The organism is Leifsonia sp. EB34 (assembly GCF_041260585.1).
Taxonomy (GTDB): Bacteria; Actinomycetota; Actinomycetes; order Actinomycetales; family Microbacteriaceae; genus Leifsonia.
This window is the reverse complement of sequence record NZ_JBGCCV010000001.1, coordinates 729,169-786,839: the sequence shown is the minus strand read 5'-3', so window position 1 is coordinate 786,839 and position 57,671 is coordinate 729,169. Positions and strand designations below refer to the sequence as shown.

Sequence of the window (57,671 nt, the reverse complement as noted above, 5' to 3'; positions counted from 1 at the left end):
ACCGGGGACAAGCGCATGCGTGCGCGGACAGGGGAGGACGTCATGGGCATCGAGGACAAGGCCGACGCGAAGGCCGACAAGCTCAAGGGCAAGGTCGACGAGGTCATCGGCAAGGCCACGGATGACGAGTCGCGCGTCGTCAAAGGCAAGGCGGAGCAGGCGAAAGGCAGCGTCAAGGACGCGGTCGCCGACCTGAAAGCGCATCTGAAGGACAGCGTGGACGAGGCGCACGACGCCCGCACGGACGACACCGATGTCCCGTACGAAGGTTCCGACAGGGGCAACCTGGAGTAGCCGCGACGCCCGTCCGAGACGATGGCGAACGCAACCGGGGCTTCGTCCGGGATTCAGCCTCATGTGCAGGTGCGAGGCGCGCGAGAGCACAACCTGCGGAACGTGGACCTCACCGTCCCGCGCGACGCCATGGTCGTGTTCACCGGGGTGTCCGGGTCGGGGAAGTCGTCCCTCGCCTTCGGGACCCTGTTCGCGGAGTCGCAGCGCAGGTACCTGGAGTCCGTCGCCCCGTATGCCCGGCGGCTGATCGACCAGGCGGGTGTGCCCGACGTCGACTCGATCACCGGAATGCCGCCGGCGGTGGCGCTGCAGCAGCAGCGCGGTGGGCGCAGCGCGCGCTCGACGGTGGGCAGCATCACGACGCTGTCCAGTCTCGTGCGGATGCTGTACTCGCGAGCGGGGGATTACCCGGACGGTCAGCCCATGCTGTACGCGGAGGACTTCTCGGCCAACACGGTGCAGGGCGCCTGCCCGAGATGCCACGGCATCGGCCGGGTGTACGAGGTCACCGAGCGGCAGATGGTCCCTGACCCCTCGCTCACGATCCGGGAGCGGGCGATCGCCTCCTGGCCGACGGCGTGGCACGGGCAGAACCAGCGGGACATCCTGGTCTCCCTGGGTTACGACGTCGACACGCCCTGGCGCGATCTGCCGCGTCAGGACCGCGACTGGATCCTCTTCACCGAGGAACGGCCGACCGCCCCGGTGTACGCGGGGCTCACGCCGGCGCAGACGCGCAGAGCCGTCTCCGCGCGGATGGAGCCGAGCTATCAGGGAACGTTCGTCGGCGCGCGCCGCTACGTGCTCGACACGTTCGCGACGACCAAGAGCGCGTCGATGAAAAGGCGTGTGGCGGAGTACCTCACCTCCGCGGTGTGCCCGGTGTGCCACGGGAAGCGGCTCAAGCCGGAGGCGCTCTCCGTGACGTTCGAAGGGCTCGACATCGCCGAGTTCTCCCGGCTCCCGCTCCGCGAGGTCTCCGGCCGGCTCGCGGCGCTGGTGGCCGCGGCCCGGGAGGAGCTCGCCACCTCCGGGGCGGCGCTCGACGAGGGTTCGCGTCGGGAGGCGACGCAGCAGAGGATCGCCGCGGGCGGAGCGTCGCACGCCGCCGCCCCGGACGTGCGGCGGACCCCGAACCAGTCGGTGGAGAAGCGCGCAGCGGCCGAACGCCTGGCCGCCGAGCTGCTGGAGCGCCTGCGCCCCATCATCGACCTCGGGCTGGGGTATCTGTCGTTGCACCGCACGACACCGACGCTGTCCGGCGGCGAGCTGCAACGGCTGCGGCTCGCCACCCAGCTGAGCTCCGAGCTGTTCGGCGTCGTGTACGTGCTCGACGAACCGTCGGCCGGCCTCCACCCGCAGGACGTGGACGCCCTCCTGGGCATCCTCGAGGGGCTCAAGAGGAGAGGCAACAGCCTGTTCGTGGTCGAGCACTCGGTCGAAGTGATGCGTCACGCGGACTGGCTGGTGGACATCGGCCCCGGAGCCGGCGAACGGGGCGGTCGCGTCCTCTACAGCGGAGCGCCCGCCGGCCTCGCGGACGTGGACGAGTCGGTGACCAGAGGCTACCTGTTCGGCCGGCGCGGGCTCGCCCCGCGGACTCCGCGCGAGCCGACAGGGTGGCTGACGCTCGAACAGATCACCCGCAACAACCTGCGCGACGTGTCGGTCTCCTTCCCGCTCGGAACCTTCACCGCGGTGACCGGAGTGTCCGGGTCGGGAAAGTCCAGCCTGGTCAGCCAGGTGCTTCCCGCGCTCCTCGGCGAGCACCTCGGCCGGCCCGTCGACCTGGCCGACGACGCCCCGGAGACCGACGACCTGCTCCTCGCCGACGGCCCGGAGCTGCTCGAGGGCACCGTCGCGGGGGACCTCCGCGGCGTCCGCCGGGTGGTCACCATCGACCAGAAGCCCATCGGCCGCACCCCGCGCTCCAACGTCGCCACCTACACGGGCCTGTTCGATCACGTCCGGCGCCGTTTCGCGGAGACCCCGGAGGCCCGTGCGCGGGGCTACCGGCCCGGCCGGTTCTCCTTCAACGTGGCCGGGGGCCGCTGCCCCACCTGCGAGGGCGAGGGCGCGGTCATGGTCGAGTTGCTGTTCCTGCCGTCGGTCTACACCGTCTGCCCCGAATGCCATGGCGCCCGGTACAACCCCGACACGCTCGCGATCACCTGGCGTGACCGGAACATCGCCGACATCCTCGCGATGTCGGTGGAGGAGGCCCATGCCTTCTTCGACGGCGAGACCGAGGTCATGCGCTCGCTGACCGCGCTCGTGGACGTCGGACTCGGATACCTGAGGCTCGGCCAGCCGGCGACCGAGCTGTCCGGCGGCGAGGCCCAACGGGTGAAGCTCGCCTCCGAACTGCAGCGCGCCCAACGCGCCGACACCCTGTACGTGCTCGACGAACCCACCTCCGGGCTCCACTGCGCCGACGCCGACCGCCTGATAGAGCACCTGCAGAGCCTGGTGGACGCCGGAAACACCGTCGTCGTGGTCGAACTCGACATGCGGGTCGTCGCCACCGCCGACTACGTCGTCGACCTCGGGCCCGGCGCAGGCGAGAGGGGCGGGACGGTCGTCGCCGCGGGGACGCCCCGGGAGGTCGCCGGGGTGGCCGACAGTGCCTCGGCGCCATTCCTGGCGGCGGCGCTCGCGGGCTAGGGTTCGGGTCGGCCGCTCATGCGACGGAGGCGATCCGCCGGAGGGCGTGCAGTGCGGTGGCGACGCCGGGTGTGTGCTGCTCCGCTGGTGGGGCGACGGCATAGATCGAGCGGACCGGGGCCGGGTGCGCGAGCGGCACGATGGTCGCGCCGTCGGGGCATGAGGTCGCGCCCAGGGAGGGCAGAACGGTGACGCCGAGGTCGGCTGCGACGAAGGCGAGGGCGGCCCGGTAGTCGTGGGCCTCGATGTGGAACGTGGGAGTGAAACCCGCCGCGACGCAGGCGTCGACGAGGATCCGACGGCACCAGCCGTGCGAGAAGTCGTTGTCGATCAGTCGTTCCCCGGCGAGTTCCGGGAGCGCGACCTCCGTTCGGGCAGCGAAGCGATGGGAGTCGGGGACGACGAGGACATACGGGTCGTCTCTGAGGTGGTGCGTATCGAAACCGGCCCACGGCTCGACGCCTCCCTTTCGGACCAGGAGCTGGATGTCCGCACGGTGTTCCGGGTCGGCGGAGGGGTTGTCGGTCAGCCGCAGAGCGACGCGGACATCGGGCTGCTTCTCGTTCAGCTCACGGACGACGGAGGGGAGCCAAGCTTCGCCGACGGAGGCGAAGTAGTCGATCGAGACCGAGCTGGTGCGCCCCGTGCGGAGTTCGGCGATGCGCGCGTCGACGGCGTCCAAGTGCGCGAGGATCTCCGCGGCTTCGGCGGAGAGCGCGAGGCCGGCCGCGGTCGGCCGCAGCCCGCGTCCGACCCGCTCGAACAAGCCGAGCCCGGTCTCCCGCTGGAGGACGGCGAGATGCTGACTCACCGCAGATGGCGTGTATCCGAGACTCACCGCAGCGGCTTGGACGGACCCGCTGGCGACCACGGACCGGAACACGCGGAGTCGCTGCATATTCAGCATGGCCCCGATCGTACAGTTCTCCTGAATCGAACGGTAGATTTATTCGCTTGTTCTGAAGTGACGCGTCCGGCGACGATGAGAGAGTGAACGAATCGGCACTGCTCCCGTCGCTGCCCTCCACCGGCGTCCGCCCGACGGCTCTCCCGATATTCGCCGCGTCGGTGACCATCGTGCTGTGGGCGTCGGCGTTCGTGGGCGTGCGGATCGCGGGAGACGGCTACTCGCCCGGGGCCCTCGCGTTCGGGCGGCAGCTTGTCGGAGCGGCGATGCTGACGGTGTTCGTCGTGGTGAGAGCGGCGCGAACGCGGCAGGCCATCCGCCTCCCGCGCGGCCGGGTGGCGTTCGCGGTGCTCGCCTGGGGTGGCGCGTGGTTCGGGTTCTACAACCTCGCCCTGAACTTCGCCGAGCAGCACCTGGATGCGGGAACGACGTCGTTCCTCGTGAACCTGGCGCCGGTGCTCATCGGTGTGCTCGCGGCGACGTTCCTGGGCGAGGCCCTCACCCCACGGTTGGTGATCGGACTCGGCGTCTCCCTGACCGGCGTGGCCGTGATCGCGGTGAGCAACGGGAGCGGCCGCGGTGACCTTGTGGGAGTGATCGCAGGACTCGCGGCGGCGATCCTCTACGCGGGCAGCGCGACCGCGCAGAAGCGCCTCCTGGTCCAGGTCGACCCGCTCCTCCTGACCTGGCTCGGGTGCGTGGGAGGAGTCGTCGTGTGCGCACCGTTCGCGGGAGGCCTGTTCCACGAGGTGATGACGGCTTCCCCGCGGGCGACCTGGAGCGTGGTGTATCTCGGTGTGTTCCCGACGGCGGTGGCGTTCGTCACCTGGGGGTACGCGCTCGCGCGTTCCCGTGTCGGCGGCCTGGCCGCGGTCACGTACGTGATCCCCGCGCTCGTCGTCGCTCTCTCGTGGCTGCTGCTGGGGGAGGTTCCGGGAGTGGTCACCCTGGTCGGGGGCGCCCTGTGCCTCGCCGGTGTCGGATTCGCCATGCGCCGCCGCCTCCGGCAGCCCCCCGCGGTCGCCCAGCGAGATGGATGAACGCGTCGCAGTGCACGTACGCGTCGTCGCCGCTGAGCCGAACCGCCGCGGGTCGCGCGTGTGACATCGACGTGAGAAGTGCGAAGGCCCCGACTTCCGCGTAATCACGCGGATCTCGAGGCCTTCGTCATAGGAACCTGGCGGAGAATGGGGGATTCGAACCCCCGAGGGCTTGCACCCAACACGCTTTCCAAGCGTGCGCCATAGGCCACTAGGCGAATTCTCCTGGGTTGCCACCACCCTGCGGGCGACGGCTCACAATATCTTAGCGGACGCCGGCGGCCCCGATGTGCACGGCCTCCCAGTCGCACCCGCTACACTTGTTCCCGGCTCCCCACGTGGCGCCATCCAGGCCAACTCCCCCAGGGCGGAAACGCAGCAAGGGTAACCGGGCTCTGGCGGGTGCGTGGGGGGTCTTTTTCGTGTTCAGGCGTCGGTCGCACGCGCCGCGTAGAGTGTGGGCAGCACAGAAGCTGACCACCATCCTCCGATTGTTCTACGTTCTGTAGAATGATTCTCCGACGAGTCGAGGTGCGCGTAATGACCGAGCAGGAAGCCGTGGAGCACGGGATCGCCGAGCTCGCATCCGAAGCGTTCGTGGTCGGGTTCCCGCTCGTGTTCGACCTGGAGCAGGTCGGGCGGTTCACGCGTGAAGGGCTGGGCGCGGTGCCGCCGACGCCGTTCAACGTGTTCGGGCACGCCCGCACGCTGGCCGGCCCGGAGACGACCTTCGTCTCGGTCAACAACGACACCCTGTACTCGATCGCGCAGCTCGATCTGAGCGTCGGGCCCGTCCGGCTCACCGTCCCGGCTGTGGGCGAGCGGTACTACGTGCTCCAGTTCGTGGACGCCTGGACCAACAACTTCGCGTACGTCGGCACCCGGGCGACCGGTTCGGCGGCGGGTGAGTTCCTGCTCGTCCCGCCCGGGTGGGAGGGCGAAGGGCCGGATGACGCCACCGTGATCCGGTTCCCGACCCGGGTCGGCACGATCGTCGGACGCTGGGCGGTCGCAGGGGAGGACGACCTCCCCGCCGTCCACGCCCTCCAAGACGCCACCGCGCTCACCCCGGCGCCCGACGCGCCCGCGCCCGCCGGCATCCCGGAGGTAGCGGCCGGCCCGACCGAGGCGCTCACCTTCTTCGAGCGGATGCGGGTGTGGTCGCAGGAGTTCCCGCCGGCCGACCACGACCGCGACGCGCTGGCGACGTACGAGCCGATCGGGCTCACCGGCTCGACGCCGATCGCCGAACTGCCGGAGGAGATCCGGGACGCGCTCGAGGAGGGGTACGCCGTGGGCAAGCAGGCGCTGGAGTCGTCGCTGCACACGTCCATTCCGGCGACCGACGGCTGGCAGGTGAACCTCCACGTCTTCGACTACAACACCGACTTCTTCGAGGTCGGCACCCTCCCCGGCCCGGAGTGGCAGCTCCCCGACCCGACCACCCGCTACGCCCGCCGCGCGGGGGCGGCGCTCGGCGGCCTGTGGGGCAACCACGGCTACGAGGCCGCCTACTTCCCGACTTATGTGGACGCGGCCGGCGAGCAGCTCAGCGGCGCGCACGTCTACCGGCTGCGGCTGAGCCCGACCCCGCCGGTCGGCGCGTTCTGGTCGCTCACGATGTACGACCTCCCGCATTTCTACCTCGTCGAGAACGAGCTCGGGCGGTACTCGATCGGGGACCGCACGCCGGGGATCGTCTACGACGACGACGGCGGGCTGACCATCACGATCAGCGCGACCCGGCCGGTCGACGCGAAGGCCGCCGCCAACTGGCTTCCCGCGCCGGAGGGCGAGTTCCGCCCGCTGCTGCGGATGTACGCGCCGGGGGCCGCGGTCCTCGACGGCAGCTACCGCCTCGCGCCGATCGAGCGCATCGACACTGAGACCGACATCAGCACCGACCGCAGCACAACCGACCGCAGCAGCACAGACGAGGAGACCCGCTGAAAGTGGCCCGTTCGCTCTACATCACCTCCGCGGAAGGACACACCGGCAAGTCGACGGTGGCGCTCGGCGTCCTGGAGTCGCTGCGGCACTCCGTCGAACGCGTCGGCGTGTTCCGGCCGATCGCGCGCTCCGCCGTCGAACGGGACTACGTGCTCGAGCTGCTGCTCGACCGGGTGACCGTCGACCTCAGCTACGAGGAGGCGATCGGCGCCACCTACGACGACGTGCACACCGACGCGGACGAGGCGCTCGGCGAGATCGTCCGGCGCTTCCGGGAGGTGGAGGCGCGCTGCGACGCGGTCGTCATCCTCGGCTCCGACTACACCGACGTCGGCAGCCCGACCGAGCTCGGCTACAACGCCCGCATCGCCGCGAACCTCGGCGCTCCCGTGCTGCTGGTGCTGGGCGGCCGGGTCGGCCAGGGCTTCGGCGAGCGGCTCGGTCAGGCCGACCCGCGCTCGCCCGAGGAGCTCCGCCAGCTCGCGGAACTGGCGCTCGCCGAGCTGCGCCAGGAGCACGCCGGCGTCATGGCCGTCATCGCCAACCGCGCGGACGTCGACCGGCTCGACGAGATCGTGGCGGCCGTCGAAAGCGCTGTGAAGGCAGCCGGCCCCGCAGCAGCGGCCGGCCCCGGCCTGCCGCCGGTGTGGGCGATCCCCGAGGACCTCTTCCTGGTCGCCCCCAGCATCCGCTCGATCATGGAGGTCACCGGCGGCGAGCTGATCGCCGGCGACGAAGCGCTGCTGGCGCGCGAGGCGCTCGGCGTCGTCGTCGGGGGCATGTCGATGAACAACGTGCTGCCGCGTCTCGTGGAGGGCTCCGTGGTGGTCGTCCCCGGCGACCGTACCGAGGTGCTGCTCGCCGTGGTGATGGCGAACGCGTCCGGCACCTTCCCCTCCATCGCGGGCATCGTCCTGAACGGCGGTTTCGACCTCCCGGAACCGATCGAGCGGCTGCTCGCCGGCCTGCGGTCTCCGCTGCCGATCGTGCGAACGGAGCTGCAGACCTACGACACCATCGTGCGCATCACGCACGCGCGCGGCCGGCTCGCCGCCGACTCGCAGCGCAAGTACGACACTGCCCTCGCACTCTTCGAGCGGCACGTGGACGCGGAGCGGCTGCTCGCCTTGCTGGACGTCTCCCGGCACGCGGTCGTCACCCCGCTGATGTTCGAGTACGACCTCATCGAGCGCGCCCGCGCCGCCGACAAGCACATCGTGCTGCCGGAGGGGGAGGACGACCGCATCCTGCGCGCCGCGGCCACCCTCCTGTCGCGCGGCGTGGCCCGGCTGACGATCCTCGGCGAGCCGTTCGAGGTGCGGTCGCGCGCCATCGAGCTGGGCGTGGACATCGGCAAGGCGGAGGTGCTGAGCCCGTTCGACGACGTGCTGCGGCTGCGCTTCGCGCACGAGTACGCGAAGCTGCGGGCGCACAAGGGCATCACTGTCGACCAGGCCTCGGACACCGTCACCGATGCCTCCTACTTCGGCACGATGATGGTGCACCTGGGCCTCGCCGACGGGATGGTGTCGGGCGCAGCCCACACGACGGCGCACACCATCCGGCCGGCCTTCGAGATCATCAAGACCACCCCGGGCGTCTCTGTGGTGTCGAGCGTGTTCCTGATGGCGCTGGCCGACCGGGTGCTCGTCTACGGCGACTGTGCCGTCGTCCCCGACCCGACCGCCGAGCAGCTGGCCGACATCGCCATCTCGTCGGCGCGCACGGCGGAGCAGTTCGGCATCGAGCCGCGGGTGGCGATGCTGTCGTACTCCACCGGCGACTCCGGTGCGGGCGTCGACGTGGACAAGGTGCGCACCGCGACCGAGCTGGTGCGGGAGCGCGCGCCGCAGCTCGCGGTCGAGGGCCCCATCCAGTACGACGCAGCGGCGGATGCGGCGGTCGGGGCGGCGAAGATGCCCGGCTCGCAGGTCGCCGGCCGCGCGACGGTGTTCATCTTCCCTGACCTCAACACCGGCAACAACACCTACAAGGCAGTGCAGCGCAGCGCGGGGGCGGTGGCGATCGGGCCGGTCCTCCAGGGTCTGCGCAAGCCGATCAACGACCTGTCCCGCGGCGCGACCGTCGAGGACATCGTGGACACGGTGGCCATCACCGCGATCCAGGCGGCGCTGACATGAGCGCGGTGCTGGTGATCAATAGCGGCTCCTCGTCGCTGAAGTACCGGCTCATCGACGCCGGCAGCGAGGAGGCCCTGGCCTCCGGGCTCATCGAGCGCATCGGGGAGCCCTCCGGCCACATCCGGCACACGGGGCCGGGCGGAGACTGGGAGGCGACCCTCGCCATCCCGGACCACACCGCCGCCTTCCGGGTGATGCTCGACGCGTTCGCCGCCGAGGGGCCGAGCCTGGACGAGAACCCGCTCGCCGCGGTCGGCCACCGGGTCGTCCACGGCGGCAAGCGGTTCTTCGAGCCGACGATCGTCACCGACCTGGTGGAGATCAACATCGAGGACCTCTCCGACCTCGCGCCGCTGCACAACCCGGCGAACCTGCAGGGCATCCGTGCGGCGAAGAAGGCCTTCCCGGACGTGCAGCAGGTCGCGGTCTTCGACACGGCCTTCCACCAGACGCTCGCGCCGGAGGCCTACACCTACGCGATCGACGCGGCGCTCGCTGAGAGGCACCGCGTCCGCCGGTACGGCTTCCACGGCACCTCGCACAAGTACGTGTCGGGGGCCGCCGCGGAGTTCCTCGGCCGGCCGGTCGGCGAGCTGAAGCAGATCGTCCTCCACCTCGGCAACGGCGCGTCCGCGTGCGCGGTCGACGCCGGTCGCTCCGTCGACACCTCGATGGGGATGACGCCGCTGGAGGGGCTCGTCATGGGCACCCGCTCCGGCGACCTCGACCCCGCGGTGCTGCTGCACCTCGCCCGGCGTGCGGGCCTCGGCATCGACGACCTCGACGAGCTGCTCAACCGGCGTAGCGGACTGCTCGGGCTCTCCGGCCACGGCGACATGCGCGACGTCCGCCACGCCGCCGAGTCGGGGGACGCGGCAGCGCGCCTCGCGCTCGACACCGCCGTGCACCGGCTCAAGCACTACATCGGCGCCTACACGGCGGAGCTCGGCGGCCTCGACGCGCTGGTCTTCACCGCGGGCGTCGGCGAGAACGACGCCCGGCTGCGCGCCGAGGTGTGCGCGGGTCTCGACGTGCTCGGCATCCGGCTCGACCCCGACCGCAACGCGAGCGGTTCCCGCGACGCGCGGCTCGTCTCCGCCGACGACTCCCGCGTGGCCGTGCTGGTCGTGCCGACCGACGAGGAGCGGGAGATCGCCCGGCAGTCGCTGCAGGCGGTGGGCGCGGGCTGAGCGGACGGGTGCACGATGCGGGGGCGCGGCGAGGGAGCCGGGCGGGACGGCAGGACCACCCGGAGGGCCGCGCTGCGGCCGGTGCTCACCGCCTCCCTGGCGGTAGCGGTCGCCGCCGCAGCCGCGCTGACCGGCTGCGCCTCTGACGGCGACCAGGTGGGCCCGCGGTTCGTCACACCCCCGCTGATCCGCTACAGCTCCGTGCTCTGGCCGGTCCCCCTGCAGCTGGTCGACGCCGAGCCCGGCAGCCGCGTGCGCATCACGGCCTCCCTCACCTCCGCTCGCGGCACCTGGACATCGGCCGCCAGTTACGACGTCGGCGGCGACGGGACGATCGACCTCGCCCGCGACAAGCCGCTCTTCGCGCCGTTCACCGAGCCGGACTCCGCCGGCCTGTTCTGGTCGCTGCGCGGCCCGACGCTGGCCGGCGCCGACCTCGCCCAGCAGTGGATGCACGACACCGAACCGGTCACGCTCACCGCCAGCGAGGGCGACCGGGTCGTCGCCCGGCGCACCTTCCGGCTGGAGGGACTGGACGGCCTCCTGCACGTCCGCACCGTGTACACGCACGACCTCGCGCCGTCCGAAGGCGTCGCGCCACCGCACGAGACGCACGAGGATGTGCCGGTCGGCCGCTACTACGACGCGTCGTCGCTCGAACGGCCGACCGGGCCGGCGGTGCTGATGTTCGACGATCCATCGCCCGGGGCGTCGGCGGACTTCACGGCGGCCCTGCTCTCGCAGTTCGGCGCCTCCGTGTTCGTGGTCCCGATGACCTCGGCGGACGGCATCCACTTGTCCACGGAGACGGACGCCGGGACGATCTCGGCCATCCTGGATTGGCTGGACGTCCTCGCGGGCGTCGACGCGCGCCACGTCTTCGTCTACGGCACCGGGGCGTCCGAGCAGCTCGCGATCTGGGCCGCGAACCGGTACCCGACCCGGCTGCACGGGCTGTTCGCCGGCGGCGGCCCCGCCGAGCTGCTCTGCCTCGCGGGCTCCAGCGCGTCGCCGGTGTTCGAGGGGAGCGTCGGCGTGCCCTGCGAGCGCAGCCCGGGCGCGGGGTCGACGGACGCGCCGCCGCTCGCCCGCGTCGCCGGGCCGGTCGTGCTGGCCTGCGGCCGGGCCGACCGGACGTTCCCGCCGGCGTGCGCCGTGCAGCAGGAGCTCGCGGGCTCCCGCGCACCGCGCGCCGGCGACAAGCTGCTCGTGGGCTCCCGGGCGGCGCACGCGGTCACGGTGCCGCCCGGCCTCCCCATCGCGCTGCCGGCGCCGGGCGACGGGTCGGGCGCCGACGCACAGGCGACCGAGCAGGCGCGGGTCGCGTTCTGGAACGCCGTCGGCCAGTTGCTGCTGCAGGCGGTGCTCTCGTGAGCCGGGGCCTGCGCGCGCTCGCTGCCGCCCTCGCCGCCGTCCTCGCCTTTGGCGCGGTCGCCGCCCTCGGCGGCTGCGTCGGCCCGGCCGGAGGTGCCAGGATCGTCGTCGCCCGCTTCGGGAACGCCACCGCCGACCCGGTCGTGGTCTCGCTCACCGGGCTGACGCCGGGGGAGGACGTCGTGCTCCGCGCCACCGCCAGGACGACGGCGGGGACGTGGACCTCCCGCGCCCTCTACGCCGTGCCGCCCAGCGGCCGGGTGGAGCTCTCCTCCCAGCAGCCGATCACCGCCCCCTACGTCCGCCCCGACGCCGCCGCGCCGTTCTGGAGCATGTCGGGCCCCTCCCTCAGCGAGTCGCAGCTCGAACAGGCCTGGGCGGAGGGCCCGGTGCGGGTCGAGCTCACCGCCGAGCAGCGGGGCGTCCGGGTCGCTGCCGCCGAGGTGCCGCGCTCGCCGCTGGCCGCCCAGAGCGTCGAGCGCGACGTGACGGTCGACGCGCTCGCCCGCGCTGCCTCCGCCGCCTCCGGCGCCGCCCTCACCGCGGACGAACGCCAGGCGTTGCGCGCTGGCACGCTGTACACGCCGCTGCCGACGCTCGTGCACCCGCGGCCCGGCGTCGTGCTCATCGACGGCGACGACGGCGCCGCGTCCGGCGCCTTCGCCGCACGCCGGATCGCCGCGATCGGCTTCCCCGTGCTCGTGCTGCCCGCCTTCGGGCCCCAGGGGCAGATCCCCGGCTCCGCCGCCCTCTCGGTGGAGGCCTTCGACGCCGCCCGCGCATGGCTCGCGCGGGAGCCCGGGGTGGACCCGGACCACATCATCGTCTACGGCACCGGCGGCGCCGCGCCGCTCGCGCTCTGGTTCGCGGCCAGCGAGCCGCAGACGGTCTACGGCGCCATCGCCGCGAGCGGGCCGACCGCCGAGCTGTGCGCCTCCTCGTCCGGCGCGCCCACGCTGCTGAGCGAGGGCCGCCCGGTGCCGTGCGCGAGCCCGAACCGCCGCATCGCCGACACCCCGATCCTGCCGCTGAACCGCATCCCCGGTCCGCTCCTGCTCGCCTGCGGCACGGCCGACGAGCAGCTCCCCAGCGCGTGCGACTGGACCCGCGCCGGCGCCGACGAACGCGGTGCGCGGGCGGTGGGGGAGACGCTGATCGCGCCGGGCGCGGCGCACGAGCTGAGCGCGCCGCCGATGCTGCCGATCGGGCTCGACGAGCTCCCCCCGGCGACGGCGCAGGCGACGGAGGACGCCAGGGTGGCATTCTGGTCCCGGGTGACCGCGCTGCTGGAAGGAGCCATCGGACCGTGAACCCCGCCGGGAGGACCCGCCCCGCCGCGCGCCGCGTGCTCGCGGCGCTGGCCGGCGTCGTGCTCGCCGCTGCCGCCCTCGTGGGCTGCGGCGCGCAGCAGGGGGTGGCGGGACCGCGCTTCGCGCTGAGCGTGAACCCGAGCCCGGTCTGGCAGCCGGTCGGCATCCAGGTCCTCGCGCTGCCGCCCGGCCAGGAGGTGACCATCCGTGCGTCGCTGGTCCCCGGCGGCCTGTGGTCGTCGCAGGCGGTCTACGCGGTCCCCGCCGACGGCGTGGTCGACCTGTCGCGGGACGTCCCGCTGCAGGCGCCGTTCACCGGGGCGGACGGCATGGGGCTGTTCTGGACGATGCGCAGCAGCACCGGCGAGGCGGCGACCTCCGACGTGACCTGGGGCGGCTCGTCCTTCTCGGTCGACCTCCAGGCCTCCGTCGGCGGGCGCCGGGTCGCCGAGACACGCGTGCAGCGCACCGGGCTGACGGTGGCGGCGCCGTCGCGCGCCGTGTTCGACGGCGGCATCGCCGGCGACTACTTCCAGCCGACGAGCTCGGCGAGCGGCGTGCGGCCGGGCGTCATCGTGTTCGACGGCACCGACCCGGGGGAGCCGACCGGCGTGCTCGTGTCGGCCACCCTCGCCGCCTTCGGCTTCCCGACCCTCGACCTCTCCACCTACGGCCCGGGAGGGCAGCTCGACCCGACGCGCAGCCTTCCCGCCGAGCGCCTCCTGTCCGCCGTGAACTGGCTCCGCTCCCAGCCGGGCGTGGACGACCAGCGCATCTTCGCCTTCGGCGCCTCGCGCGGCGCGCAGCTCGCGCTCTGGGCGGCCTCCGCCTATCCGGGCACCGTCTACGGCGCGATCGCACCGGGCGGCACCACCGGGCTCATCTGCCCGTCGCCGGTGCCGAGCCCGGCCGTGACGGTCGGCGGCGAGTGGGTCCCGTGCACGACGGGCACCCACGACCCCGCGCCCGCGGCGGTGCTCGACATCCAGGCCATCCCGGGACCGGTCGTGCTCGGCTGCGCCGGGCGCGACGAGGAGATCGCGAACGGCTGCGCCTGGCTGGACGCCGCGGCGCGCAAACGGCCGCTGCGGGAGGGCGACGCCTACCTGAAGGCGCCCGGCGCGACGCACCTGTTCTACCTGCCGCCGTACACGCCGCTGCTGCTTCCGCCTGCCCCCGCCGCTCAGCCCACCGAGCGGGCGCGGGAGGCCCTGTGGGAGGACATCCTGGCCGCGCTGACCGCGCCGTCGTCCGTGCCGGGGCACTGAATCCGCGCGCTGTTCGGGCCGTGCCGCTGCCGGTCGCCCGGGAGTCCTCCCCGCACGGCCGGAATGTCGGCTGCGGCAAGTAGCATGTGTGAGTGGTAACCGCTCTGTATCGCCGCTATCGGCCCGACACCTTCGCCGACATGATCGGGCAGTCGCAGGTGACCGAGCCGCTGATGACGGCGCTGCGCACCAACCGGGTCAACCACGCGTATCTGTTCTCCGGTCCGCGCGGCTGCGGCAAGACCACATCCGCCCGCATCCTGGCGCGCTGCCTCAACTGTGCGGAGGGGCCCACCGACACCCCGTGCGGCAAATGCGAGAGTTGTGTCGAGCTGAGCCGCGACGGCTCCGGGTCGCTCGACGTGGTCGAGATCGACGCGGCCAGCCACAACGGCGTCGACGACGCCCGCGACATCCGCGAGCGCGCCATCTTCGCCCCGGCCCGCGACCGCTACAAGATCTTCATCCTCGACGAGGCGCACATGGTCACGCCGCAGGGCTTCAACGCCCTGCTGAAGATCGTGGAGGAGCCGCCGGAGCACGTGAAGTTCATCTTCGCGACGACCGAGCCGGAGAAGGTCATCGGCACCATCCGCTCGCGCACCCACCACTACCCGTTCCGGCTGGTCCCGCCCGCGCAGATGCTGGAGTATGTCCAGCAGCTCTGCGACACCGAGGGCATGACCGTCGCTCCCGGCGTGCTGCCGCTCGTGGTGCGCGCGGGAGGCGGCTCGCCGCGCGACACGCTCTCCCTGCTCGACCAGCTCATGGCCGGCTCCGAAGGCAGCAGCATCGAGTACGAGCGGGCGGTCGCGCTGCTCGGCTACACCCACGCCGCACTGCTGGACGAGGTCATCGACGCCATCGCCGCGCGCGACGCGGCCGGAGCCTTCGCCGCGGTCGACCGCGTCATCCAGACCGGCCAGGACCCGCGGCGCTTCGTGGACGACCTCCTTGAGCGGCTGCGCGACCTCATCGTGGTCGCCGCGACGAGCGTCGACGGAGCGGCCGCCGTGTTGCGCGGAGTCCCGCAGGACGAGCTCGACCGGATGGGCGTGCAGGCGATGAAGTTCGGCGCGGCCGAGCTCAGCCGTGCCGCCGACATCGTGAACGCCGCGCTCACCGAGATGACCGGCGCGACCTCGCCGCGACTGCACCTGGAACTGATGATCGCCCGCGTGCTGGTGCCGTCGAGCGACGACAGCGAGCGCGGTGCGCTGGCGCGCGTGGAGCGGCTGGAGCGCCGGGTCGGCGTGAGCGATGCGGGCGGGGCGCGGGAGGGTGCTGCTCCTGTGGCTGCTCCTGCTCCTGCTCCTGCGCCTGCTCGCGCGGCCGCACCTGCTGCTCCGGTGCGCGCACCTGAATCAGCTCCGGTCGCGACGCCGGCAGTGCCGGAGCCGGTCTTGCCCGCCGCGCCCGCTGCGAAGACGGCGAAGGCTGCGGAGGCGGCTCCCGAGCCTGTGGCCGCGCCCGCCGCGGCTCGCGAGACTGCCGCGGCACCCGAGCCCGTGGCTGCTCCCGCGGTGTCGGCTCCCGCAGCATCCGCCGCCGTGGGCGCCGTGAGCACGCAGCAGGTCAAGGACTCGTGGCCGCAGATCCTCGACGCCGTGCAGCGCGCCAAGCGCAGCGCGTGGATGGTCGTGTTCACCGCCCAGGTCCGCTCGCTGAACGACGACGTGCTCACGCTGTCGTTCCCGAGCGACAACGACGTCCAGAGCTTCCGCCAGCCGCAGGCGCAGGGCGGCCAGAGCGTGAGCGAGTACCTGCGCCAGGCGATCATCGACATCCTCGGCATCCGGGTCAAGTTCATCGCGCGCGCCGACGCCGCACCGTCCGGAGGCGGCGCGGCCCGTCCGTCCGGGGGCGCGCCCTCGGCTCCCGAGGCGCCGACCTGGCCGGGTGCCGACGGGGACGGGACGGCTTCCGCACGCACCGCTTCCTCCGCGGGCTCCGCTGCGTCGTCGTCCGCCGCGCCGTCGTCCACGTCGCGGCCTGCCGGTGCTGCGCCGTCCGCCGCCCCGGCGTCGTCGCAGTCGGCCTCGGTCACGGAGTGGGCGACCGTCGCCATCCCGGCGTCCGCGGCCGCCGCAGTGGCCACACTGGAACGTCCCGAGGCTCCCGCGGCCCGCCCGGCCGCTCCGGCTCCGACGCCCTCCAGGGCTGCGCTGCCCGACGACCTCCCGCCGGACGACCTCGAACCGCCCGAGGAGATCGAGCCCCCGTACGAGTCGGCCGTCCCCGAGGAGCCGGCGGGCGACTGGTCCGCGTCGCCGGCCGAGTCGGCCGCCGCGCCCGAGCGCTCCGCCCCCGAGCGCGCCGCGCCGCAGCGCCAGACCTCGCAGGGCCAGACCTCCCAGCGCCCCGCTGCGCAAGGCCAGACTCCGCCCCGCGCCGCCGCCGAATCATCCACCGACCGTCCCGCGGACGAGCGCAGCCCCCAGCGCCCCGCCGCCGAGCGCTCCGCCCCCGCCTCCGGCGCACGCACCCCCACCTTCCAGGCCCCGCAGCGCTACGGCGAGGCGGTCGTCCGCGAGATCCTCGGCGCCCGCTTCCTGGAGGAGCAGCCCGCCCCTCCCACGAACGGGATGAGGTAGCGCGTGTACGAGGGCATCGTCCAGGAGCTGATCGACGAGCTCGGCCGGCTCCCCGGCATCGGGCCGAAGTCGGCGCAGCGCATCGCGTTCCACATTCTGCAGACCGAGAGCTTCGACGTCACCCGGCTCGCCGAAGTGCTGCTCGAGGTGCGCGACAAGGTGCGGTTCTGCGAGATCTGCGGCAACGTGTCCGAGCAGGCGACCTGCTCGATCTGCCGCGACCCGCGGCGCTCGCCCGACGTCATCTGCGTGGTCGAGGAGGCCAAGGACGTCGTCGCCATCGAGCGCACCCGCGAGTTCCGCGGCCTCTACCATGTGCTCGGCGGCGCGATCAGCCCGATCGACGGCGTCGGCCCCGACGACCTCCGCATCCGGCAGCTCATGCAGCGCCTCGCCGACGGCACCGTGCAGGAGGTCATCATCGCGACCGACCCGAACCTGGAGGGGGAGGCCACGGCCACCTACCTCAGCCGGCTGCTGACCACGCTCGAGATCCGGGTCACCCGGCTCGCCTCCGGCCTCCCGGTCGGCGGCGACCTCGAGTACGCCGACGAGGTCACCCTCGGCCGCGCCTTCGAGGGGCGCCGCCAGGTCTCCTGACCGCGACCCGCGGAACCCCTCGGCGTTACGTCACATGGCCGGGAGGGCATATCCAGGGCCGGTAGAATGGGTGCTTCCGTGAGTTCTGGAGTGCCTGTGGCCCTGATCGTTCAGAAATACGGCGGCTCGTCCGTCGCCGACGCCGAGAGCATCAAGCGCGTCGCCAAGCGCATCGTCGAGACGCGCAAAGCGGGCAACGAGGTCGTCGTGGCCGTCTCCGCGATGGGCGACACCACCGACGAGCTGGTCGACCTGGCCCACGAGGTCACGCCGATCCCGGCGCCGCGCGAGCTGGACATGCTGCTCACCGCCGGCGAGCGCATCTCGATGGCGCTCCTTGCCATGGCGATCAAGAGCATGGGCTACGACGCGCGCTCCTTCACGGGCAGCCAGGCCGGCATGATCACCGACGCCCAGCACGGCGCCGCGCGCATCGTGGACGTGACCCCCGGCCGCATCAAGGAGGCGCTGGACGAGGGCGCGATCGCCATCGTCGCCGGCTTCCAGGGCTTCAACCGCGACACCCGCGACATCACCACCCTCGGCCGCGGCGGCTCCGACACGACCGCCGTCGCCCTCGCCGCCGCGCTCGGCGCCGAGGTCTGCGAGATCTACACCGACGTCGACGGCGTGTTCACCTCCGACCCCCGGCAGGTCCCGCTCGCGCGCAAGATCGACCGCATCACCAGCGAGGAGATGCTGGAGCTCGCGGCCGCCGGCGCCAAGGTCCTGCACATCCGCGCGGTCGAGTACGCCCGCCGCCACAATGTGACCCTGCACGTGCGCTCCTCGTTCTCGAACCGGGTGGGAACGTACGTCCTCAACGAAGCAGCAGCGGCCGAGGCCGCGAAGAAGGATGGAACCGTGGAAGAGCCGATCATCTCCGGAGTCGCCACCGATCTGAGCGAGGCCAAGATCACCGTCGTCGGAGTCCCCGACGTCCCGGGCAAGGCGGCGCAGATCTTCAAGATCGTGGCGAAGGCCAACGCCAACGTCGACATGATCGTCCAGAACGTGTCCGCCGCTGCCACCAGCCTCACCGACATCTCGTTCACCCTGCCCAAGTCGGAGGGCCAGCGCGTGCTGACCGCGCTGAGCAGCGAGCGCGACGAGGTCGGCTACCAGGCCCTCCAGTACGACGACCAGATCGGCAAGCTCGCGCTCGTCGGCGCCGGGATGCGCACCAACTCGGGCGTCTCGGCCAAGCTGTTCGAGGCGCTGTACGTCGCCGGCATCAACATCGAGATGATCTCCACCAGCGAGATCCGCATCTCGGTCGTCACCCGCGCCGACACCGTGGCGGAGGCCGCCCGCGTCGTCCACACCGCCTTCGGGCTGGACGGCGACGAGAAGGCGGTCGTCTACGCCGGAACCGGCCGCTGAGCCGCCTGCCCGTCCCGCGGGAATGGCCGCAGGCGCCATCCCGTTCCCCTTCTTCAGACCACGACCCCGAAGGACACACCATGAGCGAGACCACTCCCGGCCTTGACATCGCCGTCGTCGGCGCCACCGGCCAGGTCGGCGGCGTGATGCGCCAGCTGCTGGAGGAGCGCGACTTCCCGGTCAAGAGCATCCGCTTCTTCGCCTCGTCGCGCTCGGCGGGCACCAAGCTGCCGTTCCGCGGCGAGGAGATCACCGTCGAGGACGTGGAGACCGCCGACGTCTCCGGCATCGACATCGCCCTGTTCTCGGCCGGCGCCACCGGCTCCAAGGCGCACGCGCCCCGCTTCGCCGAGGCCGGCGCCATCGTCATCGACAACTCCAGCGGCTGGCGGATGGACCCCGACGTGCCGCTCGTGGTCTCCGAGGTGAACCCCGAGGCCATCGACGACGCGCGCAAGGGCATCATTGCGAACCCCAACTGCACTACGATGGCCGCCATGCCGGTGCTGAAGGTCCTGCACGAGGAGGCCGGCCTCCAGCGCCTCATCGTCAGCACCTACCAGGCGGTCTCCGGTTCCGGCCTCGCCGGCGCCGAGGAGCTGGCCGGCCAGATCCGCACCGCGGTGGCCGACGAGAACCTGCTGCAGCTCGTGCACGACGGCTCGGCCGTCGCCATGCCGGACCCGGTCAAGTACGTGCGCCCGATCGCGTTCGACGTCATCCCGCTCGCCGGCTCGATCGTCGACGACGGCTTCAACGAGACCGACGAGGAGAAGAAGCTCCGCAACGAGAGCCGCAAGATCCTCCGCCTCCCGGACCTGCTGGTCAGCGGAACCTGCGTGCGCGTGCCGGTTTTCACCGGCCACTCGCTGTCGATCAACGCCGAGTTCGCCTCGCCGCTCAGCCCCGAGCGCGCCACCGAGCTGCTGTCGGACGCCCCCGGCGTGAAGCTCACCGATGTCCCGACCCCGCTGGAGGCCGCCGGTCAGGACCCGAGCTTCGTCGGCCGCATCCGCGCCGACGAGGGCGCTCCGGAGGGCCGCGGCCTGGCGCTGTTCATCAGCAACGACAACCTCCGCAAGGGCGCCGCGCTGAACGCGGTCCAGATCGCAGAGCTCGTCGCCGCCCGCCTGGCGAACCGCGTCGCCGGCTGACCGTCTCGCCGAAGGGCACGTGAACGCCCCTAAAACCGCGTTTTAGGGGCGCTTACGTGCCCTTCGACGGCGGTGGATGTCTCGATATCGAGACAGATGCTCGCGCGACGACAGGGCACGACGTCGCTCGCCGTAGGATTGTCTGGTGAGCACTGACCCCATCGACGTCGTCCTGATCGGCGGCGGCATCATGAGCGCGACGCTGGGCTCCATGATCCAGCGCGTCCAGCCGGACTGGACCATCCGCATCTACGAGTCCCTCGGCGAGGTCGCCCAGGAGAGCTCGAACCCGTGGAACAACGCAGGAACGGGCCACGCCGCCCTCTGCGAGCTGAACTACATGCCGGAGGCCGCCGACGGCAGCGTCGACCCGGCCAAGGCGATCAGCATCAACGAGCAGTTCCAGCTCAGCCGCCAGTACTGGGCCTCCCTCGTCGCCGCGGGCCACCTGCCCGCCCCGCACACCTTCATCAACGCGACGCCGCACATGACCTTCGTGCGCGGCCGCGACAACGTCCGCTACCTCCGCAAGCGCTACGAGGCGCTCAAGGATCAGCCGCTCTTCGAGGGCATGGAGTACTCGGAGGACCCGGCGCAGATCGGTGAGTGGACTCCGCTGCTCACCAAGAAGCGCAACGCCAAGCAGCGCATCGCCGCCACACGGCAGACCGCGGGCACCGACGTCGACTTCGGCGCGCTCACCCGCGCGCTCGTGGATGACCTGGTCGCGAACGGCGCCGACCTCGCGCTCAACCACAAGGTCCTCAGCATCAAGCGCACCCCGGACAAGCTGTGGAAGCTCCGGGTCCGGCACGAGGTCGGCCACACCCCGCACGAGGCCCTCGCGCGTTTCGTGTTCGTCGGCGCCGGCGGCGGCGCGCTGCACCTGCTGCAGAAGTCCGGCATCCCCGAGATCAAGGGCTTCGGCGGCTTCCCGATCTCCGGCCAGTTCCTGCGCACGTCCAACCCGAAGATCGTCGCGCAGCACCAGGCGAAGGTCTACGGCAAGGCCGCGGTCGGCGCTCCGCCGATGTCGGTCCCGCACCTGGACACGCGCGTGGTCGACGGCGAGACGTCCCTGCTGTTCGGCCCGTACGCCGGCTTCAGCCCCAAGTTCCTGAAGAGCGGGAGCTGGTGGGACCTGCCCGGCTCGGTCCGCGCGGGCAACCTCGGCCCCATGCTCGCCGTCGCGCGCGACAACTTCGACCTCATCAAGTACCTGGTCGGCGAAGTCCTCGCCAACCGCGAGAAGAAGATGAAGGCGCTCCAGGAGTTCATGCCCACCGCGAAGTCGGAGGACTGGGAGCTCATCACCGCCGGCCAGCGCGTCCAGGTGATGAAGAAGGACCCGAAGAAGGGCGGCGTGCTGCAGTTCGGCACCGAGGTGATCGCCTCCGCCGACGGCTCGATCGCCGGCCTGCTCGGCGCCTCCCCTGGCGCGTCGACGGCCGTGCCGATCATGGTCGACCTGCTCAAGCAGTGCTTCCCCGACCGGTACGCGGGGTGGCTGCCGACCCTGAAGCAGCTCATCCCGACGGTCGGCACGACGCTCAACGACCGGCCCAAGGAGGCCGCGCGGGTGCTCGCCGAGACCGCCGCGGTGCTCGACCTGGCGGAGAGCCCCGCCGGTCAGGTCGTCCGGGCCTGATCCCCGGCTGTCCGCAGCCGATCCGTACCCGACGGTACGGTTCGGCTGGACAGCCGTGCCCGCGACCTGTTATGGTCGTCCACGCTATGAAGTAGAACCTCTTCTCGTCCCGCGCCCGAGGCGCCGTCGAACGAGCGAGCGACCCCATAGGTCCTGCGCCGCCTGGTCATCCAGCACCGGGCGCTCCGGCGCACTCGTGACGGAACTCCGCCCGGCGGGAGCCTGCTCCGTGATGGAGCGCCCGGAAGGTGGTTCGCATTGCCAACACTCACTCTCACCCCACTTCGCGCCGACGGTGTGTCCGTCCGCTACGGCGACCGGCGCGTGCTCTCGGATGTCTCCCTCACCGTTCCTCCCGGCACCCGTCTCGGGCTGATCGGCGAGAACGGCGCGGGCAAGTCCACGCTGCTGCGGGTGGTCGCCGGCGCCGAGACCCCGGACTCCGGGGTCGTCTCGCGACCGAAGCGCGTCGGTTTCCTCTGGCAGGAGGTCCGCTTCCGGCCCGACGACACGCTCGCCACGCTGATCGAGGACGCCCTCGCGGAAGTCCGCGCCATCGAGCGCGAGCTGGAGGCCGCGGCGGCCGCGCTCGCGGGGGACGACCCCGCTGCGCACGCGCGGTACGACGCCGCCCTGGCGGCGGCCGAAGTCGCCGAAATCTGGTCGATCGACGCGCGTCGCGACGCCCTCCTCGACGGCCTCGGCGTCGGCGCCATCCCGCTGGCCCGGCGGCTGGACGAGGTCTCCGGAGGCCAGCGCAGCCGGTTCGCGTTGGCCGCGCTGCTGCTCGGCCGGCCCGAGGCGCTGCTGCTCGACGAGCCGACCAACCACCTGGACGACGCGGCCGCGGCGTTCCTGGAGTCGCAGCTCCTCGGCTGGCACGGTCCGGTGCTCTTCGCGAGCCACGACCGCGCCTTCCTCGACTCGGCGGCCACCGGCCTCCTCGACCTGGACCCGACGCGCACCGGCGCGACGGTGTTCGGCGGCGGGTACTCCGCGTACCTCGCCGAGAAGGAGGCCGAGCGGCACCGCTGGGAGAAGCAGTACGCCGACGAGCAGGCCGAGCTGAAGGAGCTGAAGCACGCGGTCGACGTGACCGCGCGCTCCATCGCGTGGTCGGGCAAGGTGCGCGACAACGACAAGTACGTGAAGTCATACAAGGGCAACACCCTGGACCGGCAGATCAGCCGGCGCGTGCGCAACGCGGACGGCCGGCTCGACGAGCTGACCCGCACGCAGGTGCGAAAGCCGCCGAAACCGCTCGGCTTCTCCGGGATCCCCGCGGGTTTCCAGGCCGTGAGCGGCGAGGGCGGCTCGCTGCTGCAGGCGGACGACCTCCACGTGCCGGGCCGGTTGAGGCTCGACCGGTTCGCGGTGGAGGCGCAGTCGCGCGTGCTCGTCACCGGCGCGAACGGCGCGGGCAAGTCGACGCTGCTCTCGGTGCTCGCCGGCAGGATCGTGCCGCTCGTCGGCACGGTGCAGCGCCGGCGCGGGCTTCGCGTGGAGCTCCTGGAGCAGGACGTCCGCTTCGCGGACCCGACGCAGACGCCGCGGCGCATCTACGAGCTGGCGCTGGGCGAGCGGCGGGCGGAGGCCGTCCCGCTCGCCGGGCTCGGCCTCATCGCGCCGCGCGACCTCGACCGCGAGGTCGGCGCACTCTCCGTCGGGCAGCAGCGCCGGCTCGCGCTGGCGCTGATCATGGCCCGGCCGCCGCACGTGTTCCTGCTCGACGAGCCGACCAACCACCTCTCACTCACCCTCGCGACCGAGCTGGAGGCCGCCCTCGGCGGGTATCCGGGGGCGGTCGTGGTGGCGAGCCACGACCGCTGGCTGCGCGAGCGCTGGTCCGGGGAGGTGGTGTCGCTGCGGGGCGCCGCGCTGCGCGACGCTTGACGCGCATTCGAACATATGTTCGAATAGTCCTATGAGGTGGAGCGGGCAGGAGCTGACGGTGGAGACGCCGTCGGCCCTGCCCGGTCTCGCCCGGCTGAACAACCTGGTGCGGTCGGTGCGCACGCCGGAGTTCGCGAACATCACCTTCCACGAGATCCTCGCCAAGTCGGCGCTCAACAAGATCCCGGGCGGGGGAGGGCCGATGCCCTTCGGCTGGACGATCAACCCGTACCGGGGCTGCTCGCACGCGTGCGTGTACTGCTTCGCGCGGCCGACGCACAGCTATCTGGAGCTCGACCAGGGCAAGGACTTCGACCAGGAGATCATCGTCAAGGTCAACGTGGCCGACGTGCTGCGCAAAGAGCTGGCGAAGCCGAGTTGGGGGCATCACCCGGTCGCGCTCGGCACCAACACCGACCCGTATCAGCGGGCGGAAGGGCGCTACGCGCTGATGCCCGGCATCATCGACGCGCTGACCGACTCGGGCACGCCGTTCAGCATCCTCACCAAAGGGTCGCTGCTCCGGCGCGACCTGGACCGCCTGGCCGACGCGGCGAAGCGGGTCCCCGTCGACCTCGCGATGTCGATCGCCGTCTACGACGACGAACTGCAGCAGTCGGTCGAGCCGGGCACGCCCACGACCAAGGCGCGGCTCGCGACCGTGACGGCCGTGCGCGAGCACGGTCTCGACTGCGGGGTGTTCCTGATGCCGATCCTGCCCTACCTCACCGACACGCGGGCGCACCTGGACGAGGCGCTGCGGCAGGCGAAGGAGGCCGGGGCCACCAGCGTGCTCTACACGGCGCTGCACCTGAAGCCCGGGGTCAAGGAGTGGTACTACCTGTGGCTCGGCCGCGAGCATCCGGAGCTGCTGCCGAAGTACCGCAGCATGTACGGTCGCGGCACGTACGCGCCCAAGGAGTACCGCGCGTGGCTGGCGGCGCGGATCAAGCCGCTCATCCGCGCGCACCGACTCGAGCGCGGCCAGGAGGACCCGCTGACCGGGGGAGTGCGGTCGTCGGCGCTCGGGATGCTGCGCGACGGCGAAGGGGAGCGCCGCGTAGTGGAGCGCAGCACAGTGGCGCGCAGCACAGTGGACCGGGGCGTGCCCGGAGGTGGCGCCGCGGACCGGGTCGCGCCGGAGGAGCTCGCGCCGGAGTCGGCGCTGGTGTCGCTGGGGGTTCAGCCGACCCTCTTCTGAGGGACGTGCGCGCGGTCGGCCACCGCGCGTCGCGGCGGGGGAGCGGCCACCGCGTCCCAGGGGGTACAACACGCCGTCCCGCCTGGGGTACACAGGGGGCGGGAACGCTGCCATAATCCCCACTGGGAGGCCGCCGACGCGCGGTATCCCACCGGCGCCTTCCCCGTCGGTCCCCCTTGCGCCGAAGGAGTGCGGTGTCGCTCGGCCTTCCCAGCCACCTCTCCAGGGCGGCGAACTCCCGCGCGCTGGCCACGGCGGCCCGCTGGACAGCGGTGGTCTGTCTGGAGATGGCGGCGGTCAACGTCGCGGTGTCGACGGTCGGGGGCACCACCGGCGCGGCCTCCTGGATCAGCGCGCTCGTCCTGCTGCCCATGATCGGGCTGCTGGTCCTGCTGTCGCGCGGGCGGACCGTCCTTCTCACCCTCGTCTACCTGCTGGTGGGCGCGGTCTGCACTTACTTCTACATCTACCTGCTCTTCGTCAGCACCCCGGAGTATCAGACCACCGACCTGTTCGTCGTCGCCCTCCCCGTCGTCGCGATGACCCTGGTCGGCGGGACCGGCACCGGCTCCCTGCTCGGCGTGCTGTGGGCCACGCTCGGGTTCGCGCTCGCGGAGACCGCCGTCCTCCTCGGGGCGACCGCGGCCGGGCGCGACTTCCACCCCGACGCCATCTCGCTGAGCGCCTACCTGCTGCTGGTCGGCGTCCTCGCGTTCGACGGGCTCACCCGCGGCTCGCGTTCGCGGACGCAGGGCGCCATCCACCGCGCGGTCCGGGACGCCCGGCTCGTCGACCTGCGGCGCGAGCTCCTGGCGGAGTCCACGGCCGACCTCCACGACACCGTGCTCAGCGAGCTGCTCTCCGTCGCCGCCACGGAGCCGGGGGAGCTGCCCGCGCGGCTCCGGCAGCGCATCGAGTCCGACCTCCACCAGCTCGGCGGCGCCGGTCTGCCCGCCGTCGACCACTCGCGGGCCGACGAGGACCCCTGGTACGACAGCGAACTGCGCCGGGCCATCGAGGACGCGCGCGACGAAGGTCTCGCCATCGACGTCTCCGGGGAGCGGGAGGCGGTCGCCCTGCTCGCTCCCGACGCCCGCCGCGCGGTCGGCCTCGCCGTCCGCCAATGCCTGGTCAACGTGCTGCGCCACTCCGGCAGCGCGACCGCCGAGGTCGCGTTCTCCTGCGGGGGCGCCTCCGTGTCGATCATGGTCGTCGACGGCGGTCGTGGCTTCGCGGCGGCCGGCGCTTCCGGCAGCGACCGCTTGGGGCTGCGCCAGTCGGTGCACGAGCGCATCAGCAAGGTCGGCGGGACGGTCACCGTCTACTCCGCCGAGGACGTCGGGACGACCGTCATCATGACGGTCCCGGTCGCGGAGCGCGCATGAGCCAGGTGCTGTCCGAGACGATCGTCCACTACCGGTCGCTGCCCGTCGAGCGCACGCCGCAACGGCTGGACCCGCTCGGCGTCCAGTCGGCGTGGCTCCTGATGCCGCTGCTCAGCGCCGTCGCCGTGGCCTACGCGGTCTACTCCACCGTCCAGCACCACGCCCAGTACCGCAGCCCCGCCCTCGCGGTCTGGGCCATCGTCGTGCTGCTCGTCGCCGCCGTCGTCGCGACCATCCGCACGCACCCGGGCCTCGCGCCGGTCGGGCTGTGGTCGCATCTGGCGATCGTCGGCGTCGCCCTCGTCGGCGCCTGCCTGTTCGACGCGGCGGTCTGGGGCCACAACCAGCGCGTCCAGGACGACTGGGGGCAGATCGCCGTCGCGCTGCTGCTGATGGCGATGCCGCTGTACCGGCCGGTCGCCGAAGTGCTCACGGTCGCCGCGCTCGCCGCCCTCGTGCTCGGCGCGCTGGCTGCGGCGCAGGGGTCGTCGCTGGTCATCTCCAACCACCCGCTCGTGTACGCGACCGTGGCGGCGACGCCGGTGCTCGCGCTCGCGTCCGGCGGCGCGGGCTACGCCTGGACCATGACCGGCGAGACGCTCCGCTGGCGGGAGGTCGCCCGGGCGGGTCAGCTCCGGCTCGACGCCGAGCTGCGGCAGGTCGCCGCGCGGATGGTCGCGCAGGAGCGCGCCACGGCCCTGAACGCCGAGGCGGTCCCGTTCCTGACCGCGCTGGCCGCGCGCGGCGTCATCACCGAGGAGGACAGGCGGCACGCGCGCCGCATCGCCGAGCGCCTGCGCGCCTCCGCCGTGGAGGCCCTGGAACGGAGCTGGCTGGCCGAGACGGTCGCCCTCGCCCTCACTCGCCGAGGGAAAGGGGCCGGCGCCGGCGCCGAGGCCGACCGGGGCCCCCGGGTGCATGACCCCGACCGCCTCGAGCAGGTGCTGAGCGAGGAGCAGCGCGCGGTCATCGGCGCGCTCATCGGGACCATCGCCGCCCTCCCCGGGCTCGACGCGGACAGTCTCGCGGTCACCGTCGCCCAGCCGGGCGCCCCGGTCTTCCTGCTCACGGCCCGGGTCGCCGAGTCGAGGCGTCTGCTGCGCTCCGAGCTCGTCCCGTTCCTCAGCGCGCTGCGGTCGGTCTCCCTGGTGGCGTCGATGCGCGTTCGCGCGGGCGGGCTCACCGTCCGCTTCGCCTATCCTGAGAGGCGAGCACCATGAGCACCACGAGCACCAGCACAGCGCCCCCCGGATCCGGCGAACCTCCGATCCGACTCGCCATCCTCGACGACCACGAGATCCTCCTCGACAGCCTCGCCGCCTGGATCGAGCGGAACGCCCCCGACTTCGACCTCGTCGTGCGCGCGGGGAGCTGGCTGGAGCTCGTCCACAGCGAGGCGTTCCCGACCGACCTGGTCATCATGGACCTCCAGCTCCGCGAGTCCGTGTCGATCGGCGCACGGGTGCGCACCTGCCGCGCGGCCGGGGCGAAGGTGGTCGTGCTGAGCGCCGTGGACACGCAGGAGGACCGCGACGCCGCGCTGGCCGCCGGCGCGGTCGCGTACGTGACGAAGACGCAGCCGATGGCCGAGCTCATCGCAGCGGCGCTCGCGGCGATGGGCCGCAGCGCAGTAGGCGAGGAGGCGCCGGCCCCGGCCTGGCGCCCGCGCCCGACCCTCCACGAGGCCTCGCGCCCCAAGCTCAGCGACGGCGAGCGGCAGGCGCTCGTGCTCTACGCCGACGGCCGCACGACCTCCGAAGTGGCCCGCGCGATGAACGTGCAGTACGAGACCGCGAAGACCTATCTGCGCCGCGTGCGCGAGAAGTACGGCAAGGTCGGGAGGCCGACGAGCTCGCGCGCCGACCTCATCCGCCGCGCCGCGGAGGACGGCTACCTCACCTGAGGCTCCGGCGCCCGCATAGGATTGCTCCGTGGCAAAACTGTATTTCCGCTACGGCGCGATGAACAGCGGCAAGAGCACCGCAATGCTGCAGGCGGCGTACAACTACGAGGAGCGCGGGCACCGGGTGCTGCTCGCCAAGCCGGCGATCGACACCAAGGGCGACATGGGCATCCTGTCGCGGCTCGGTGTGACCCGCCAGGTGGATTTCCTGATCGCGCCGGAGACCGACGCGTACGGCCGGTTCCAGCAGCACCGCGAACGCACCGTGAAGCGCTTCGGCCGCGACATCAGCGCGCTGCTGGTGGACGAGGCGCAGTTCCTCACCGAGGCGCAGATCGACGACCTCCTGCGGATCGCGCTGCTGGATGACGTGCCCGTGCTCGCCTACGGCATCCGCACCGACTTCCAGACGGTCGCGTTCCCCGGCAGCCGGCGCCTGCTGGAGGTCGCCCACAGCCTCGAGGAGCTGAAGACCATCTGCCGCTGCGGCCGCAAGGCGATCTTCAACGCGCGCAAGATCGACGGCGTCTTCGTCTTCGACGGCGACCAGGTCGCCATCGACGGCGCCTCGGTCAGCTACGAGGCGCTCTGCGGCAACTGCTACCTGGACGAGAGCCAGGGTGTCCTGAACAACGGCCGCCGGCACTGGCCTGCGGCGTCGCCCACTGTCTACGACAGCGAACCGGACCCGGACTTCACCTGATGCGCATCTCCGTCATCGGCGTCGGCTACCTCGGAGCCGTCCACGCCGCAGCCATGGCCGACCTCGGCCACACCGTCGTCGGCGTGGACGTGGACGAGGCGAAGATCGCCGCTCTCTCGGAAGCGCGCGCACCGTTCTTCGAGCCCGGCCTGCCCGACGTGCTCGCCTCCGCCACCGCCAGCGGGCGTCTGCGGTTCACGACCGATTTCGCGGCCATCGCCGACGCCGACGTGCACTTCGTCGCGGTCGGCACCCCGCAGGCGGCGGAGGGGGACGCCGCCGACCTCCGTTTCGTGGACGCGGCGTTCGAGTCGCTGCTCGGGCACATCAAGCCGGGCGACGTGATCGTCGGCAAAAGCACCGTCCCGGTCGGCACGGCCTCCCGGCTGGCGGAGCTCGTCGCGGAGCGCGTGCCAGGAGCGACGCTCGCCTGGAACCCGGAGTTCCTGCGCGAGGGCTTCGCCGTCAAGGACACGGTGAGCCCCGACCGGCTCGTCTACGGCGTGCCGGAGGGCGAGGAAGGCGCACGCGCCGCCCGCATCCTGGACGAGGTGTACGCCGCCGCCGTGGCGAACGGCACTCCGGTCATCGTCACCGACTACGCGACGGCGGAGCTGGTGAAGGTCGCGGCGAACGCGTTCCTGGCCACCAAGATCTCGTTCATCAACGCGATGGCCGAGATCGCGGAGGCCACCGGCGCCGATGTGACCCAGCTCGCCGACGCGATCGGTCACGACGCGCGGATCGGGCGGCGCTTCCTGAACGCCGGCGTCGGCTTCGGCGGCGGCTGCCTGCCGAAGGACATCCGCGCGTTCAGCGCCCGCGCCCGGGAGCTCGGCCGCGGCGACTCGGTGCGGTTCCTGGACGAGGTGGACAAGATCAACCTGCGCCGCCGCGGGCGCGTCGTCGACCTGGTGCGCGAGGAGGCCGGCGGCCTCGACGGCGTGCGGGTCGCGGTGCTGGGCCTGGCGTTCAAGCCGCACTCCGACGACATCCGCGACTCGCCTGCCCTGGACATCGCGGTGCGGCTCGCCGAGGGCGGGGCGATCGTCTCGGCGACCGACCCCGAGGCGAACGCGAACGCGCGCCGTCGCGCGCCGCAGCTCACGTATGCGGAGTCGGCGGCCGAGGCCGCCGCCGGCGCGGACATCGTCGTGCTGATCACCGAGTGGCCCGAGTTCACCGGGCTCGACCCGGAGGAGCTGGGCGCGCTGGTCTCGCACCGCCGGGTCATCGACGGCCGCAACGCGCTGGACGCCGAGCGGTGGCGGGCGGCCGGCTGGCGGTTCCGCGGGCTCGGACGCTGACGGCGCTCGCTGACGGCGCTCGCTGACGGCGCTCGCTGACGGCGCTCGCTGAGAAGGCACAAGCGGGGGCTCCTCAAAAAACTGAGGATTTGTTACCTTTGTCTCATGGCGACTGGTCTCTCGCACCACGAAGCGCCGCCGCGACCCGCGGCTCCGCCGTCCGAGCCGCGCCTGCAGCGCCGTGACGTGGTCATTCTCGTCCTGATCATCGTGGCCGTCCTGGCGTTCCTCGCCATCGCCTGGATCGCCGTGCGGGGATTCCTCGCCCAGCAGGAGCTCAACGCCGCCGTGCCGGACGTGAAAGCCGTCCGCGCAGCCGTCGCGGCGAGCGACCCAGCTCAGGCCAAGTCGGCAGCCGCGGATCTCCAGAAGCACGCGCACACCGCGGCGTCGCTCACGAGCGACCCGGTGTGGCAGGTCGCGGAGGGCATCCCGTGGGTGGGTGCGAACCTCTCCGCGGTGAGCACCATCTCCCGGGCCACCGACACCGTGGCCTCCCACGTCATCACGCCTCTCGTCTCGATCGCGGGCTCGGTGGACCCGAGCACCCTGCGGCTGACGGGCGGCAGACTGGACCTCGCGCCCATCGTGGCCGCCCAGCCCGCCATGGCCAAGGCCCAGACGGCGTTCGACTCGGCGCAGTCCGATATCGGCTCCATCGACCAGGGCAGTGTGATCAGTCCGATCGGCTCCGCCGTCGCCAAGATGCGCTCCCTGATGTCGGAGGTCGCTCCCGACCTGCAGGCCATCGGCAACACCGTGCGGCTCCTGCCCGGGATGCTCGGCGCGGACGGTCCCCGTTCGTACCTGGTCGCCGCGCAGAACCCGGCCGAGCTCCGCGCCACCGGCGGCCTCATCGGCTCGATCGCGCTCGTGAACGCGGACAAGGGGGCGGCGACACTGTCCACCGAGGTGGCCGGGACCTCTATCGGTCCGTGGCCCACGCCCGTCTTCGACGTGCCGGCCGCGACCTCCGGCCTGTACGGGCCGCTGGTCGGGCGGTACCTCCAGGACGTCAACTACACCCCCGACTTCCCGCTCGCGGCCCGCACGGCCGCGGCGATGTGGGTGCGCACGCACGGTGGGACGGTGGACGGCGTCATCACCGTCGACCCGGTCGTCCTGAGCGCGCTGCTGAAGGCGACGGGGCCGGTCGCACTGCCCTCCGGGGACGTGCTGACCTCCGCGAACGCCGTGCCGCTCCTCCTCAGCGGAATCTATGCGCGCTACCCCGACGCTCCTCAGAAGCAGGATGCCTTCTTCACCAAGGCGGCCTCGGCGGTGTTCAACCGTGTGGCGGGCGGGGTCGACGGCAAGGCGCTGGTGAAGGCGCTCGCCGCCTCCGGGACCTCCGACCGCATTCAGATCTGGAGCTCGCACCCGTCGGAGCAGTCGACCCTGCAGACCACGACGCTCGCCGGCGCCCTGCCGGTGTCGACGCCGGAGACGGCCGCCCTCGGCGTCTACTTCAACGACGCGACCGGCTCGAAGATGGACTACTACCTGCGGACGTCGGTGTCCGCGGGCGCCGCGGTGTGCCGTGCCGACGGGAAGGTGACCTCGATGGTGCAGGTCACCCTGACCAACAGCGCGCCCGCGAACGCCGCGACCGCGCTTCCGGCGTACGTCACGGGTGCCGGCACGTACGGCGTCCCGCCCGGCGACATCAAGACGCGGATCGCCTTCTACGGACCCGATCAGGGGCTGCTCGCGTCGGTGAAGAGCAAGGGCGCGGACATCCCGTCGATCGCGGGCACGGACAGCGGGCGCCCGGTCGCGGTCGTGGAAGTCCAGCTGGCGCCGGGTCAGTCGGAGACGGTCGACGTGCAGTTCCTCGGCACCGTGCAGTGGGCTCCCGGCTTGACGGTCGACGTCACCCCGACCCTCAAGGGGGACGGGTCCACCCCCGATGTGGGGGCACGCCCCGCGGTCGCGAGGATTGCTGTCCCGTGCACCTCCGCCATAAAATGAGCATTATTCATTAAACCCGACGACTGGCCGGGCGAGGGGAAGGCGTACCCGAAATGTTGAAGAAGATCCTGGCGGCGGCTGCCGTCACCGCGGCGCTGCTGCTGGCAGCGCCCGCGGCCGCGAATGCCGTGCCGTACCCGAGCGGCGCGCCCTGCACGTTCGACGTGAGCGTGACCCAGGCCGGACATACCGCGACCCTCACGTGCATCCCTGGCACCTGGGCGGACGGTGAGACCATCACCTGGATCGGCAGCGGCTCGAACGGCTCCGGCATCGTCATGGCGAGCTCGGTGTCGTTCAGCAAGCACTCCAACGCCGACGGCAGCGACGTCCTCAGCGTGACCCTCCCGTCCGACGCGACGGGCGTGTACACGATCACCGGCACCGGCGCCACGAGCGGCCACGTCTGCTCGGCGTCGCTCACGGTGACACCGGCGGACGCGACCTCGTCGACCATCAACGACCCCGGCAGCTCCGGCCTCGCCGACACCGGCTCCGTGATCGCCGAGTGGGTGATCTGGGCCGGCGGCGGCCTCCTGGTCATCGGCCTGGTGAGCGTCGCCCTGGCGGCGTGGATGCGGAAGGTGCGGTCGTCCTGACCTGACCAGGGCCCGTCCCGGACGGGCCCGCGTCGGAATGGCGGGAGGGCGGCAGCGGTTGCCCTCCCTGTGACCTCCACCAGCATCCCCCTCAACGTCCTCGACCTCGCCAGCAGGCCCGCCGGCGGCAGCAACGCCGACGCGGTAGCCGGGACGGTCCGCCTCGCACAGCAGGCGGAGCGTCTCGGCTACCGGCGTTTCTGGGTGGCGGAGCACCACGGGATGCCGGCGATCGCCTCCAGCGCGCCGGCCGTCCTGATCGCGGGGATCGCCGCGGCGACCGAGCGCATCCGGGTCGGCTCGGGCGGCGTGATGCTCCCCAACCACGCCCCGCTCGTCGTCGCGGAGCAGTTCGGCACCCTCCGCGCCCTCTACGGCGACCGCATCGACCTCGGCATCGGCCGTGCGCCCGGAACCGACGGCGCCACCGCCATGGCCTTGCGCCGCAGCGCGGAGGGCCTCGGCGTGGACGACTTCCCGCAGCAGCTCCTCGACCTCTTCGGCTTCTTCCACGGCGGCATGAGCGACGCGAACCCGCTGCACGGCATCACGGCCGTGCCCGGGCTGGGCGACGCCCCGCAGGTCTGGCTGCTCGGCTCCAGCGGCTACAGCGCCCAGGTCGCCGCGGCGCTCGGCCTCCCGTTCGCGTTCGCCCACCACTTCGCCGGCGAGAACACCGAGGCGGCCCTGGACCTGTACCGGTCGCGTTTCGAGCCGGGGGAGCAGCTCGCCGAGCCGCACGCCATGATCGCCGTGAATGTCGTCTCCGACGACGACCCGGAGCAGGTACGGGCGCTGTCCCTGCCCGGCCAGCTCTCGTTCCTGCGGATGCGCCGCGGCCTCAAGCCGCAGCCGGTGAGCATCGAGGAGGCACTGGCCTACGAGTTCAGCCCGGCGGAGGAGGAGTTCATCGCCGCCCGCAACGCCCGTCAGGCCATCGGGACACCGGACCGCGTCAAGGCGCGCCTGGACGCGCTGATCGCGTCCACGGGTGTGGACGAGCTGATGATCTCCTCCGGAGCGGCGACCGTGGAGGGTCGCATCCGCTCGCTGGAGATCGTGGCGGGGCTGTACCTCGCGGCGTGACGCCGGTGGCGGCGGTGGCGGCCGGTAGCCCGGACCGCGTGACCGCCTCCATGACGGACCATGACGGCGGGAGGGGCGCTGCGGGAGGGCCCGGGGGTAGCGTTGGCCGCACTCCCGACCCCCACCCAGCGAAGGCGGTACCCCGCATGGCACACGCACCCCACGTCGTCGGCGTGAGCGGCAGCCCGACGGCGCCCTCCCGCACGACGGTCCTCGTCGACGAGGTGGCCCGCTCGTTCGCCGAGGCGACCGGCGGGACCTCCACGACCATCGAGCTGGCGCCGCTGCTCGGCGAGCTCGGCGCCGCCCCGTTCCGCACCGGGCTGAGCCCGCGGGTGCAGGAAGCCCTGCAGACGGTGGAGACCGCCGACGTCATCGTGGTCGGCTCACCGGCCTACCGCGCCACGTACACGGGCCTCTTCAAGCTGTTCTTCGACCACATCGGCCAGTATTCGCTGGTCGACAAGCCGATCGTCCTCACCGCGACCGGCGGCAGCGACCGGCACGCGCTGCTGGTGGAGCACCAGATGCGCCCGCTGTTCGGCTTCTTCCAGTCGCTGACGCTCCCGCTCGGCATCTACGCGAGCGAGCCCGATTTCACGGACTACGCGATCTCGTCCGCCGACCTCCGCGAGCGCATCAACACCGCGGTGTCCCGCACGCTGCCGCTCATCCGCTCGCACATCGACCCGGAGTCGCTGTACGCGACGGTGGACTTCGCGCGGCCGGACGCGTTCTGAGACAGACGAAAAGAGCCGGTTCGAATCATCGAACCGGCTCTTTTCTATGGGTCGGGGTGACAGGATTTGAACCTGCGGCCTCTTCGTCCCGAACGAAGCGCGCTACCAAGCTGCGCCACACCCCGGTGGCCCGAAGGCCTCATCTAGGATACACGAGCGCGCGGGTGCGAATGACCACCCGGCTCACTCCGACGCGGTCAGCGTGACCAGCGTCGCCTCCGGCCGGCACGCGAAGCGCACGGGCGCGTAGATCGACGTCCCGAGCCCCGCCGAGACGTTCAGGTACGCCGCCCGGAACGCGTGTCGCCAGATGCTGAGGCCCTTCACCTGCGAACGCGGGATGTCGCAGTTCGTGACCAGAGCGCCGAAGCCCGGCACGCACACCTGACCGCCGTGCGTGTGGCCCGCGAAGATCATCGAGGCGCCGTAGGTGACGAACGCGTCGAGCACCCGCCGGTACGGGGCGTGCACGACGCCGAGCGTCACCGTGGGGCGCTCGGTGCGCGGCTTGTCCGCCGGCCACGTCGCGTCGTCGGAGTACGGGTCGTCCTCGCGCAGCTCGTCCAGGGCGCCGGGGATGGCCTCCACGCGGTCCGCCTGGATGTGCGGGTCGTTCACGCCGAAGAACTCGAGGTGCGTCCCGCGGATGTCGAGGGCGCCGGCGGCGTTGTTGAGGTTCAGCCAGCCGAGGCTCCGGAAGTACGCGGTCAGGGCCTTGTCGTCGAGGCGGGGAGCCGTCGACGAGTGCCGCTTCGACGGACCGAGGAAGTACTTGAACGGGTTCTTGAGCTGCGGGCCGTAGTAGTCGTTCGAGCCGTGCACAAAGACGCCGGGGATGCCGCGGAACGCGTCGAACGCGGCGCGGATGCCCTCCAGCCCGTTCTCGTGGCTGAGGTTGTCGCCCGTGTCCACGATGAGATCCGGCTGGAACCGCGCGAGTTGCCGCACCCACTCCTGCTTGTCCGCCTGCCACGGCGCCATGTGCAGATCTGAGAGGTGAAGCACCCGGATCGGCGCCGCGCCGGCCGGCAGCACCGGCACGCTCACTTCGCGCAGCGTGAACGCGCGCCGCTCCACGAGCGAGCCGTAGGCGAACGCGGCCGCGCCCACCCCGGCGAGCATCGCCAGTGCGGCGCCGACCGGCTTGAAACCCGAAGTGCCGGGCACTAGCCGCCCGCTCCCGGTCCGGGAGTCGGGGTGCTCTTCTGCAGGGTGAGGGTCACCGGGGTGCCGGCCTTCGCAGCCGTGCCAGCACCCGGATCCATCGCCTGGACGATGTCGTCGGGGGAGGCGCCGGCGCCCACCTTCGCGACGAACCCGGCTGCCGCCAGCGCCGCCTGCGCGGCCGAGAGCTTCTGACCGACGACGTTCGGGATGGCGACGAGGGAGCCGTTGCTGGTGTAGATCGTGATGACCGTACCCTTGCCGACCGAGGAGCCCGCGGGCGGGTTCGTCGACGAAACGGTGCCGGCCGGCGCGGCCGAGTCTTGCGGACCGCCGTCGGCGCTGTCGAGGCCGAGGCTGGTCAGAATGGCCTTCGCCTCGTCCGGGGTCTTGCCGGTGAGGTCGGGAACGGCGACCTGGACGCCCTGCACGAGCTTGCTCGGAGGCGTCGGGAACGGGTCGCCGCCGTACTTGCCGACTGCGGCGGACATCATGTTCCGCATCACAGCGCTTCGCGCGAGCGCCGGAGTCGTGCCGTGCGTCGGATAGATCCGGCGCATGTCCTGGTGGCCGGTCACGTTGCCGACCCAGTACGCGCCGGCGACCTTGGTGGTCGACGCGACGAGCCAGAGCTGCTCGTTGTTCTCGGTGGTGCCCGTCTTGCCGAGCATGTCCTTGCCCGTGGTGTTCATCGAGCTCGCCGTCCCGCCAGGCCCGAGCGGTCCTTGGAGGCCCTTGGCCATCGCGTTGGCGATGGCGGGGTCGATCGACTGCGTGCACTTGCTCGCGGGCGGCGCCACCTCCTTGCCGTCGCCGGCGATGATCTTGTCGATGGCGATCGGCGAGCAGGTCATGCCGTTGTTGGCAATGCCGGCGAAGGCGGTCGCCATCGTCAGCGGCGCGATGTTGTTGGTGCCCAGTACGGAAGCAGGCGTCGTGCCGAGCGGTGCGCCGGTCGCGCTGTGGACGCCGAAGGCCTGCGCCTCGTTGCGGATCTGGCAGAGGTCGAGCTGTGACGCCATCGCGATGAACGCCGTGTTGATCGAGGCCGTCGTCGCGTTCTGGGCGGAGCGGATGCCCTCTTCGCCGGGGGAGTCGTTCGTTGGGCGGTACGAGCCCGTCCAGTCGCCGTCGCAGGTGTCCTTGAACCGCGTGTAGGTGCGGATGTTCGCGTTCACCGTCTCGTTGAGCGAGTGGCCCTGCTTGAGCCACTCGGCGAGCGTGAACACCTTGTACGTCGACCCGACCTGGAACCCGCTCGAGCCGCCGTAGTCGTTGTCGGTGGCGTAGTTGATGCTCGTGTACTGGGCTCCGGAGTTGAGCACTTCCGGGTCCTGGCTGTACTGCTTGTTCTGCGCCATGTAGAGCACGCGGCCGGTGCCGGGCTGGACGCCGACCAGTACGCCGCCGATGTCGACCTTGTAGACCTGCGGCACATACGACGCGAGCGTGTCCTCGGCCACCTTCTGCAGGTCGAGATCGAGTGTCGTGTAGATCTTGTAGCCGCCGCGGTCGAAGTTCGCCGCGCGGGTGTCCTCGTCCGCGCCGAACGACGGGTCGTTGAGGATGATCTTCTGCACGTAGTCGCAGAAGTACGCCGCCCCGAGAGCGGTCTGGCAGCCGCGCGCAGACGGTGTGATCACCGGCTGGATCGGCGTCTTGATCGCGTCCTCGTACTGCGCCTTGGTGAGCTTCTTGTACTCGTACATCTTGCCGAGGATGTAGTCGCGGCGGTCCTTGTTCTTGGCGTATCCGTCGGCCGCGCCGTTCGTCTTCGAGTCGGGGCTGTCGAGCTTGAGGCCCGTCGGCTCGTTGACGATCGCGACCAGGCTCGCAGCCTGCGCGGGGGTGAGCGCTGCGGCCGTGGTGTTGTAGTAGTAGTGGGCCGCGGCCTCGATGCCGTAGACCGAGCCGCCGAAGCCGGCGATGTTGAGGTAGCCCTCGAGGATCTGGTCCTTGGTGTACTTCTTCTCCAGGCCGATGGCGTACTTCATCTCCTTGACCTTGCGGTCCGGGGTGACGCCCGTCGAGTCGTCGACGCAGTTCTGGTAGGTCTTCTTCTCCGCGGCGGTCTTGACCGGCATGGCCTCGCACTTCTGCAGCAGGACGTTCTTGACGTACTGCTGGGTGATCGAGGAGCCGCCCTGCACGCCGCCGCCGGAGACCGTCGACAGCACACCGCGCATGGTGCCCTGGATGTCGACGCCGCCGTGGCTGTAGAAGCGCGGGTCCTCACCGGCGATCGCGGCGTCCTTGACCGCCTGCGACATCTGGTCGAAGGTGACCGGGAGGCGGTTCTGGGAGTAGAAGGTCGCGAGGGCGACATCCTGGTCGCCGTTCTTCGCGTAGATGGTGGTCGGCTGGGCGAGCTGACCGATCTGGAGGTACTCGGGAAGACCCTCGAACACGCCGATACCGTTGTTGGCGGCCATGCCCGTCACGGCGATGGCGGGGGTGACGGCAGCGGTGACCAGAAGACCGGCCACGGCACTCATGCCGACGAACGCGCCGACAGCTCCGAGCACACCTCTAGCCTGTGGTTTTTGCGCAGACATAGGATCAATCTAGGCGATGAACCTGATAAACCCCCCGAATGAAAAGAGCACCATGCTGCGCTGGGAATACCTTACGACTCCTCTCATGATCCATAACACGGCCGCCATCCTCAACAACTGGGGTTCGGAAGGGTGGGAGCTGGTGCAGGTCGTGACCGGCCCCGAGGGCGGCCTGGTGGCCTACCTCAAGCGTCCGGTGCCGGCTGAGGACGCCGCCTGATGGGCGCCGTCGAAGCGCGCCTGGCCGAGCTCGGGATCGACCTCCCGGACGTCGTGCCGCCCGTCGCCGCCTACACGCCGGCCGTCGTCGACGCAGGCCACGTCTACACCTCCGGCCAGATTCCGATGGTCTCCGGCGCCCTCCCGGCGACCGGCAAGGTCGGTGACGGCCACGGCCTCGTGCCGGCCGACGACGCCAAGGAGTACGCCCGCATCTGCGCGCTCAACGCGCTCGCCGCGGTCAAGAGCGTGATCGGCTCGCTCGACCGCGTGACCCGGGTCGTGAAGGTCGTGGGCTTCGTCGCCTCCGACCCGTCGTTCACCGGCCAGCCCGGCGTGATCAACGGCGCGTCCCAGGTGCTCGGCGAGATCTTCGGCGACGCGGGCGTCCACGCCCGCTCGGCGGTCGGCGTCGCGGTCCTGCCGCTGGACGCGCCCGTCGAGGTCGAGATCGTCGTCGCGTTCGAGTAGACGCCGCACGAACGCCGAACCGCCGCGGATCGCACTGATCCGCGGCGGTTCTTCGTCGGTGCCGATACGTCCTGGCGTCTACGTGAGCTTCGCCTGGATGGAGCTCATCACGGCCGTGTCGGCGAGCGTGGTCGTGTCGCCGACCTCCCGGCCCTCCGCGACGTCCTTCAGCAGACGGCGCATGATCTTGCCCGAGCGCGTCTTGGGCAGCTCCGTCACGATGAAGATGTCGCGCGGGCGGGCGATCGCGCCGATCTGCTCGGAGACGTGCTTGCGCAGCTCCGCCGCGACGTCGATCGACTCGGCGGTCTCGAGCTGGTTCTGCTTGATGATGACGAACGCGACCACGGCCTGGCCGGTCGTCTCGTCCGCCGCACCCACCACCGCGGCCTCCGCCGTGAGCGGGTGCGCGACGAGCGCGGACTCGATCTCGGCCGTCGAGAGCCGGTGGCCCGAGACGTTCATCACGTCGTCCACGCGGCCCATCAGCCAGATCTCGCCGTCCGTGTCGTAGCGCGCGCCGTCGCCGGCGAAGTACTTGTCGCCGAACTTCGACCAGTAGGTCTCGATGAAGCGGTCCGGGTCGCCCCAGATGCCGCGCAGCATGCTCGGCCACGGCTCGGTGACGACGAGGAGGCCGCCCTGGTCCTTGCCGACCGGCACGCCCGCCTCGTCCAGGATGTCGATCGAGATGCCGGGCAGCGGCACCTGCGCGCTGCCGGGCTTGAGCGTGGTCACGCCGGGGAGCGCGGAGACCATGATTGCGCCGGTCTCGGTCTGCCACCAGGTGTCGACGATCGGGGTGGAGCCGCCGCCGATGACGTCGCGGTACCACATCCACGCCTCGGGGTTGATCGGCTCGCCCACCGAGCCGAGCACGCGCAGGCTCGACAGGTCGAACTTCTGCGGGTGCTGGCGCCCGATCTTCATGAACGAGCGGATGGCGGTCGGCGCCGTGTAGAAGATCGAGACCTTGTACTTCTCGATGATCTCCCACCAGCGGCCGGGGTGCGGTGTCTCGGGCGTGCCCTCGTACAGCACCTGGGTGGCGCCGTTCGCGAGCGGGCCGTAGACGACATAGGTGTGGCCGGTGATCCAGCCGACGTCGGCGCTGCACCAGTACACGTCGGACTCCGGGTGGAGGTCGAAGACGTTCTTGTGCGTGAACGCCGCCTGCGTCAGGTAGCCGCCGGAGGTGTGCAGGATGCCCTTCGGCTTCCCGGTCGTGCCCGAGGTGTAAAGGATGAACAGCGGGTTCTCGGCGGGGAAGGCCTTGGCCACGTGGTCGGCGTCCACGAGCGCGATCTCGTCCTGCCACCACAGGTCGCGGCCCTCGGTCCAGGCGACCTCGTTCTCGCCGCGCTTGACCACGAGCACGTGCTCGACCGTGGACTCGCCGTTCGCCAGTGCGGCGTCGACGGCATCCTTGAGCGGGAAGACCCGGCCCTTACGCCAGCCGCCGTCGGCGGTAATGACGAGCTTGGCCGCCGCGTCGTCGATCCGCGACCGCAGGCTCTCGGCGCTGAAGCCGCCGAAGACGACGGAGTGCACCGCGCCGATGCGGGCGACGGCCAGCATGGCGATGACGGCCTCCGGGATCATCGGCAGGTAGATCGCAACGCGGTCGCCGGCGCGGATGCCCAGGCTCGTGAGCAGGTTCGCCGCCTTCTTCACCTCCGCGGTCAGCTCCGCGTAGGTGAGCGAGCGGCTGTCGCCCGGCTCGCCCTCCCAGTGGATGGCGACGCGGTCGCCGTTGCCGGCGAGGACGTGGCGGTCGAGGCAGTTGTAGGCGACGTTCAGCTCGCCGTCGTCGAACCACTTCGCGAACGGCGGGTTCGTCCAGTCGAGCGTGCGCGTGAACGGGGTGTGCCAGTGCAGGAGGTCGCGGGACTGGTCGGCCCAGAATCCGAGCCGGTCTTCCGCCGCGCGTTCGTAGAGTTCGGCCGTCGCGACCGCGTTGGCGGCGAACTCCTCGCTGGGCGCGAACCGGCGCGCTTCGTGCAGCAGGTTGTCGATTGTGTTGCTCATGGGGAGTCTTTTCGCTCCTTTGCGATGCTGGTGTTCGAGTCGTGGCGCGACAATCCCTGACTCTACAGCCCGCAGGTCGCGGCCTCCGAGCAGACTTGCGTTTGCATTGATTGTGCGTAAACTAGGCAGCGGCCGAATGACAAATTCTGGCGTGCGGCGCAATCGATTCCCCCCAATCTATGCGCCGCAGTGGCCGCACCTGTTCCCCCCAATAGGTGCGGCCCCCCTTTTTTAACCCGGCGGATCACACCTGGTGCCCGCGCTCTCGTCGCGGGTTTGTCCGCGCTGGGCTGTGGATGAATCGGGTTCTCCACTGATTCCCGGTGGTAACCCCGAGCGGGCCGTCGGGCTTCGTAGCGTCGAGGGCATGACGAATTCAAGCCAGTGGATGACGCCGTCGATCGCCCGGGGTGGGCCGTTCGGATCGGGGGTGCGGGCGGTCCCGATCGCGGGACGGTACCGGGGAGCTTCGGAGAGGGTGCGCGCGCTGGATGGGCGTGTGTCGCCGCCCGCGCCACCGCCGTCCGCGCCACCGCCGTCCGCGCTGCCGTCGTCCGCGTTGCCGTCGTCCGCGTTGCCGTCGTCCGCGTTGCCGTCGTCCGTGTTGCCGTCGTCCGCGTGGCCGCCTTCTGCACCGCCGCCATCCGCACGGCCGCCGTCCCCTCCGGGGCACGGGGCTCCCGCCCCGGACGTCTGGGACACCTTCGGCCCCCTCGCTCCGTACCTGATGCGCGAGGGCGTCACGGACCTCTTCGTCACCGGCGACGGTGTCCTCTGGTCCGACGGCGGCCCGCGCGGCCTCCATCGGGTCGACGGCTGGGTGCCCGACGCGCATGCGGCACGCCGGTTGGCCACCCGGCTGATCGCCACGGGAGGGCGGCACATCGACGAGGCCACGCCGTTCGTCGACGTGCGGCTCCCCGGCGGGGTCAGGGTCCACGCGGTGCTCCCGCCGATCTCGACGGGAGGGACCCTGCTGTCGATCCGCGTTCCCTCGCCCTCCGCCCTCACCCTGGACGACCTCGTGCGGGCGCGTTCCTTGACCTCCGCTGGAGCCGAGCAGCTCCGCGCGGCGGTGGCCGCCCGGACGAACATCCTGGTGACCGGGGCCGCCGGCGCGGGAAAGACGACGCTGCTGGCGGCCGTCCTGGCCCACGCGCCACCCGCCGAGCGCATCGTCCTGATCGAGGACGTCGCCGAGCTCCGCATCCCGCACCCGCACGTGGTCGGCCTGCAGACCCGCCAGCCGAACCTCGAGGGCGCCGGCGGCGTCGGACTGCGCAGGCTGGTGCGCGAGGCGCTGAGGATGCGGCCGGATCGTCTCGTGCTCGGCGAGTGCCGCGGCGAGGAGGTCGCCGATCTGCTCTCGGCCCTCAACACGGGACACGACGGCGGTGCCGGCACCCTGCACGCCAATTCGCTGGCGGACGTCCCGGCCCGGATGGAGGCCCTCGGCGCCCTCGCCGGCATGGACGACATCGCGACCGCACGGCAGACGATCAGCGCGATCGGTTTGATCGTCCAGGTGGAGCGCTCAGGCGACCGCCGGCGGGTGGCCGGTTTCGGCCGGTTCACGACGACGGCGGACGGCCGGCTCGCGGTGGCGCAGCATGAGTGAGCGGCGTCGGGCGCCCCGGGATCGCGGCCGCCTCGCGGATGACCTCCTGTCGAGTTCGGTGGAGGCGCTCGCCGTGCTGCTCGACGCGGGCATCTCGCCACGGTCGGCGTGGCAGTACGTGGCCGAGGAAGCGACGCATCCCGCTGTGGTCCGGGCGGCGGCACTCGTCGCGGCGGGGGTGCCGCCGTCCGGGGCGCTGGCTGAGGCGGCGCGGCGCGGTGGCGTGGACGTCGGAGGCGGGCTTCCCGCGCCGGGCGGCCGACGTCGGGCGGGTGTGCGTGCCGACGAGACGGCGACCTCCACCACCGCGCGGAACCGTCCGGGCGACGCCGGTGCCGGGGCGCCAGCGGTCCGCTCGAGGCGCCGGGCGGCGGCCGCAGGCGACGCCGGTGTGGTCGCCCTCGCCGCGGCGTGGGGCGTGGCGGAGCACGCGGGCGCCTCGCTCGCCCCCGCGCTGCGCGGCGCGGCCGGGGCTCTGAGAGACCGCGCCGGAGCGGAGCGCGACATCGCGACCGCGCTCGCCGGCCCGCGCGCGACCGCACGGCTGATGTCGTGGCTGCCGGTCGTCGGCGTCGTCATGGCCTACGCCATCGGTGTCGACGTCGTCGGAACCCTCGTCACCGGCCCGCTCGGCTGGATGGCGGCCGTGTCCGGCTGCGGCCTGCTCGCCGCGGGCCGGCTCTGGACACGGGGACTGGTCCGGTCGGCGTCGCGGGCCGGCCCGGTCGCGGGGATCCGGCACGACCTGACGGCGATCGCGCTCGCCGGAGGCATGTCGGTGCCGTCCGCTCGGGAGACGATTGCAGAGGTCGCGCGCGCCGTCGGGCTCGACGCGGTCGCGGACGGCGACCCGTCCGTCGACAGGGTGCTCCGAATCGCCGAGCGAGCCGGGGCGCCGGCGATCGAGCTCCTGTCCGCCGAAGCACGACAGGAGCGGCGGACCGCCCGTGCGGAAGGGCGCAGCCGGGCGGAACTGCTCGCCGTGCGACTGCTGATCCCGCTCGGCGTGTGCGTGCTGCCCGCGTTCGTCCTCTTGGCCGTGGTGCCCGTCATCCTCGGGATGATGTCCTCCACCGTCGCGGGGCTCACGTGAGTTGCCCACAGATTCGCCGGCGGCCCCCGCCACGCAGCCCCCGGACGAGACGATCGATCCGTGCCGCCGAACATCGAGCGGATGACACGACCACAACCACGAGAACGAAGGAAAGGACGGACACATGCGGGAGATCATCCACCGGCTGCGCTGGGAGGAACGGGGAGCGAGCACGGCCGAATACGCCGTGACGACGATGGCCGCGGTCGCCTTCGCCGGCGTGCTCCTGATGCTGCTGCGCGGCGACGAGGTGAAGTCCATCCTCACCGACCTCGTCCGACGCGCACTCACCGTCGATGGCTGACGGGTGGGACCCGCACGGCGAGCGGGGGAGTGTGACGGCGGAGTTCGCGGCGGCCCTTCCAGCGGTGCTCGTGTGCCTGGCGCTCTGCGTCGGAGCCATCCAAGCGGGCGCTCAACAGGCGCGGCTGCTCGGCAATGCGGCCGCGTCGGCCCGGCTCATCGCCCGGGGCGACGCGGCGCCCGCGCCGCCGGACGGCGCTACCCGTCGCGTCGCCTCCGCCGACGGGCTGCTGTGCGTGACCGTCACGGCACCCAGCCGGGCGGGCGCGCTCGGCGCACTCGGCCTGATCGTGACGGCTCGCTCGTGCGTGCTCGACGACACGGAGGGATGAACAGTGCGGGAGTGCTTTCCCGGCATCGCCAGCACCCATCCGGCGCTACCGCGGAGATGCGAGCGCGGAGCCGGCTCCGTCCTCGCGCTCGTCGTCGTCGCGGTCACCGTCGCCCTCACGGCCGCGGCGATCGGCGTGACGGGAGCCTGGGGCGCTCGTCAGAAGGCCGCGGTCGCCGCCGACGCCACTGCGCTCGCCGCAGCGGACGCGGCCGTAGGCAGGATGGGCGGCGAGCCCTGCGGCCGGGCCGAGGCGGTAGCGCACGCGAACGGCGCGGCTGTGGCCGGATGCGTCGTCTCGGGTGTGGTCGTCACGGTCGAGGTCGTCGTCCCGTACCTGGGGTGGAAGGCCGCGGCCGGCGCCCGCGCGGGTCCACCAGGGTCGCGCTGACACGCGTGGTGGCGCCACGCGGCGCGACGCCGTGGCGGACGGATCGCGGACCGCGGCTCGCGGACCGCGGCTCGCGGACCGCGGCTCGCGGACCGCGGCTCGCGGACCGCGGCTCGCGGACCGCGGCTCGCGGATCGCGGCTCGCGTCAGTCGAACACCGTCTCCACGTACCGGTACGCCACAGCGCTCGGAAGCGAGCCGCTCGGGTCGTCGGAGGCGTACTCCGTCTCCGAGGCGGAGCCGCGGACGTAGAGGTAGTGTTTCCCGCCCGAGGCCGCGCGGAGTTCGAGGCGGGGTCGTGGGTCGCCCGAGTCGAGGAAGGCGGTCGAGACCGTCTTGCCTTCGAGGGGGCCGTCGATGAGCTTGGAGGTGTACGTCGTCATTGATGTCGTTGCCATGCTGTCATTGTCCTCCCGGGCGTCGGCGAGCAACAGACCGGGCCGCGCGAGCCGTCCGCCCGCGGCGAACGGGGCGGCAGGCGATTAGGCACACAAGCGGACTAGGTGTGTATGGTTTGCCTGTTGGGCCGTGCGGCCCACGCTCGCCGCCCTCTGCGCGGCGCTCGGGGGAGCGCGCTTCGCACCAGTGAGATCCCTGCGAACACAGTTGCTATATAAGAGGAGTCAAGTGCCTGGCACGAAGAAGCTCGTCATCGTCGAGTCTCCGAACAAGGTGAAATCCATCGCCCAGTACCTCGGCGAGGGATACCAGGTGATGGCATCCGTCGGACACATCCGCGACCTGATCGAGCCGAAGAACCTTCCGCCGGAGCTGAAGAAGGGGTCGCTCGGCAAATTCTCCGTCGACGTCGAGAACGCGTTCGCGCCCTACTACGTGGTGTCCGACCAGAAGAAGAAGACCGTCGCCGACCTCAAGCGCGCCCTCAAGGACGCCGACGAGCTCCTGCTCGCAACTGATGAGGACCGCGAAGGGGAGGCCATCGCCTGGCACCTGGTCGAGGTCCTCAAGCCGAAGGTCCCCGTCAAGCGCATGGTGTTCCACGAGATCACCCGGGAGGCCATCGAGAAGGCGCGGGACAACACCCGCGAGATCGACACCGCCCTCGTCGACGCGCAGGAGACGCGCCGCATCCTCGACCGGCTCTACGGCTACGAGGTGTCGCCGGTGCTGTGGCGCAAGGTCGGGCCGGGCCTCTCGGCCGGCCGCGTCCAGTCCGCGGCGACCCGCCTCGTCGTGGACCGCGAGCGCGAGCGGCTCGCGTTCGTCGCAGCCTCCTACTGGGGGCTCACCGCCCAGCTCCTGCCGGAGGACGCCACGGCGTTCGAGGCACGGCTTGCGCGCCTGAACGGCGAGCGCGTCGCGACCGGACGCGACTTCGACGACCACGGGCGGCTCACCTCCGGTGCCACGATCCTCGACGAGACCTCCGCCCAGACGCTCGCGGACGCCGTGCGGCAGCAGAGCACGGCCGTCACGGTCGCCAAGGTCGACTCGAAGCCCTACTCGCGTCGCCCGGCCGCGCCGTTCACGACCTCCACGATGCAGCAGGAGGCCGCCCGCAAGCTGCGCTTCTCCGCCCGTCAGACGATGAGCGTCGCCCAGACGCTCTACGAGAACGGCTACATCACCTATATGCGCACCGACTCGGCCTCGCTGTCCCAGCAGGCGACGAACGCGGCGCGCGCCCAGGCGGCGAAGCTCTACGGCCCGGAGACGGTCCCGGACAAGCCCCGCACCTACGCCTCCAAGAGCAAGAACGCGCAGGAGGCGCACGAGGCGATCCGTCCCTCGGGCGAGGTGTTCCGCACGCCCGCCGAGCTCGAGAAGTCCCTGCGCGGCCCCGAGCTGCGCCTCTACGACCTGATCTGGAAGCGGACCGTCGCCTCCCAGATGGCCGACGCCAAGGGCCAGACCGCTTCGGTCACGGTCGAGGCGCGGATCACCGAAGGACCGCTGGACGGCACGGTCGCCGAGTTCACGGCGAGCGGAACGGTGATCACCTTCCGCGGCTTCCTCAACGCGTACGAGGAGGGCCGCGACGAGGAGCGCAACGCCGACGCGAGCGGCGACGCGAAGCTGCCGGCGCTCACCCAGGGCCAGGCCCTCGGCGTCCAGGACGTCGCCGCGGACGGCCACGAGACCACCCCGCCGCCGCGCTACACCGAGGCGAGCCTGGTGAAGTCGCTGGAAGAGCTCGGGATCGGGCGTCCGTCGACGTTCGCGAGCATCATCTCCACGATCATCGACCGCGGCTACGTGACGCAGCGCGGTCAGGCGCTCGTTCCGAGCTGGGTCGCGTTCTCCGTGGTGCGCCTGCTGGAGGAGTACTTCGGCGACCTCGTGCAGTACGACTTCACGGCCGAGATGGAGGACGACCTCGACCGCATCGCCGACGGCGAGGCCGAACGGGTCGACTGGCTGAACAGCTTCTATTTCGGCAGCGACAAGCACAAGGGCCTGCGCCGTGTGATCGACAACCTCGGCGAGATCGACGCGCGCAGCATCAACTCGATCACCATCGACGAGGGCGTGACGCTGCGCATCGGCAAGTACGGCCCGTACCTGGAGGTGCAGGAGACCGGCGCGGCCGAGGACGCGACGCCCCGCCGGGTCAACCTCCCGCCGGAGCTCGCCCCCGACGAGCTGACGCCTGCGAAGGCCAAAGAGCTGATCGAGGCGCCGGTCCAGACCGACCGCGAGCTCGGCACGAACCCGGAGAGCGGCAAGCTCGTCCTGGCCAAGGACGGCCGCTTCGGCCCGTACGTGACCGAGGCCGACCCCGAGCCCGCGGTGGATCCGCAGACCGGCGAGGTCGTCGAGCCGAAGAAGACCGCGAAGAAGGCTGCGGCCAAGCCGCGCACGGCCTCCCTGTTCAAGTCGATGGACCTCTCGACCATCGACCTCGACACGGCGCTGAAGCTGCTCGACCTGCCCCGCACCGTCGGGGCCGACCCGGAGACGGGCGCGGAGATCCAGGCGGCGAACGGCCGCTACGGCCCGTACCTGAAGAAAGGCACCGACACCCGTTCGCTCCCGAGCGAGGACGACATCTTCGGGATCGACCTCGCCGGCGCGCTCGAGCTGTTCGCGCAGCCGAAGTACGGCAACCGCCGGGCCTCCAGCGCGCTCAAAGAGTTCGAGGCGGACCCGGTCAGCGGCAAGCCGATCAAGATCAAGGACGGCCGGTTCGGCGCCTACGTGACCGACGGCGAGACGAACGCGACCATCCCACGGGGTGAGACGGTGGATGAGGTCGACTTCGCCCGCGCCGTCCAGCTCCTGGCCGACAAGCGCGCGAAGGGACCGGCCAAGAAGCCGGCCGCGAAGCGCGCGACCTCGCGGACGAGCACCGCCAAGAAGACGACGGCGGCGAAGACGACCGCGGCGAAGACCACGGCGGCGAAGACCACCGCGGCGAAGACCACGGCGGCCAAGACCACGGCGGCGAAGACCACCGCGGCCAAGACCACCGCCGCGAAGGCGAAGGCCGCACCCAAGACCGGCACGTCGACCCGCGCGGCGGCGAAGAAGACCGCCGAGTGAGCGAGTCGCGCACCGGCCTGTTCATCACTCTGGAGGGCGGCGACGGCGTCGGGAAGTCGACGCAGGCCGCCCTCCTGGAGGAGTGGCTGCGCGAGCGCGGACGCACCGTGCTGCGCACCAGGGAGCCCGGGGGCACCGCGGCCGGGGTGGAGATCCGCGAGATCGTCCTCCACCACCGCGGCGACATCGCGCCGCGCGCGGAGGCACTCCTCTACGCGGCAGACCGCGCCCACCACATCGCGACCGTCGTCCGTCCGGCCCTGGAGCGCGGCGAGGTCGTCGTGCAGGACCGCTACATCGACTCGTCCGTCGCCTACCAGGGCGCCGGCCGCGTGCTCGACGCCGGCCACGTGCGCGACCTCTCGCTCTGGGCGGCCGAAGGGCTGCTCCCGGACCTGACGATCCTCCTCGACCTCGACGAGACGGCGGCCCGCGCCCGGCTGGACACGTCCCGCACGCGGTACGACCGGCTGGAGGCCGAGCGCTCCGAGTTCCATGCGCGCGTCCGCGCAGCGTACCTCGGGCTTGCGGAGTCGGAGCCGCAGCGGTTCCTCGTGGTGGATGCCGCGCTCCCGGTCGAGGAGATCGCCGCCGACATCCGCCGCCGGCTCGAGGACCGCGTCTGACCGCCGCAGCGGACACTGCACCCCCAGCCGTGCCCGCGCTGTCCTCCGTGCCCGCTAGCCTGGAACGCATGGCGGTGTGGGACGACCTGACGGGTCAGGACGAGGCGATCGCCGTCGTCCGCTCCGCCGCCGAGGCGGCCACCGCCTCCGGTGCCGCCGACGCGGCGCGCGGCATGACGCACTCGTGGCTCATCACCGGCCCTCCGGGGTCGGGGCGCTCCAACCTCGCCTACGCCTTCGCGACGGCCCTGCTCAGCCCGGGCGATCCGGAGGGTGACCTGGCGGCGCAGCGCCAGGTGCAGGCCCGCACCCATCCCGACCTCGCCGTCCTCAGCACCGAGCGCGTCATCATCGCCATCGAGGAGGTCCGGTCGCTGGTCGCCAGCTCCCAGTTCTCGCCGTCCGTCGGCCGGTACCGGGTCATGGTGATCGAGGACGCCGACCGGATGACCGAGCGCACCTCCAACGTGCTGCTCAAGGCGCTGGAGGAGCCGCCGGAGCGCACCGTCTGGATCCTCTGCGCGCCGAGCGACGCCGACCTGCTGCCGACGATCCGCTCGCGCGTGCGTACCGTGCGGCTGAAGGTCCCGGACGTCGCGGACGTCGCCCGCCTGATCGAGCGCCGCGACGGCGTGGACCGCGCCACCGCCGAGCGTGCGGCGCGCCACGCGCAGAGCCACATCGGCATGGCGCACCGCCTCGCCACCAACGAGGAGGCCCGTCGCCGCCGCGCGCAGACGCTCGACCTCGCGCTCGGAATCCGCTCGGTCTCCGGCGCCGTGCTGGCCGCCGCGACCCTGCTGGAGGTGGCCGGAGCCGACGCGAAGGCGATCACCGAGGAGCGCGACGCCGAGGAGCGCGAGCACGCCCTCCGCTCGCTCGGCATCGAGCCGGGTGGGGCCATCCCGCCCGCCCTGCGCGGTCAGCTCCGTCAGCTCGAGGAGGACCAGAAGCGGCGCGCGACCCGTAGCCTCCGCGACGGGATCGACCGCATCCTCACCGACCTCCTCTCGCTGTACCGCGACGTGATGATGCTGCAGCTCGGCAGCAGCAGCGAACTGGTGAACGTCGAGCTGCGCGACCGCCTGACCGCTCTCAGCGCGCACACGAGTCCTGCCGCTACGCTCGCCGCGATGGATGCCGTCACCACCGCCCGCGAACGGATCGACGGCAACGTCGCTCCCGCCCTGGCCCTGGAGGCCATGCTCACGACGATCCTGCGCGGCGGCACCGCGCGAAAGGGGACAGACCTGTGACCATCCGTGAGGGCCGTCCGGCCCGCCGGCGGGCCGCTCGCACCGTCTTCGTCGCGATCGCGGCCGTCGTCGCGCTGACGCTGACCGGCTGCGTCACCTGGTTCATTCCTGCGAAGACGTCCACGACCTCCACGCCGGCGCCCGAGAAGGTGTCCGCGGCGCTCCAGCCGTTCTATCAGCAGAAGCTGGTCTGGTCCGACTGCTCCAACGGCAAGCAGTGCGCGACCGCGAAGGCGCCGATGACCTGGAGCGACCCCTCCGCCGGCGAGGTCTCCCTGGCGCTCATCCGGCAGCAGGCGAAGGGCACCAAGCAGGGCTCCCTCCTGGTGAACCCCGGCGGCCCCGGCGGCTCCGGCTACGACTTCGTGAAGGACTCGGTCGACTACGCGACCGACAAGACGCTGCAGAGCCACTTCGACGTCGTGGGCTTCGACCCGCGCGGAGTCGGCCACTCGACGGCCGTGAAGTGCTTCGACCCGCGGCAGATGGACGACTACCTCTACGGGATCACCCCCGGCCAGCGCGGCTCGGACCAGTGGATCGCCGCCAACGCGAAACTCTCCACGGACTTCGGCGCCGCGTGCGCCAAGAACACCGGCGCGCTGCTCGACCACGTCGACACCGTGAGCGCGGCGCGGGACCTCGACCTCCTGCGCGCGGTGCTCGGCGACACGAAGCTCAATTACCTCGGCTACTCGTACGGCACCTACCTGGGCGCCGTGTACGCGGGCCTCTATCCCGGCAAGACCGGTCGCCTCGTCCTCGACGGCGCGCTCGACCCGGCGGCGAGCAACGACGAGGTCACCAAGGTGCAGGCGATGGGCTTCGAGAGCGCCCTCCGCGCGTACCTGAAGAAGTGCCTCACGCAGAAGGACTGCCCGTTCAGCGGCACGGTGGACGACGGGATGAAGACCATCTCGGAGCTGCTGGCCGCCGTCGAACGCAGCCCGATCCGCAACTCGGACGGTCGCGAACTCGGGGCCAACACGCTCGCCACGGCGATCATCTACCCGCTCTACGACGCCACCGCGTGGTCGTACCTGAGCAGCATGTTCGCGAGCGTGATGAAGGGCAACGCCTCGGTCGCGTTCACCCTCGCCGACGGGTACAACAGCCGCAACAGCGACGGCACCTACTCCGACAACTCCACCGAAGCGTTCACGGCGATCAACTGCCTCGACTACGGCTACGACGCCGCCCCGGCCGCGATGCGGTCGCAGGCGGCCGAGCTCGCCGCGGCGGCGCCGGTGATCGGCCCGTACATGGCCTACGGCGACATCGGCTGCGCCACCTGGCCGTACAAGTCCACTGTGCAGCGCGGCCCGATCGCGGCGAAGGGCTCCGCGCCCATCCTCGTCGTCGGCACCACCAACGACCCGGCCACCCCGTACGTGTGGGCGAAGAACCTGGCGTCCGAGCTGGAGAACGGGCACCTGCTCACCTACAAGGGCGAGGGCCACACGGCGTACAACAAGTCCAACTCGTGCGTGAACAACACGGTGGACGACTTCCTCGTGGGGGGCACCGTCCCGCCCACGGGCAAGACCTGCTGACGCTCGAGCCCGGGATGCCGAAGGGCATGGATACGGACGCCACCGCCGCGGTGAGTGGTGCAATTTTGCAGACGGTGAAATAATCGAACCCGTGACTGCAGAGATCATCGGGACGTCGGAGGGCGAGCTGGGCCTCCGTGAGCGCAAGCGCATCGCCACCAGGCGCGCCATCCAGCTCGCCGCGCTCGAACTGGCGAGCGAACGTGGCTTCGACCATGTCACGGTCGACGAGATCAGCCACGCGGCGAACGTCTCGCCGCGCACGTTCTTCAACTACTTCCCGTCGAAGGAGTCCGCGATCATCGGTGAGCTCCCCGAGCTCCCGGATGAGGCCAGCATCGAGCGGTTCATCGAGGCCGGGCCGGCCGAGCCGATCCTGGACGGGCTGGGCAGGCTCCTCATCGCCGCGATCGAGACCGGCGACCTGGACGGCGGTCTCGACGGCAGCGACGCTGGCGACGCCGCCAGCGCGAAGGAGCTGCACGCCCTCCGCCGGACGCTCCTGAAAGGAAACCCGGAGCTGTTCGCCCAGCGGATGGCGAGCATGCACAAGTTCGAGGACGCCCTGAGCGCCGTCGTGCAGCGCCGGCTGGCGCACGACGATCCGGACCTGGCGGCCGACGAGGAGGCCGTGCACCAGCGCGCACGCCTGGTCACCTACGTGGCGTTCGCCGGGATGCGGCACGCCTGGTCCTGCTGGGCGGACCACGGCGGGGTCGAGCCGCTCGCCGACCGCCTCCGCAGCTCGTTCGCGCAGCTCCAGGCCCTCGGTGGCCAGCTCGACTGACCGGCGCCCGCCCCTCCCGGTGTGGTCGAAAGCATCCCGCCGGATCGGGTAAGCTATCTGACTGTGCCCGGGCGCGACGCCCGGCCACGCCGCCCTAGCTCAGTCGGCAGAGCATCTCACTCGTAATGAGAAGGTCAAGGGTTCGATTCCCTTGGGCGGCTCCGTTTCCGGTCTTTCTCCTCCTTTCTGCGATCCCGCGGAGACTGCCAATTCTCCTATCTATGCGACGCTCACCGGCGTAGACTCGGCAACAAATTGAGCATTAATCAGTTTGTTTGGGTGGGGACGTCATGGAAGCGACACGGGGGCGGCGTCGGGCGCGTGTGCTCGGCATGTTCACGGCGGTGGCGAGCGCGCTGCTGCTCATCGGGGGAGGAGTGAGCGTCGTGGCGCCGGCGGCGGCCGACACGATGCCGCCGAATCCCGCCAATCCGGCCACACCGCCGACGGTCGGCGCCACAGCGCTGCCGACCACCCAGATCGACGGGGTCGCGTGGTCGCAGGCGGTCGTCGGCGACACGGTCTACGTCGGCGGCAAGTTCACGACGGCCCGGCCGGCCGGCTCGCCTGCCGGCTCCAATACGGTGCCGCGCAACAACTTCCTCGCCTACAACATCACCAACGGCGCCCTCCTCACGAGCGTCAACGTGCAGGCGAACGCGCAGGTGCGGGCCGTCGCCGCCTCGCCCGACGGCAGCCGCGTGTACATCGGCGGCGATTTCACGACCCTGAACGGCGCCAGCTACTACCGGCTGGCCGCCATCAGCACGGCGACCGGGCAGGTGATCTCCTCGTTCCGGCCGGTCTTCGACAGTCAGGTGCGCTCGCTCGCCGTGACGAACACGGCGGTGTACGCGGGCGGGACGTTCTCCAGCGTGAACGGCGTCGGGCGGTCGTACCTGGCCGAGCTCAACGCGTCCAACGGCGCGCTCGTGACCGCGTGGGAGCCCACGGCCGACGCGGGCGTGCAGGCGCTCGCCGTCAGCACCGACGGCAGCCGTGTCTACGCGGGAGGCCAGTTCCAGCACATCAACGGTGCGAGCCACTACGGCCTGGCGATGCTGAACGCGACGAATGCCAGCACGTACCCGTTCCCGGCGAACAACGTCATCAAGGACGCCGGCCCCAACGCGGGGATCACCTCGCTGGCCGCGACCTCCGATCGCGTCTACGGCTCCGGCTACGTGTTCGGCTCCGGCGGCAACTTCGAGGGGAGCTTCTCCGCCGACCCGGTGACGGGGGCGCTGATCTGGATGGAGGACTGCCACGGCGACACGTACTCGGTCGCGCCGGTCGGCAACGTCCTCTACCTCGTCGGGCACCCGCACTTCTGCGGCAACGTCGGCGGCTTCCCGGAGACCAGCCCGCGCTCGTTCCACCACTCGCTCGCGTTCTCGAAGGCCGCCACCGGCACGATCACGAGGAACACCGTCGGCAACTACACGAACTTCCAGGGCCAGCCGGACCCGACCTTGCAGACCTGGTTCCCGAACTGGACGCCGGGGACGTTCACCGGCCAGGACCAGGCGACCTGGACGATCGCGGGCGACACCCGGTACACGGTGGTCGGCGGCGAGTTCCCGCAGGTGAACGGCCAGAACCAGTACGGCCTCACCCGCTTCGCGATGGACAGCGTCCAGCGCAGCACCACCGGTCCCAACAACAACAGCGCACTGACGCCGACCGCGACCTCCACCACGGCCGGGAAGGCGACCATCGCGTGGACGTCCACGTTCGACCAGGACAACATCCAGCTCACCTACGCGCTGTCCCGCGACGGCGACACGGCGCACCCGATCTACACCGCCGTCAAGAGCAACAACTTCTGGAACACCGGACCGATGAGCTTCACCGACAGCGGGCTGTCCCCTGGCAGCTCGCACACGTACAAGCTCACGGTCACGGACCCGGACGGCAACGCGATCTCACGCACCGGCAACACAGTGGTGGTCGCGGGCGGCGGGGGCAACCAGCCGCCGGTCGCGTCGTACAGCTACGGGACCAACGGGCTGACGGTCACCGTGAACGGCTCGGCCTCGAGCGACCCGGACGGCACGGTCACCTCCTACGCCTGGACCTTCGGCGACGGCGGAACCGCGACGGGCGCGACCGCGACCCACACCTACGCCGCCGCGGGGACCTACACCGTGACACTCACCGTCACCGACAACGGGGGCGCGACGAACTCCCTGTCGAAGCAGGTGACCGTGTCGACGGCCGGGGTGGTGGCGCAGGACAACTTCGCGCGCACCACGACGGGCGGCTGGGGGTCCGCGCAGACCGGAGGCGCGTGGACCGTCACCGGGACGGCGAGCGCGTACTCGGTCGGCTCGGGCACGGGCAACATGAGCGACGCCGCCGGGAGCACCATGACGGCATCGTTGGGTTCCGTCTCGTCCAGTCGCACCGACACCACCGTCCCCTTCACGACCAATGCGGCCCCCACCGGGGGCGGCCTGTTCGTCTCGGCGCTCGCGCGGCAGGTCGGCTCGGTCGCGTACGAGGGGCGGGCGTGGATCAGCTCCAGCGGCGCCGTGCAGGTCCAGCTCCTGCAGAGCGGAACGACGCTGAGTTCCGCCGTCGTCAGCGGCCTCACCTACGCGCCGGGAACACAAGTGAACCTGCGGGTCCAGGCGGTCGGAACCTCCCCGACGACCCTGCAGGCCAAGGTCTGGGCGGCCAGCGGGACCGAGCCGGCATCCTGGCAGGTCAGCGTCACCGACTCCACCGCCGCGCTGCAGTCGTTCGGCAGCGTCGGGCTGCGCGCCTACCTCTCGGGAGTGGCGACGGTGACGCCGGTCGTCGTGAAGTTCTCGAACTACCAGGTCGCCGCAGTGCCGTGAACTCCCGTGCCGTGAGCCGCTGTGCCGTGAGCCGCCATCGCTTCCTCGTCTCCTTCCGCGACGCGCCGGGTGCGTGCGGGAGGAGCGCGGGAGTGATGGCCCCGGGCGCCGCCGACTGGCGCTCACAGGGAACGCCGGTACTATACCCGGATGCGCGAACCGGACCAGCGCGACTCCGGTGCAACCGATGGCACCGAGTCTGAATCGACGAATCCCCCGACCACCGACCTCCCCACCGAGGACTCCTCTGCGACGAGTGAGGCCGGCGCCGGGGCGACCCCTTCCGGCCGTCGCTCGGCCGGCGCGGCGCGCTCGGGTGCGGCAGCGTCCGGTGCGGCAGTGTCCGGTGCGGCAGTGTCCGGTGCGGCAGTGTCAGGCGCACTGGGCGGTGCCGTCGCAGGCGTCCTGTCCGCGATCCGCACGCACCCGAAAGCGTGGATCGTCGCCGGCGCCGCTGCCGCGTTCGTGATCCTGGGCGCGGGCACCGTGGCGCTCGGCGCGACGGTCGGCTCGGCGCCGGCCGGAGCCGCGATCACGGTGGCCACGACCCCGACCCACTCCGCGACGCGCACGCCCACTCCGACGCCCACCCCCACGGCAGACCCGACGCGTCCCGTACCCGCCGCGCAGCCGGCCGCGAGCCGCATCCGCACCTGCTCGGTGGCCTCCCTCGCCCAGGACGGCCGGCTCGGCAACCTGGAGGCCCAGGTCGTCGACGCCAAGACCGGCCAGGTGCTGTTCGACCGCAACGGCGGCAAGCCCGGCCCGACCGCATCCGTGCTCAAGACGCTGACCTCCGCCGCCGCGCTCGCGACACTCGGCCCCGACTACCGGGTGCAGACCAGGGTCGTCGCCGGGAGCGTCCCCGGCCAGGTCGTCATCGTCGGCGGCGGCGACGTGACGCTGTCGCGCCTTCCGGGAGGCCAGGGCGCCTTCTACACGAACGCGCCCTCCATCCAGGATCTCGCCAGCCAGACCAAGCAGGCTCTCGGCGGCGTGCCGGTGACGTCCATCGTGGTGGACACCTCGCTGTTCGGCGGCCCGCTGTGGCAGCCGAGCTGGGACGAGCACGAGGAGCGCGTCGTCGAGGGATCGACGCCCTACATGTCCGCGCTGATGGTGGACGGCGACCGGGACAACCCGGGCGCGGTCGAGTCGCCGCGCAGCACCGACCCGACCGGCCGCGCGGTGCAGTACTTCCAGCAGTACCTCGGCACGAACGCGCCGGTGACCGCGGGCACCGCCCCCGCGGGCGCCCGGCAGCTCGCGGTCGTGCAGTCCCAGCCGGTGACGACCCTGATCGACCAGGCGATGACGTACTCGGACAACACGATCATGGAGGAGCTGGCCCGGCTCGTCGCGATCAAGGCCGGCGCGGGCAACACCTTCGACGCCGAGAACGCCGGCGTGCTGGCCGGTCTGAAGGCCTACGGCATCGACACCACCGGCATCCACATCGCCGACGGCTCCGGGCTCAGCGCCGACAACGCCGTGCCGCCGTCCTACCTCACCCAGCTCTTCATCAAGGTGCTCAACCGGCAGAACGGGCTCGGCGTGGTCTACGACGGCCTTCCGGTCGCCGGCCGGACCGGAACGCTCGGGCCGGGCTACAGCCGGTTCACCGGTGCGAGCTCGGTCGCGGACGGCTCGGTGCACGCCAAGACCGGCTGGATCAACAACGGCTATACGCTCGCGGGCATCATCGACGCTGCGGACGGATCCCAGCTCACCTTCGCCGTGTACGCGCTCGGCCCGGTGACGGACAATGCCAAGCAGGCGATCGACGCGCTGACGGCGGGCTTCTACAAGTGCGGGGAGAACCTCAGCAACGGCTGAGCCGGGCGATCAGGCGAACGGACGAGCGAGCGATCAGGCGAACAGGGGAGGCGGAGATGGGCAAGGCGCTGTTCATCATCGACGTGCAGAACGACTTCACCGAGGGCGGAGCGCTCGGCGTGGACGGGGGAGCGGCGGTGGCCGCGGCCATCACCGAGCACCTCCGCGCGCACGCCGACGAGTACGCGATCATCCTCGCGAGCCGCGACTGGCATGACCGCGACAACGACAACGGCGGCCACTTCGCGACCGACGCCGAACCGGACTTCGTGAACACCTGGCCCGTGCACTGCGTCGCGGGCACGAACGGCGCGGAGTATCATCCCGCGCTCGACACGTCCCGTGTCGGGTACCACATCCGCAAGGGGCAGGGCGTCCCGGCGTACTCGATCTTCGAGGGGCGCACCGAGGCGGGCTCCACCGTCCACAACCTCCTCGACGAGCACGGGATCGACACCGTCGACGTGGTGGGGATCGCGACCGACTACTGCGTGCGCGCTTCCGCGCTGGACGCGCTGAACCACGGTCAGCGGGTGCGGGTGCTGACCGGGCTGGTGGCGGGGGTCGCGCCGGGGTCGTCCGAGGCGGCGCTGGCGGAGCTGGCTCACGCGGGGGCGGAGCTCGTGGACAAGCCCTGAAGTGGTTCAGGCCAACGGGTCCCGTCACTTCTGGGTGGCGGGACCTTCTTCATGCGCGCTAGGCTGATTACTAACCAAGCTAGGTAATCTGGAGGCGCAGCCATGAAGACCCGATCCGACTGGACGCCGGCCCGCTGGCTGCGCATCGTG

Annotated in this window: 46 protein-coding genes, 3 tRNA genes and 1 other RNA gene (1 of these 50 running past the window's edge); 43 read left to right on the top strand and 7 right to left on the bottom strand. The window is 71.6% G+C overall.

What is annotated here, in order from left to right; all coding sequences use genetic code 11:
* Positions 1-42 precede the first annotated feature (42 nt).
* Together ABIA36_RS03720 and ABIA36_RS03715 are read left to right on the top strand one after the other, a co-directional pair.
* Positions 43-294 (top strand): CsbD family protein, encoded by a 252-nt coding sequence (locus ABIA36_RS03720; protein ID WP_369960920.1) that lies wholly within the window; start codon positions 43-45, stop codon positions 292-294.
* A gap of 21 nt (positions 295-315) precedes the next feature.
* Positions 316-2,958 (top strand): excinuclease ABC subunit A, encoded by a 2,643-nt coding sequence (locus ABIA36_RS03715; RefSeq protein ID WP_369960919.1) that lies wholly within the window; start codon positions 316-318, stop codon positions 2,956-2,958.
* A gap of 16 nt (positions 2,959-2,974) precedes the next feature.
* On the opposite strand, the gene ABIA36_RS03710 is transcribed toward ABIA36_RS03715, so the two are convergent.
* Positions 2,975-3,856, bottom strand: a complete 882-nt coding sequence (locus ABIA36_RS03710; RefSeq protein ID WP_369962072.1) for a LysR family transcriptional regulator — start codon at positions 3,854-3,856, stop codon at positions 2,975-2,977.
* Between the two features lie 92 nt (positions 3,857-3,948).
* Between ABIA36_RS03710 and ABIA36_RS03705 the strand changes: the two genes are divergently transcribed.
* Positions 3,949-4,905, top strand: coding sequence for a DMT family transporter (locus tag ABIA36_RS03705; protein ID WP_369960918.1), 957 nt, complete (start codon positions 3,949-3,951; stop codon positions 4,903-4,905).
* A 138-nt stretch (positions 4,906-5,043) separates the two neighbouring features.
* Here ABIA36_RS03705 and ABIA36_RS03700 read toward each other — a convergent pair.
* Positions 5,044-5,131, bottom strand: a tRNA-Ser gene (locus tag ABIA36_RS03700).
* Positions 5,132-5,230: 99 nt separating this feature from the next.
* Between ABIA36_RS03700 and ffs the strand changes: the two genes are divergently transcribed.
* From ffs to msuE, 23 genes are all read left to right on the top strand, one after another.
* Positions 5,231-5,327: signal recognition particle sRNA small type (gene ffs / locus ABIA36_RS03695), an RNA gene on the top strand.
* A 118-nt stretch (positions 5,328-5,445) separates the two neighbouring features.
* Positions 5,446-6,855: a DUF1254 domain-containing protein gene (locus ABIA36_RS03690; protein WP_369960917.1), complete on the top strand. Its 1,410-nt coding sequence runs from the start codon at positions 5,446-5,448 to the stop codon at positions 6,853-6,855.
* A 2-nt stretch (positions 6,856-6,857) separates the two neighbouring features.
* A complete protein-coding gene (gene pta / locus ABIA36_RS03685; RefSeq protein WP_369960916.1) occupies positions 6,858-8,996 on the top strand; it encodes a phosphate acetyltransferase in 2,139 nt (712 codons plus the stop codon).
* A complete protein-coding gene (locus tag ABIA36_RS03680; protein WP_369960915.1) occupies positions 8,993-10,186 on the top strand; it encodes an acetate/propionate family kinase in 1,194 nt (397 codons plus the stop codon). Before pta ends, ABIA36_RS03680 begins: the two co-directional genes overlap by 4 nt.
* 15 nt (positions 10,187-10,201) lie before the next feature.
* On the top strand, positions 10,202-11,560 hold the full coding sequence (locus ABIA36_RS03675; RefSeq protein WP_369960914.1) for an acyl-CoA thioesterase/BAAT N-terminal domain-containing protein: 1,359 nt from the start codon (positions 10,202-10,204) through the stop codon (positions 11,558-11,560).
* The gene (locus tag ABIA36_RS03670) at positions 11,557-12,870 is read left to right on the top strand and encodes an acyl-CoA thioesterase/BAAT N-terminal domain-containing protein (RefSeq protein ID WP_369960913.1); all 1,314 of its coding nucleotides are present in this window, start codon (positions 11,557-11,559) and stop codon (positions 12,868-12,870) included. The genes ABIA36_RS03675 and ABIA36_RS03670 overlap by 4 nt, the downstream gene beginning before the upstream one ends.
* Positions 12,867-14,138, top strand: coding sequence for an acyl-CoA thioesterase/BAAT N-terminal domain-containing protein (locus ABIA36_RS03665; protein ID WP_369960912.1), 1,272 nt, complete (start codon positions 12,867-12,869; stop codon positions 14,136-14,138). Before ABIA36_RS03670 ends, ABIA36_RS03665 begins: the two co-directional genes overlap by 4 nt.
* 92 nt (positions 14,139-14,230) lie before the next feature.
* Positions 14,231-16,732: a DNA polymerase III subunit gamma and tau gene (locus ABIA36_RS03660; RefSeq protein WP_369960911.1), complete on the top strand. Its 2,502-nt coding sequence runs from the start codon at positions 14,231-14,233 to the stop codon at positions 16,730-16,732.
* 3 nt (positions 16,733-16,735) lie between these two features.
* Positions 16,736-17,332 carry a recombination mediator RecR gene (recR, locus tag ABIA36_RS03655; protein ID WP_369960909.1) on the top strand — a complete coding sequence of 199 codons (597 nt, stop codon included), beginning with the start codon at positions 16,736-16,738 and terminating at the stop codon, positions 17,330-17,332.
* Positions 17,333-17,428: 96 nt separating this feature from the next.
* Positions 17,429-18,715: an aspartate kinase gene (locus ABIA36_RS03650; RefSeq protein ID WP_369962071.1), complete on the top strand. Its 1,287-nt coding sequence runs from the start codon at positions 17,429-17,431 to the stop codon at positions 18,713-18,715.
* An 80-nt stretch (positions 18,716-18,795) separates the two neighbouring features.
* On the top strand, positions 18,796-19,869 hold the full coding sequence (locus ABIA36_RS03645) for an aspartate-semialdehyde dehydrogenase (RefSeq protein WP_369960908.1): 1,074 nt from the start codon (positions 18,796-18,798) through the stop codon (positions 19,867-19,869).
* A 145-nt stretch (positions 19,870-20,014) separates the two neighbouring features.
* On the top strand, positions 20,015-21,517 hold the full coding sequence (locus ABIA36_RS03640) for a malate:quinone oxidoreductase (RefSeq protein ID WP_369960907.1): 1,503 nt from the start codon (positions 20,015-20,017) through the stop codon (positions 21,515-21,517).
* A gap of 258 nt (positions 21,518-21,775) precedes the next feature.
* On the top strand, positions 21,776-23,410 hold the full coding sequence (locus ABIA36_RS03635; RefSeq protein WP_369960906.1) for an ABC-F family ATP-binding cassette domain-containing protein: 1,635 nt from the start codon (positions 21,776-21,778) through the stop codon (positions 23,408-23,410).
* Between the two features lie 31 nt (positions 23,411-23,441).
* Positions 23,442-24,611 carry an Rv2578c family radical SAM protein gene (locus tag ABIA36_RS03630; protein ID WP_369960905.1) on the top strand — a complete coding sequence of 390 codons (1,170 nt, stop codon included), beginning with the start codon at positions 23,442-23,444 and terminating at the stop codon, positions 24,609-24,611.
* 194 nt (positions 24,612-24,805) lie between these two features.
* The gene (locus ABIA36_RS03625) at positions 24,806-25,996 is read left to right on the top strand and encodes a sensor histidine kinase (RefSeq protein ID WP_369960904.1); all 1,191 of its coding nucleotides are present in this window, start codon (positions 24,806-24,808) and stop codon (positions 25,994-25,996) included.
* Entirely contained in the window at positions 25,993-27,216 is a 1,224-nt protein-coding gene (locus ABIA36_RS03620) for a hypothetical protein (RefSeq protein WP_369960902.1), read from the top strand. The genes ABIA36_RS03625 and ABIA36_RS03620 overlap by 4 nt, the downstream gene beginning before the upstream one ends.
* Positions 27,213-27,899, top strand: coding sequence for a response regulator transcription factor (locus tag ABIA36_RS03615; protein ID WP_369960901.1), 687 nt, complete (start codon positions 27,213-27,215; stop codon positions 27,897-27,899). Before ABIA36_RS03620 ends, ABIA36_RS03615 begins: the two co-directional genes overlap by 4 nt.
* Positions 27,900-27,927: 28 nt before the next feature.
* Positions 27,928-28,602 carry a thymidine kinase gene (locus ABIA36_RS03610; protein WP_369960900.1) on the top strand — a complete coding sequence of 225 codons (675 nt, stop codon included), beginning with the start codon at positions 27,928-27,930 and terminating at the stop codon, positions 28,600-28,602.
* On the top strand, positions 28,602-29,909 hold the full coding sequence (locus tag ABIA36_RS03605; RefSeq protein ID WP_369960899.1) for a UDP-glucose/GDP-mannose dehydrogenase family protein: 1,308 nt from the start codon (positions 28,602-28,604) through the stop codon (positions 29,907-29,909). The genes ABIA36_RS03610 and ABIA36_RS03605 overlap by 1 nt, the downstream gene beginning before the upstream one ends.
* A 105-nt stretch (positions 29,910-30,014) precedes the next feature.
* Positions 30,015-31,880, top strand: a complete 1,866-nt coding sequence (locus ABIA36_RS03600; protein WP_369960898.1) for a DUF4012 domain-containing protein — start codon at positions 30,015-30,017, stop codon at positions 31,878-31,880.
* Positions 31,881-31,933: 53 nt separating this feature from the next.
* On the top strand, positions 31,934-32,479 hold the full coding sequence (locus ABIA36_RS03595) for a hypothetical protein (RefSeq protein ID WP_369960897.1): 546 nt from the start codon (positions 31,934-31,936) through the stop codon (positions 32,477-32,479).
* Between the two features lie 69 nt (positions 32,480-32,548).
* Entirely contained in the window at positions 32,549-33,565 is a 1,017-nt protein-coding gene (locus tag ABIA36_RS03590) for an LLM class flavin-dependent oxidoreductase (RefSeq protein ID WP_369960896.1), read from the top strand.
* 146 nt (positions 33,566-33,711) lie between these two features.
* A complete protein-coding gene (gene msuE / locus ABIA36_RS03585; protein WP_369960895.1) occupies positions 33,712-34,305 on the top strand; it encodes an FMN reductase in 594 nt (197 codons plus the stop codon).
* A 51-nt stretch (positions 34,306-34,356) separates the two neighbouring features.
* On the opposite strand, the gene ABIA36_RS03580 is transcribed toward msuE, so the two are convergent.
* The 3 genes from ABIA36_RS03580 to ABIA36_RS03570 form a co-directional block, all read right to left on the bottom strand.
* Positions 34,357-34,430 (bottom strand) — tRNA-Pro (locus ABIA36_RS03580).
* Between the two features lie 58 nt (positions 34,431-34,488).
* On the bottom strand, positions 34,489-35,427 hold the full coding sequence (locus ABIA36_RS03575) for a metallophosphoesterase (protein WP_369962070.1): 939 nt from the start codon (positions 35,425-35,427) through the stop codon (positions 34,489-34,491).
* 44 nt (positions 35,428-35,471) lie between these two features.
* Positions 35,472-37,994 carry a transglycosylase domain-containing protein gene (locus ABIA36_RS03570; protein WP_369960894.1) on the bottom strand — a complete coding sequence of 841 codons (2,523 nt, stop codon included), beginning with the start codon at positions 37,992-37,994 and terminating at the stop codon, positions 35,472-35,474.
* Positions 37,995-38,076: 82 nt separating this feature from the next.
* Between ABIA36_RS03570 and ABIA36_RS03565 the strand changes: the two genes are divergently transcribed.
* Together ABIA36_RS03565 and ABIA36_RS03560 are read left to right on the top strand one after the other, a co-directional pair.
* Entirely contained in the window at positions 38,077-38,244 is a 168-nt protein-coding gene (locus ABIA36_RS03565; protein WP_219732693.1) for a DUF4177 domain-containing protein, read from the top strand.
* Positions 38,244-38,714, top strand: a complete 471-nt coding sequence (locus ABIA36_RS03560) for a RidA family protein (protein WP_369960893.1) — start codon at positions 38,244-38,246, stop codon at positions 38,712-38,714. The genes ABIA36_RS03565 and ABIA36_RS03560 overlap by 1 nt, the downstream gene beginning before the upstream one ends.
* 78 nt (positions 38,715-38,792) lie before the next feature.
* Here the strand turns inward: ABIA36_RS03560 and acs are convergent, their stop codons facing one another.
* The gene (acs, locus tag ABIA36_RS03555; RefSeq protein ID WP_369960892.1) at positions 38,793-40,742 is read right to left on the bottom strand and encodes an acetate--CoA ligase; all 1,950 of its coding nucleotides are present in this window, start codon (positions 40,740-40,742) and stop codon (positions 38,793-38,795) included.
* A 499-nt stretch (positions 40,743-41,241) separates the two neighbouring features.
* On the opposite strand from acs, the gene ABIA36_RS03550 reads away from it, so the two are divergent.
* The 5 genes from ABIA36_RS03550 to ABIA36_RS03530 all read left to right on the top strand — a co-directional run bounded on the left by ABIA36_RS03550 (position 41,242) and on the right by ABIA36_RS03530 (position 44,478).
* Positions 41,242-42,360 carry a TadA family conjugal transfer-associated ATPase gene (locus ABIA36_RS03550; protein WP_369962069.1) on the top strand — a complete coding sequence of 373 codons (1,119 nt, stop codon included), beginning with the start codon at positions 41,242-41,244 and terminating at the stop codon, positions 42,358-42,360.
* Positions 42,353-43,453 (top strand): pilus assembly protein TadB, encoded by a 1,101-nt coding sequence (locus tag ABIA36_RS03545; protein WP_369960891.1) that lies wholly within the window; start codon positions 42,353-42,355, stop codon positions 43,451-43,453. The genes ABIA36_RS03550 and ABIA36_RS03545 overlap by 8 nt, the downstream gene beginning before the upstream one ends.
* 124 nt (positions 43,454-43,577) lie before the next feature.
* Positions 43,578-43,757: a DUF4244 domain-containing protein gene (locus ABIA36_RS03540; protein WP_369960890.1), complete on the top strand. Its 180-nt coding sequence runs from the start codon at positions 43,578-43,580 to the stop codon at positions 43,755-43,757.
* Positions 43,750-44,088 carry a hypothetical protein gene (locus ABIA36_RS03535; RefSeq protein WP_369960889.1) on the top strand — a complete coding sequence of 113 codons (339 nt, stop codon included), beginning with the start codon at positions 43,750-43,752 and terminating at the stop codon, positions 44,086-44,088. The genes ABIA36_RS03540 and ABIA36_RS03535 overlap by 8 nt, the downstream gene beginning before the upstream one ends.
* 3 nt (positions 44,089-44,091) lie before the next feature.
* Positions 44,092-44,478, top strand: a complete 387-nt coding sequence (locus ABIA36_RS03530; protein WP_369960888.1) for an Rv3654c family TadE-like protein — start codon at positions 44,092-44,094, stop codon at positions 44,476-44,478.
* 146 nt (positions 44,479-44,624) lie between these two features.
* On the opposite strand, the gene ABIA36_RS03525 is transcribed toward ABIA36_RS03530, so the two are convergent.
* Entirely contained in the window at positions 44,625-44,876 is a 252-nt protein-coding gene (locus ABIA36_RS03525; protein ID WP_369960887.1) for a hypothetical protein, read from the bottom strand.
* 229 nt (positions 44,877-45,105) lie between these two features.
* Between ABIA36_RS03525 and topA the strand changes: the two genes are divergently transcribed.
* The 10 genes from topA to ABIA36_RS03475 form a co-directional block, all read left to right on the top strand.
* Positions 45,106-47,982: a type I DNA topoisomerase gene (topA, locus tag ABIA36_RS03520; protein WP_369960886.1), complete on the top strand. Its 2,877-nt coding sequence runs from the start codon at positions 45,106-45,108 to the stop codon at positions 47,980-47,982.
* Positions 47,979-48,608: a dTMP kinase gene (gene tmk, locus ABIA36_RS03515; protein ID WP_369960885.1), complete on the top strand. Its 630-nt coding sequence runs from the start codon at positions 47,979-47,981 to the stop codon at positions 48,606-48,608. The genes topA and tmk overlap by 4 nt, the downstream gene beginning before the upstream one ends.
* Before the next feature lie 68 nt (positions 48,609-48,676).
* Entirely contained in the window at positions 48,677-49,864 is a 1,188-nt protein-coding gene (locus tag ABIA36_RS03510) for a DNA polymerase III subunit delta' (protein WP_369960884.1), read from the top strand.
* Entirely contained in the window at positions 49,861-51,417 is a 1,557-nt protein-coding gene (locus tag ABIA36_RS03505) for an alpha/beta hydrolase (RefSeq protein ID WP_369960883.1), read from the top strand. The genes ABIA36_RS03510 and ABIA36_RS03505 overlap by 4 nt, the downstream gene beginning before the upstream one ends.
* Positions 51,418-51,508: 91 nt before the next feature.
* Positions 51,509-52,204 (top strand): TetR family transcriptional regulator, encoded by a 696-nt coding sequence (locus ABIA36_RS03500; protein ID WP_369960882.1) that lies wholly within the window; start codon positions 51,509-51,511, stop codon positions 52,202-52,204.
* Between the two features lie 88 nt (positions 52,205-52,292).
* Positions 52,293-52,365, top strand: a tRNA-Thr gene (locus tag ABIA36_RS03495).
* A gap of 129 nt (positions 52,366-52,494) precedes the next feature.
* A complete protein-coding gene (locus ABIA36_RS03490) occupies positions 52,495-55,047 on the top strand; it encodes a PKD domain-containing protein (RefSeq protein WP_369960881.1) in 2,553 nt (850 codons plus the stop codon).
* Positions 55,048-55,416: 369 nt separating this feature from the next.
* The gene (gene dacB, locus ABIA36_RS03485) at positions 55,417-56,883 is read left to right on the top strand and encodes a D-alanyl-D-alanine carboxypeptidase/D-alanyl-D-alanine-endopeptidase (RefSeq protein WP_369960879.1); all 1,467 of its coding nucleotides are present in this window, start codon (positions 55,417-55,419) and stop codon (positions 56,881-56,883) included.
* Positions 56,884-56,939: 56 nt separating this feature from the next.
* The gene (locus tag ABIA36_RS03480) at positions 56,940-57,521 is read left to right on the top strand and encodes an isochorismatase family protein (RefSeq protein ID WP_369960878.1); all 582 of its coding nucleotides are present in this window, start codon (positions 56,940-56,942) and stop codon (positions 57,519-57,521) included.
* A 102-nt stretch (positions 57,522-57,623) separates the two neighbouring features.
* Positions 57,624-57,671 carry the start of an efflux RND transporter permease subunit gene (locus ABIA36_RS03475; RefSeq protein ID WP_369960877.1) on the top strand. Its footprint extends 2,130 nt past the window's final position, so 48 of the gene's 2,178 nt are visible here — the first part of the coding sequence; it begins with the start codon at positions 57,624-57,626; its stop codon lies off the right edge, out of view.

Bases quoted from the DNA above. Each gene is read 5' to 3' on its own strand.
- ABIA36_RS03720 (WP_369960920.1), top strand. From the start codon at position 43: ATGGGCATCGAGGACAAGGCCGACGCGAAGGCCGACAAGCTCAAGGGC.
- ABIA36_RS03715 (WP_369960919.1), top strand. From the start codon at position 316: ATGGCGAACGCAACCGGGGCTTCGTCCGGGATTCAGCCTCATGTGCAG.
- ABIA36_RS03710 (WP_369962072.1), bottom strand. From the start codon at position 3,856: ATGCAGCGACTCCGCGTGTTCCGGTCCGTGGTCGCCAGCGGGTCCGTC.
- ABIA36_RS03690 (WP_369960917.1), top strand. From the start codon at position 5,446: ATGACCGAGCAGGAAGCCGTGGAGCACGGGATCGCCGAGCTCGCATCC.
- ABIA36_RS03680 (WP_369960915.1), top strand. From the start codon at position 8,993: ATGAGCGCGGTGCTGGTGATCAATAGCGGCTCCTCGTCGCTGAAGTAC.
- ABIA36_RS03675 (WP_369960914.1), top strand. From the start codon at position 10,202: ATGCGGGGGCGCGGCGAGGGAGCCGGGCGGGACGGCAGGACCACCCGG.
- ABIA36_RS03645 (WP_369960908.1), top strand. From the start codon at position 18,796: ATGAGCGAGACCACTCCCGGCCTTGACATCGCCGTCGTCGGCGCCACC.
- ABIA36_RS03630 (WP_369960905.1), top strand. From the start codon at position 23,442: ATGAGGTGGAGCGGGCAGGAGCTGACGGTGGAGACGCCGTCGGCCCTG.
- ABIA36_RS03620 (WP_369960902.1), top strand. From the start codon at position 25,993: ATGAGCCAGGTGCTGTCCGAGACGATCGTCCACTACCGGTCGCTGCCC.
- ABIA36_RS03615 (WP_369960901.1), top strand. From the start codon at position 27,213: ATGAGCACCACGAGCACCAGCACAGCGCCCCCCGGATCCGGCGAACCT.
- ABIA36_RS03605 (WP_369960899.1), top strand. From the start codon at position 28,602: ATGCGCATCTCCGTCATCGGCGTCGGCTACCTCGGAGCCGTCCACGCC.
- ABIA36_RS03600 (WP_369960898.1), top strand. From the start codon at position 30,015: ATGGCGACTGGTCTCTCGCACCACGAAGCGCCGCCGCGACCCGCGGCT.
- ABIA36_RS03595 (WP_369960897.1), top strand. From the start codon at position 31,934: ATGTTGAAGAAGATCCTGGCGGCGGCTGCCGTCACCGCGGCGCTGCTG.
- msuE (WP_369960895.1), top strand. From the start codon at position 33,712: ATGGCACACGCACCCCACGTCGTCGGCGTGAGCGGCAGCCCGACGGCG.
- ABIA36_RS03575 (WP_369962070.1), bottom strand. From the start codon at position 35,427: ATGCTCGCCGGGGTGGGCGCGGCCGCGTTCGCCTACGGCTCGCTCGTG.
- ABIA36_RS03565 (WP_219732693.1), top strand. From the start codon at position 38,077: ATGCTGCGCTGGGAATACCTTACGACTCCTCTCATGATCCATAACACG.
- ABIA36_RS03560 (WP_369960893.1), top strand. From the start codon at position 38,244: ATGGGCGCCGTCGAAGCGCGCCTGGCCGAGCTCGGGATCGACCTCCCG.
- acs (WP_369960892.1), bottom strand. From the start codon at position 40,742: ATGAGCAACACAATCGACAACCTGCTGCACGAAGCGCGCCGGTTCGCG.
- ABIA36_RS03545 (WP_369960891.1), top strand. From the start codon at position 42,353: ATGAGTGAGCGGCGTCGGGCGCCCCGGGATCGCGGCCGCCTCGCGGAT.
- ABIA36_RS03540 (WP_369960890.1), top strand. From the start codon at position 43,578: ATGCGGGAGATCATCCACCGGCTGCGCTGGGAGGAACGGGGAGCGAGC.
- ABIA36_RS03535 (WP_369960889.1), top strand. From the start codon at position 43,750: ATGGCTGACGGGTGGGACCCGCACGGCGAGCGGGGGAGTGTGACGGCG.
- ABIA36_RS03525 (WP_369960887.1), bottom strand. From the start codon at position 44,876: ATGGCAACGACATCAATGACGACGTACACCTCCAAGCTCATCGACGGC.
- ABIA36_RS03510 (WP_369960884.1), top strand. From the start codon at position 48,677: ATGGCGGTGTGGGACGACCTGACGGGTCAGGACGAGGCGATCGCCGTC.
- ABIA36_RS03490 (WP_369960881.1), top strand. From the start codon at position 52,495: ATGGAAGCGACACGGGGGCGGCGTCGGGCGCGTGTGCTCGGCATGTTC.
- ABIA36_RS03480 (WP_369960878.1), top strand. From the start codon at position 56,940: ATGGGCAAGGCGCTGTTCATCATCGACGTGCAGAACGACTTCACCGAG.